53 protein-coding genes and 1 pseudogene (2 of these 54 cut by a window edge) are annotated in these 57,671 nt (G+C 53.8%); 30 read left to right on the top strand and 24 right to left on the bottom strand.

Annotation, left to right across the window (positions count from 1 at the left end; genetic code table 11):
* The 8 genes from CIK78_RS15260 to CIK78_RS15295 all read right to left on the bottom strand — a co-directional run.
* Positions 1-417: the 5' portion of a porin family protein gene (locus CIK78_RS15260; protein ID WP_096281673.1), read on the bottom strand. The gene continues 93 nt to the left of window position 1, outside the view; 417 of the gene's 510 nt are visible here — the first part of the coding sequence; its start codon is at positions 415-417; its stop codon lies beyond the left edge, outside the window.
* A 77-nt stretch (positions 418-494) separates the two neighbouring features.
* Entirely contained in the window at positions 495-1,415 is a 921-nt protein-coding gene (locus CIK78_RS15265) for a DMT family transporter (RefSeq protein ID WP_096282411.1), read from the bottom strand.
* A 297-nt stretch (positions 1,416-1,712) separates the two neighbouring features.
* A complete protein-coding gene (gene cyoE / locus CIK78_RS15270) occupies positions 1,713-2,636 on the bottom strand; it encodes a heme o synthase (protein ID WP_096281675.1) in 924 nt (307 codons plus the stop codon).
* Positions 2,594-2,917, bottom strand: a complete 324-nt coding sequence (gene cyoD, locus CIK78_RS15275; RefSeq protein ID WP_096281677.1) for a cytochrome o ubiquinol oxidase subunit IV — start codon at positions 2,915-2,917, stop codon at positions 2,594-2,596. Before cyoD ends, cyoE begins: the two co-directional genes overlap by 43 nt.
* Before the next feature lies 1 nt (position 2,918).
* Positions 2,919-3,530 (bottom strand): cytochrome o ubiquinol oxidase subunit III, encoded by a 612-nt coding sequence (gene cyoC / locus CIK78_RS15280; protein ID WP_096281679.1) that lies wholly within the window; start codon positions 3,528-3,530, stop codon positions 2,919-2,921.
* Positions 3,530-5,506, bottom strand: a complete 1,977-nt coding sequence (gene cyoB, locus CIK78_RS15285; protein WP_096281681.1) for a cytochrome o ubiquinol oxidase subunit I — start codon at positions 5,504-5,506, stop codon at positions 3,530-3,532. The genes cyoC and cyoB overlap by 1 nt, the downstream gene beginning before the upstream one ends.
* A 3-nt stretch (positions 5,507-5,509) precedes the next feature.
* Positions 5,510-6,451, bottom strand: coding sequence for a ubiquinol oxidase subunit II (cyoA, locus tag CIK78_RS15290; protein WP_096281683.1), 942 nt, complete (start codon positions 6,449-6,451; stop codon positions 5,510-5,512).
* 388 nt (positions 6,452-6,839) lie between these two features.
* Entirely contained in the window at positions 6,840-7,607 is a 768-nt protein-coding gene (locus CIK78_RS15295) for a DeoR/GlpR family DNA-binding transcription regulator (protein WP_096282412.1), read from the bottom strand.
* Between the two features lie 321 nt (positions 7,608-7,928).
* On the opposite strand from CIK78_RS15295, the gene CIK78_RS15300 reads away from it, so the two are divergent.
* From CIK78_RS15300 to CIK78_RS15335, 8 genes are all read left to right on the top strand, one after another.
* Positions 7,929-8,789, top strand: coding sequence for an outer membrane protein OmpK (locus tag CIK78_RS15300; RefSeq protein ID WP_096281685.1), 861 nt, complete (start codon positions 7,929-7,931; stop codon positions 8,787-8,789).
* 66 nt (positions 8,790-8,855) lie between these two features.
* Positions 8,856-10,139, top strand: a complete 1,284-nt coding sequence (locus tag CIK78_RS15305; protein ID WP_096281687.1) for a NupC/NupG family nucleoside CNT transporter — start codon at positions 8,856-8,858, stop codon at positions 10,137-10,139.
* Between the two features lie 86 nt (positions 10,140-10,225).
* Positions 10,226-11,020, top strand: coding sequence for a deoxyribose-phosphate aldolase (gene deoC / locus CIK78_RS15310; protein WP_096281689.1), 795 nt, complete (start codon positions 10,226-10,228; stop codon positions 11,018-11,020).
* Positions 11,020-12,375: a thymidine phosphorylase gene (deoA, locus tag CIK78_RS15315; RefSeq protein ID WP_096281692.1), complete on the top strand. Its 1,356-nt coding sequence runs from the start codon at positions 11,020-11,022 to the stop codon at positions 12,373-12,375. Before deoC ends, deoA begins: the two co-directional genes overlap by 1 nt.
* Entirely contained in the window at positions 12,372-13,616 is a 1,245-nt protein-coding gene (locus CIK78_RS15320; RefSeq protein ID WP_096281694.1) for a phosphopentomutase, read from the top strand. The genes deoA and CIK78_RS15320 overlap by 4 nt, the downstream gene beginning before the upstream one ends.
* A 28-nt stretch (positions 13,617-13,644) precedes the next feature.
* Positions 13,645-14,370 carry a purine-nucleoside phosphorylase gene (deoD, locus tag CIK78_RS15325; protein WP_096281696.1) on the top strand — a complete coding sequence of 242 codons (726 nt, stop codon included), beginning with the start codon at positions 13,645-13,647 and terminating at the stop codon, positions 14,368-14,370.
* A gap of 12 nt (positions 14,371-14,382) precedes the next feature.
* Positions 14,383-14,820 (top strand): cytidine deaminase, encoded by a 438-nt coding sequence (gene cdd, locus CIK78_RS15330; protein WP_096281698.1) that lies wholly within the window; start codon positions 14,383-14,385, stop codon positions 14,818-14,820.
* A gap of 133 nt (positions 14,821-14,953) precedes the next feature.
* Positions 14,954-16,078, top strand: a complete 1,125-nt coding sequence (locus tag CIK78_RS15335) for an aminotransferase class V-fold PLP-dependent enzyme (RefSeq protein WP_096281700.1) — start codon at positions 14,954-14,956, stop codon at positions 16,076-16,078.
* 67 nt (positions 16,079-16,145) lie between these two features.
* Here CIK78_RS15335 and CIK78_RS15340 read toward each other — a convergent pair whose 3' ends face one another.
* The 3 genes from CIK78_RS15340 to CIK78_RS15350 all read right to left on the bottom strand — a co-directional run bounded on the left by CIK78_RS15340 (position 16,146) and on the right by CIK78_RS15350 (position 21,024).
* On the bottom strand, positions 16,146-16,835 hold the full coding sequence (locus tag CIK78_RS15340; RefSeq protein WP_096281702.1) for a CBS domain-containing protein: 690 nt from the start codon (positions 16,833-16,835) through the stop codon (positions 16,146-16,148).
* 130 nt (positions 16,836-16,965) lie between these two features.
* Positions 16,966-18,441: a hypothetical protein gene (locus CIK78_RS15345; RefSeq protein ID WP_096281704.1), complete on the bottom strand. Its 1,476-nt coding sequence runs from the start codon at positions 18,439-18,441 to the stop codon at positions 16,966-16,968.
* 132 nt (positions 18,442-18,573) lie between these two features.
* A complete protein-coding gene (locus CIK78_RS15350) occupies positions 18,574-21,024 on the bottom strand; it encodes a mechanosensitive ion channel domain-containing protein (protein WP_096281706.1) in 2,451 nt (816 codons plus the stop codon).
* Between the two features lie 127 nt (positions 21,025-21,151).
* Here CIK78_RS15350 and CIK78_RS15355 point away from each other — a divergent pair, with 127 nt between their 5' ends.
* Positions 21,152-22,183 carry an amidoligase family protein gene (locus tag CIK78_RS15355; protein WP_096281708.1) on the top strand — a complete coding sequence of 344 codons (1,032 nt, stop codon included), beginning with the start codon at positions 21,152-21,154 and terminating at the stop codon, positions 22,181-22,183.
* 43 nt (positions 22,184-22,226) lie between these two features.
* Entirely contained in the window at positions 22,227-22,919 is a 693-nt protein-coding gene (locus tag CIK78_RS15360) for a gamma-glutamyl-gamma-aminobutyrate hydrolase family protein (protein ID WP_096281710.1), read from the top strand.
* A 5-nt stretch (positions 22,920-22,924) separates the two neighbouring features.
* Here CIK78_RS15360 and tpx read toward each other — a convergent pair whose 3' ends face one another.
* Entirely contained in the window at positions 22,925-23,425 is a 501-nt protein-coding gene (gene tpx, locus CIK78_RS15365) for a thiol peroxidase (RefSeq protein WP_096281713.1), read from the bottom strand.
* 164 nt (positions 23,426-23,589) lie between these two features.
* Between tpx and CIK78_RS15370 the strand changes: the two genes are divergently transcribed.
* Positions 23,590-24,306, top strand: a complete 717-nt coding sequence (locus CIK78_RS15370) for a glutamine amidotransferase (protein ID WP_096281715.1) — start codon at positions 23,590-23,592, stop codon at positions 24,304-24,306.
* 14 nt (positions 24,307-24,320) lie between these two features.
* Here the strand turns inward: CIK78_RS15370 and nfi are convergent, their stop codons facing one another.
* From nfi to CIK78_RS15385, 3 genes are all read right to left on the bottom strand, one after another.
* The gene (gene nfi, locus CIK78_RS15375) at positions 24,321-25,010 is read right to left on the bottom strand and encodes a deoxyribonuclease V (protein ID WP_096281717.1); all 690 of its coding nucleotides are present in this window, start codon (positions 25,008-25,010) and stop codon (positions 24,321-24,323) included.
* Positions 25,011-25,237: 227 nt separating this feature from the next.
* Complete coding sequence (locus CIK78_RS15380) at positions 25,238-26,959, bottom strand: DEAD/DEAH box helicase (RefSeq protein WP_096281719.1); 1,722 nt, start codon at positions 26,957-26,959, stop codon at positions 25,238-25,240.
* A gap of 78 nt (positions 26,960-27,037) precedes the next feature.
* Positions 27,038-27,346, bottom strand: coding sequence for a hypothetical protein (locus CIK78_RS15385; RefSeq protein ID WP_225734324.1), 309 nt, complete (start codon positions 27,344-27,346; stop codon positions 27,038-27,040).
* Positions 27,347-27,470: 124 nt separating this feature from the next.
* Here CIK78_RS15385 and CIK78_RS15390 point away from each other — a divergent pair, with 124 nt between their 5' ends.
* Both CIK78_RS15390 and CIK78_RS15395 read left to right on the top strand, forming a co-directional pair.
* Positions 27,471-27,668, top strand: coding sequence for a CsbD family protein (locus CIK78_RS15390; RefSeq protein WP_096281721.1), 198 nt, complete (start codon positions 27,471-27,473; stop codon positions 27,666-27,668).
* Between the two features lie 125 nt (positions 27,669-27,793).
* Positions 27,794-28,276, top strand: coding sequence for a PRC-barrel domain-containing protein (locus tag CIK78_RS15395; protein WP_096281723.1), 483 nt, complete (start codon positions 27,794-27,796; stop codon positions 28,274-28,276).
* A 167-nt stretch (positions 28,277-28,443) separates the two neighbouring features.
* Here the strand turns inward: CIK78_RS15395 and CIK78_RS15400 are convergent, their stop codons facing one another.
* Entirely contained in the window at positions 28,444-29,436 is a 993-nt protein-coding gene (locus CIK78_RS15400) for a glutathione S-transferase family protein (protein ID WP_096281725.1), read from the bottom strand.
* Between the two features lie 92 nt (positions 29,437-29,528).
* Positions 29,529-30,452, bottom strand: a complete 924-nt coding sequence (locus CIK78_RS15405) for a LysR family transcriptional regulator (protein WP_096281727.1) — start codon at positions 30,450-30,452, stop codon at positions 29,529-29,531.
* A 513-nt stretch (positions 30,453-30,965) separates the two neighbouring features.
* Here CIK78_RS15405 and CIK78_RS15410 point away from each other — a divergent pair.
* Positions 30,966-32,669, top strand: a complete 1,704-nt coding sequence (locus CIK78_RS15410; protein WP_096281729.1) for a peptidoglycan DD-metalloendopeptidase family protein — start codon at positions 30,966-30,968, stop codon at positions 32,667-32,669.
* A gap of 143 nt (positions 32,670-32,812) precedes the next feature.
* On the opposite strand, the gene CIK78_RS15415 is transcribed toward CIK78_RS15410, so the two are convergent.
* On the bottom strand, positions 32,813-34,459 hold the full coding sequence (locus tag CIK78_RS15415; RefSeq protein ID WP_096281731.1) for a L,D-transpeptidase family protein: 1,647 nt from the start codon (positions 34,457-34,459) through the stop codon (positions 32,813-32,815).
* Between the two features lie 105 nt (positions 34,460-34,564).
* Here CIK78_RS15415 and CIK78_RS15420 point away from each other — a divergent pair, with 105 nt between their 5' ends.
* The 8 genes and pseudogenes from CIK78_RS15420 to CIK78_RS15455 all read left to right on the top strand — a co-directional run bounded on the left by CIK78_RS15420 (position 34,565) and on the right by CIK78_RS15455 (position 43,914).
* Positions 34,565-35,287, top strand: a complete 723-nt coding sequence (locus CIK78_RS15420) for a murein L,D-transpeptidase catalytic domain family protein (protein ID WP_096281733.1) — start codon at positions 34,565-34,567, stop codon at positions 35,285-35,287.
* A 123-nt stretch (positions 35,288-35,410) separates the two neighbouring features.
* Positions 35,411-36,430 (top strand): annotated as a pseudogene (locus tag CIK78_RS15425) (patatin-like phospholipase family protein).
* Positions 36,431-36,785: 355 nt separating this feature from the next.
* Positions 36,786-38,138, top strand: a complete 1,353-nt coding sequence (locus CIK78_RS15430) for an MFS transporter (RefSeq protein ID WP_096281735.1) — start codon at positions 36,786-36,788, stop codon at positions 38,136-38,138.
* 79 nt (positions 38,139-38,217) lie between these two features.
* Positions 38,218-39,501: a nitrate regulatory protein gene (locus CIK78_RS15435; RefSeq protein ID WP_096281737.1), complete on the top strand. Its 1,284-nt coding sequence runs from the start codon at positions 38,218-38,220 to the stop codon at positions 39,499-39,501.
* 110 nt (positions 39,502-39,611) lie between these two features.
* A complete protein-coding gene (locus tag CIK78_RS15440; RefSeq protein WP_096281739.1) occupies positions 39,612-40,298 on the top strand; it encodes an SDR family oxidoreductase in 687 nt (228 codons plus the stop codon).
* A gap of 160 nt (positions 40,299-40,458) precedes the next feature.
* Complete coding sequence (locus CIK78_RS15445) at positions 40,459-41,451, top strand: LLM class flavin-dependent oxidoreductase (protein ID WP_096281741.1); 993 nt, start codon at positions 40,459-40,461, stop codon at positions 41,449-41,451.
* A gap of 80 nt (positions 41,452-41,531) precedes the next feature.
* Positions 41,532-42,035 carry an N-acetyltransferase gene (locus CIK78_RS15450; protein ID WP_096281743.1) on the top strand — a complete coding sequence of 168 codons (504 nt, stop codon included), beginning with the start codon at positions 41,532-41,534 and terminating at the stop codon, positions 42,033-42,035.
* 226 nt (positions 42,036-42,261) lie between these two features.
* Positions 42,262-43,914, top strand: coding sequence for a GGDEF domain-containing protein (locus CIK78_RS15455; RefSeq protein ID WP_096281745.1), 1,653 nt, complete (start codon positions 42,262-42,264; stop codon positions 43,912-43,914).
* On the opposite strand, the gene CIK78_RS15460 is transcribed toward CIK78_RS15455, so the two are convergent.
* Together CIK78_RS15460 and CIK78_RS15465 are read right to left on the bottom strand one after the other, a co-directional pair.
* A complete protein-coding gene (locus CIK78_RS15460) occupies positions 43,911-44,465 on the bottom strand; it encodes a DUF1415 domain-containing protein (RefSeq protein WP_096281747.1) in 555 nt (184 codons plus the stop codon). The two genes, CIK78_RS15455 and CIK78_RS15460, sit on opposite strands and share 4 nt — an antisense overlap.
* Before the next feature lie 89 nt (positions 44,466-44,554).
* Positions 44,555-45,223, bottom strand: a complete 669-nt coding sequence (locus CIK78_RS15465) for an FCD domain-containing protein (protein ID WP_096281749.1) — start codon at positions 45,221-45,223, stop codon at positions 44,555-44,557.
* A 192-nt stretch (positions 45,224-45,415) separates the two neighbouring features.
* Between CIK78_RS15465 and CIK78_RS15470 the strand changes: the two genes are divergently transcribed.
* The 7 genes from CIK78_RS15470 to CIK78_RS15500 all read left to right on the top strand — a co-directional run bounded on the left by CIK78_RS15470 (position 45,416) and on the right by CIK78_RS15500 (position 53,230).
* On the top strand, positions 45,416-45,985 hold the full coding sequence (locus tag CIK78_RS15470; protein WP_096281751.1) for a chromate transporter: 570 nt from the start codon (positions 45,416-45,418) through the stop codon (positions 45,983-45,985).
* Complete coding sequence (locus CIK78_RS15475; protein ID WP_096281753.1) at positions 45,982-46,512, top strand: chromate transporter; 531 nt, start codon at positions 45,982-45,984, stop codon at positions 46,510-46,512. Before CIK78_RS15470 ends, CIK78_RS15475 begins: the two co-directional genes overlap by 4 nt.
* An 84-nt stretch (positions 46,513-46,596) precedes the next feature.
* Positions 46,597-47,547: a tripartite tricarboxylate transporter substrate binding protein gene (locus CIK78_RS15480; protein WP_096281755.1), complete on the top strand. Its 951-nt coding sequence runs from the start codon at positions 46,597-46,599 to the stop codon at positions 47,545-47,547.
* A 27-nt stretch (positions 47,548-47,574) separates the two neighbouring features.
* On the top strand, positions 47,575-48,072 hold the full coding sequence (locus CIK78_RS15485) for a tripartite tricarboxylate transporter TctB family protein (RefSeq protein ID WP_096281757.1): 498 nt from the start codon (positions 47,575-47,577) through the stop codon (positions 48,070-48,072).
* 8 nt (positions 48,073-48,080) lie between these two features.
* Positions 48,081-49,607, top strand: a complete 1,527-nt coding sequence (locus tag CIK78_RS15490; RefSeq protein WP_096281759.1) for a tripartite tricarboxylate transporter permease — start codon at positions 48,081-48,083, stop codon at positions 49,605-49,607.
* 8 nt (positions 49,608-49,615) lie between these two features.
* The gene (locus tag CIK78_RS15495; protein ID WP_096281761.1) at positions 49,616-51,223 is read left to right on the top strand and encodes a gamma-glutamyltransferase family protein; all 1,608 of its coding nucleotides are present in this window, start codon (positions 49,616-49,618) and stop codon (positions 51,221-51,223) included.
* Positions 51,224-51,352: 129 nt separating this feature from the next.
* On the top strand, positions 51,353-53,230 hold the full coding sequence (locus CIK78_RS15500; RefSeq protein ID WP_096281763.1) for an ABC transporter ATP-binding protein: 1,878 nt from the start codon (positions 51,353-51,355) through the stop codon (positions 53,228-53,230).
* A gap of 141 nt (positions 53,231-53,371) precedes the next feature.
* Here CIK78_RS15500 and arfA read toward each other — a convergent pair whose 3' ends face one another.
* The gene (arfA, locus tag CIK78_RS15505) at positions 53,372-53,521 is read right to left on the bottom strand and encodes an alternative ribosome rescue factor ArfA (RefSeq protein ID WP_096281765.1); all 150 of its coding nucleotides are present in this window, start codon (positions 53,519-53,521) and stop codon (positions 53,372-53,374) included.
* 84 nt (positions 53,522-53,605) lie between these two features.
* Positions 53,606-54,424 carry a 2,5-didehydrogluconate reductase DkgB gene (gene dkgB, locus CIK78_RS15510; RefSeq protein WP_096281767.1) on the bottom strand — a complete coding sequence of 273 codons (819 nt, stop codon included), beginning with the start codon at positions 54,422-54,424 and terminating at the stop codon, positions 53,606-53,608.
* 92 nt (positions 54,425-54,516) lie between these two features.
* Here dkgB and CIK78_RS15515 point away from each other — a divergent pair, with 92 nt between their 5' ends.
* Positions 54,517-55,776: an MFS transporter gene (locus CIK78_RS15515; RefSeq protein WP_096282414.1), complete on the top strand. Its 1,260-nt coding sequence runs from the start codon at positions 54,517-54,519 to the stop codon at positions 55,774-55,776.
* Positions 55,777-55,882: 106 nt separating this feature from the next.
* Here the strand turns inward: CIK78_RS15515 and cobA are convergent, their stop codons facing one another.
* Both cobA and CIK78_RS15525 read right to left on the bottom strand, forming a co-directional pair.
* Positions 55,883-56,785 carry a uroporphyrinogen-III C-methyltransferase gene (gene cobA, locus CIK78_RS15520; RefSeq protein WP_096281769.1) on the bottom strand — a complete coding sequence of 301 codons (903 nt, stop codon included), beginning with the start codon at positions 56,783-56,785 and terminating at the stop codon, positions 55,883-55,885.
* On the bottom strand, positions 56,745-57,671 hold the end of the coding sequence (locus CIK78_RS15525) for a nitrate reductase (RefSeq protein ID WP_096281771.1). Its footprint extends 1,791 nt past the window's final position; 927 of the gene's 2,718 nt are visible here — the last part of the coding sequence; the start codon falls outside the window, past its right edge — the gene reads right to left on this strand; its stop codon occupies positions 56,745-56,747. The genes cobA and CIK78_RS15525 overlap by 41 nt, the downstream gene beginning before the upstream one ends.

Raw genomic sequence — 57,671 nt, forward strand, 5'->3', positions numbered from 1 at the left:
CGGTGCGACGTCAAATTCTGCGCCGCCGCCATACGAGAAGCCACTTTCACGATCACTATTAAAGTCTACGTCTGTCACGCCCGCTAAGCCGTAAATGCGAACGTCAGGCGAGACGGGGAAAATACCTTTGGCATAGGCACCCGCTAAATAATCCAGCTCAGCGCCACCGTCGGAGCCGCCCGTACCTAAGTGCCCTTCTAGTGCGAAGTAATCGTTAAACTGCGCGCCGCCGCGAAGGCGTAGGCCCACGGAATCACGCGAAGAGCCATTGTCTGGATCAAGACTCCAGAACATCGCATCACCACCTACGTATCCTTGTGGATAGTTGAAGGATTGCTGTGCTTGAGCAGATGCTGCGAACGTACCTGCGCCAACCAGGAGTGCCGCGGATGCTAGTGATAATACGGACATCTTCATAGGTTGTACCTCAGTTAAAAAACAGCGTTTCCTTACTCCACTGCATTGTGGTCCATTCCTATCAATAACGCAAATATTTACCGTCCCTTGGATAAGCTAAGCACCACAATCCCCCCGACAACGACCGCACCACCGACTAGCTGACCAGGGCTAAGCATTTGATCTAAAACAAAATAACCGAGCACCAGCGACGCTACTGGTTCGATGTTCATTACCGGCGCATTACGCGCCATATCAAGCCGAGGTACAAAAATAAATAGAACTGAAAATGCCGACCCGTACAGCAGAGCAAGTAGCGCAAGCCCTAACCAACCCGCGCTATTTTCAGGCAGGCTCATGCCTCCCGGAACGACACCCGCGATACCGCCAATGACCATCGCGGTAAAAACCGTCTGCATGGTCAGCAGGCTGCGCAGCGTACTACCTACGCCGGCTAAACGGTGCTCGGTAACCCACAGCGCACAGGCAAACACAAATGCGGCCACGAGGCCAAAACAAATCCCTGCGACCCAGCCTGGCCCCATGTCATCGGTATTAGCTAACCAAGCAGGAATATCCAGCACCACCAGCAGCCCAATTAAGATAGTGCCCATAATGAGGCAGCTACGCAGCGTTGGTCGCGGGCCGCCAAATGCCCAGCTCAGCAGCGCCAGTTGAATGGGAAATGTATTGACCAGCAACAGTGCAATTACCACGGGCAGCCTTGCTACCGCCGAGTATAGGCTAACGCTCTGAATCGCAATTAGCAGCCCTACGGTTAACTGCCACGGCCAACTACCCGCGGGCAGCCACAGGCGCTTTTTCTGCACAATCACCAGCGCCAGCAGGATGAGGCACGCCACACCCGAACGCGTTAATACCGCGAGCAATAGCCCAGCACCATTATCAAATGCCAGCCGTGCAGAGACATGATTAGCGGCAAACATTGTCGCCACTGTCACCATCAGCAGAATGGCTAAACGACGCGGCAACAGATTGGGTAAAGGGGACGCAGGCATAAGAACAAAACGGCTCATAGTGGCGATGATAGTGGCGATGTAAGAAGAAAAATAGCGAGAAACGAGCATCTAGGTTCAGCATGCCTAGCTTTTATAGCCAAGGCTAACGAAATCTAGCGGCTATTTTCCGCACCGCAGCACATTAAACTAAAGTCTATATTAGTGCGCGACTTAATCCCCAAATTAACCATTTGGAGGGCACAGAAGCGAGATTGAGCAGCAGATATCAATAAAACGCCCCGAGCAGATATCTACTCGGGGCGCTAGTGACGGCAAGTGGCTTAGCGCTGAACTTAGCTACACCAGCATGGGCACCATCGCTTCTAGTACCATTACAATGCTCATTGCCGTAATGGTCAGAATAGAAACACCAAAGACACGTTTGGCCCAGCGCACGTCGTCGTCTAAACGATAGCCACGCAACGCCAAGTAAAGCCAGTACCCGCCCATGGTGAGTGCCACACACAAATATCCAGCGCCTGCCTGGCTGGCTAAACCTAATGCCAGCGAAGCAGGAATAAAGGCCACGATGTAGCCGAGGATATGGTGTTTCGCCATTTTGATACCGCGTACTACCGGCAATACCGGAATAGATGCACGACGGTAGTCAGCATAGCGAAAAATCGCAATCGCATAGGAGTGCGGCATCTGCCAAAGGCAGAAGATCACCAGCAGCATCATCGCACCGCTGTCGAACTGCCCCGTGACCGCACAGTAACCTACGACCGGCGGCATGGCTCCGGAAAGGCTACCAACTAAGGTGCCGTATTCCGAGCGACGCTTCATATAGAGACTATAAAGCCCTACATACACACCCCAGCCAATCACCGCTAAAGCAACGGTTAATCCGTTGGTACCCAGCGCCAGACATACCACACCCAACACGCCTAGCAACGCCGAAACGCCCAATGCCTGGGTAATTGAAATGCTTCCTCTCACCAGGGGGCGATGGCGCGTGCGCGCCATCAATGCATCAATATCGCGGTCAATGACGTTGTTACACGCACAGCCTGAAGCAATGATTAATGCAATCCCCACCATGACTGAGATAAGGCTAAGCCACTCAAACTGCCCCTCTACGGCTAGAAAATAGCCGCCTAGGGTGGCAATCAAGTTGCCGCCAATAATGCCCGGCTTGGTCAGCTCGAGCAGATCGCTCCAGCGGCTAGGCGTTGTGATCAGCCGATCATCATGTTGAGATGCAGATGCTGCATGATCCACAACGAGCCTCCTATCACTAGGACAAGTATCGATATTGTGAAGACGAAGGACAGCATGTTCCAGCCGTCCTCAGACTTGAAGTTCAAATGCATGAACATAACAAGCTGTACCAATACTTGCAGAACGGCAGTCACCACGATAATACCGACGTTCATTGGCATGCTGAAAGATCCCAGCATAATGGCGCCAAAAGGGATAACAGTCAGCACTAACGACAGTACAAGACCCGTAACATAGGACTTTACGGAGCCGTGATCAGACGAATGGCTAGAAGAGCTCATATCACAGCACTCCCATCAAGTAGACGAAGGAAAATACACAGATCCAAACGATATCCAGGAAGTGCCAGAACAGGCTCAAACACAGGATACGCGGACGCGTTTTGTCAGTCAGCCCTTTGGTCGACAGCTGAACCAGCATGACCAAAATCCAGATCATACCGAACGTAACGTGTAACCCGTGCGTACCGACTAGCGTGAAGAAGGCAGAAAGAAAGCCACTACGATCCGGCCCATAGCCTTCGTTGATTAGGTGATGGAATTCGTAAAGCTCCATACCCAAAAAGCCAAGGCCTAGGATAAAGGTGATGACCAGCCACATTTTCACCTGGCCAACGCGGTTGGCATTCATTGCCAACACGCCCATGCCGAAGGTGAAACTACTGATCAACAGCGCAAACGTACCGCCAAGAATCAAAGGCAGCTCAAAAATGTCTGCGCCGGTTGGTCCACCCGCCGTGCCCTTCATTAGTACGGCGTACGCTGCGAACAGTGACCCGAAGATCACTAGATCGCTCATTAGGTAAACCCAGAAACCAAACACTTTGGTACCAGCGGCATCGTGGTGCTCATGCTCTTCAGCATGGGCATCGAGATGTTGTGTTTCAGTAGCCATTACGCTTGGGCCTCCACACGTTGTTGATGGGCACGCTCGATCCGCTCGACCTCTGCTGCCGGTACGTAGTAATCGATATCGTCGTTGAATACCCGCATCAAGAAGCTAACCAACATGCCGATGGCACCAAACCCTGCCAGCCACCAGATATGCCATACCATCGCAAAACCGAAGATCATCGCAAACAAACTGATAATCGGGCCAGCGGCCGTGTTTTTCGGCATATGAATATCGGTGTAAGGCGCTTCCTCTAGCTGCTCGTTGCTACGCTGCTTTTGCGACCAGAAGCTATCGATATCGCCGACTTCAGGTAACCGTGCAAAGTTATAAAACGGCGCAGGTGATGAAGTAGACCACTCAAGCGTACGGCCATGCCACGGATCACCAGTAACATCAGCGTTCTTCTTACGGTCACGAATACTGACAACGAACTGGATAATGGTGCATAGAATGCCTAGTGCAATGATAACCGCACCCACCCATGCAAGAATCATCCACGGCTGCCATTCGGCATTCGGGTATGAGTTCATCCGGCGTACAGCACCGAAGAAGCTCAGTACGTAAAGCGGCATAAAGGCAACATAGAAGCCGACAAACCAGCACCAAAAAGAGCGTTTGCCCCACTTCTCGTCCAGCGTGAAGCCGAACGCTTTCGGGAACCAATAGGTCAGACCCGCCATCATACCGAACACCACACCACCAACGATAACGTTGTGGAAGTGAGCAATAACGAACAGGCTGTTATGCAGTACGAAGTTGGCCGCAGGTACCGCCAGCATCACACCGGTCATACCACCGATGGTGAAGGTAATAATAAAGCCCAGCGTCCAAAGTACCGGTGAAGTAAGCTCCAGGCTGCCACGGAACATAGTAAACAGCCAGTTGAACACTTTCACACCGGTGGGGATGGCGATAATCATCGTCATTATGCCGAAGAAAGCATTGACGTTCGCACCCGCCCCCATGGTGAAGAAGTGGTGCAGCCAGACAATGAACGATAGCAAGGTAATGGCGATCGTTGCCCATACCATCGTCATGTAGCCAAACAACCGTTTACGGGCGAAGGTGGCTATAACTTCAGAGAACACGCCAAAGGCAGGCAGAATCAAGATGTAAACTTCTGGGTGGCCCCATGCCCAAATGAGGTTGACGTACATCATCATGTTGCCGCCAAAATCATTGGTAAAGAAGTGCATGCCCAGATAGCGATCCAACGTCAGCATCGCAATCGTTGCCGTTAGGATCGGGAAAGAGGCAATGATCAATACGTTGGCGCACAGCGATGTCCAAGTAAAGATCGGCAGGCGGAACATGGTCATGCCTTTAGTGCGCATTTTAATAATAGTGACGAAGAAGTTGATACCGGTGAGCGTCGTACCCACCCCGGATATCTGCAACGCCCATATCCAATAATCTACCCCGACCCCGGGGCTAAACTCTATCCCCGATAACGGCGCGTAAGCTAACCACCCCGTTGTGGCAAACTCACCGACGAACAGTGAGATGTTAACCAGCAGCGCCGACACGGCAAAAAGCCAGAAACTCAGGTTGTTCAGGAATGGGAACGCTACGTCGCGCGCACCAATTTGCAGCGGCACCACCAGGTTCATCAGACCAATCACCATCGGCATCGCGACGAAGAAGATCATGATGACGCCATGCGCGGTAAAGATCTGGTCGTAGTGATCAGGCGGCAGAATGCCCGACGACCCGCCGGCCGCAATGGCGAGCTGTGTACGCATCATGATCGCGTCGGCAAAGCCACGCAGCAGCATGATCAGCGCCACGATGAAGTACATGATACCTAGCTTTTTATGGTCGATGGAGGTGAACCATTCGTGCCATAGCCAGCCCCATTTACGGAAATAGGTCAGCGCGCCCAATAGCGCTGCGCCACCTAAAATCGCGATAATTCCCGATATCAACAAAATGGGTTCGTGATACGGAATTGCTTCTAAGGTTAGTTTACCGAACACGGTTTACTCTCCCGCCTCGTTGCTCAAAGATTGACGAGCTTCGTGGCTATCGATGGCTGGCGCACGATTTTCATCATGTGATGGGTTTGGGTCGGTACCTGAATGAAAGCTCGACACCAGACGCTCGTAAAACTCTGGCGTAACGCTTGAGAAGTACTCGACGGGATTAAACTCAGACTGCTCCGCTAACGCTTCGTAGCCTTCTGGATAACTCAGCGTATTGGGTGATTGCGCGACTTCAGCAACCCAGGCATCGAAATCTTCGTTTGACGTCACGTGCGCGTCGAAGGTCATGCCCGAAAATCCAGCACCGCTGTAGTTGGTCGAACGACCTGGATAAACACCGACTTCATTGGCGATCAAGTGGACATCGTTATCCATACCGGCCATGGCGTAGATCTGGCTGCCTAGGCGGGGAATGAAAAACGCGTTCATCACTGTCCCAGAGCTCACCCGAAAACGCACGGGCGTATCGACCGGGAAAGCCAATTCATTAACGCTGGCGATGCCCTGTTCTGGATAGACGAACAGCCATTTCCAATCCAGCGCTATGGCCTGAATTTCCATGGGCTCAACGTCGCTTTCCAGCGGCTTATGAGGATCAAGACTGTGAGACGTTTTCCAGGTTAATAGGGCAAGCACAACGATAATCGCGCAGGGCACGATCCAAATTACCGCCTCAATCAAATTGGAGTGCGCCCAGTCAGGCGTATATTTCGCGACGCTATTACTGCGCCGATAACGCCAACCGAACAGCATCGTCATTGCAATAACTGGAATGACCACAATCAACATCAGACCAAACGATGTGAGGATCAGCGTGCGCTGCTCAGCGCCAACTTGGCCTTTTGGGTCTAACAGCGCCGAGCTACAGCCTGCTAGAAAAAGGCACAGCGCAAGTAGCACCAAAGTGCCTCGCCTACGCCACAGTGAGTGTCGTTGCATGGTGTGATCTCATCAGAGGTTCAATAAACACTAGCCAACTACAAAGTAGGCTAACTATCACCCCATACTTTTCCCAAAGCATTATCCTCAAAAAACGCCCTACCGCTGCGATTTAAAAAGGCCGTACGATGTCAATCAGCGCTATGTCAATCCGCGCTAATTAGTACGTTAACTGCTGCTTTAACCGCTACGTTTGCAACTAAGGCGCGTAGCAGGCGGCATCGGTAGCATTGCTCCGGGAAAAATATGCGCCGTCGAATGGGAATGGCGGCGGGTCTCTTTCGTCAAACGATCAAGATTGTAGCATTCTCTACTGGTCTGGGTCATGCAAGAAGTGGCGCTTTGACGCACCCCAAGTAGTTGCTGTTTGATGCTATTGCCAAAGCGCTTATGCGATGCTAACAGTGGGCACATCACCGCCGGGATTGGTTAGTAACTGCGGCGCGCCCTTCTCATCGGTAACGATTACATCAAAATCTTCCAGCGAGGCGAAGTAGGCCGGCCGAATCACGCCAAACTTGCTGGCATCCACCACTAATAAGCGCTGCATCGCCGTCGAAATGGCCGCCTGTTTGGGCGCCACCTCATGAAAGTGGAAGCAGCTCACTCCGCGCGCAAGGTCCACTCCCGCTGCCGAAATGAGCGCTTTGTTAATACCCAAACGCTCAATAGCCGCGGCCATCGTATCGCTGCCAAACGACTGGGAAACTGCATAGAATAGCCCACCCAATAGCACTAAGCGCACGTTGGGCAATGCAGCGACCGCATTGGCCACATTGAGCGCATAGGTCACCACCGTCAGTTCTTGAAAATGGCTTAACTGACTTAATAGCGGGATAAGCGTCGAGCCGCAGTCAATGAACAGCGTGTCGCCCTCCTCGATAAACGTAAGCGCGTGCTGGCAAAGCCGATATTTGGCTTGGTAATGGCTATCCTGCTGCTCGGTTAAATCATATTTAGGGATTGCGCTAGCGTAGTTCGCCATAAAGAGGCGCCCACCCAGCAAACTAATAGCAGAGGGCTGGGTAGTGAGATCGCGGCGAATAGTCATTTCCGAGACACTGCACAGCTCTGCGGCATCGCGCAAATGCAGGGTGCCGCCACAGGCAAGCGCTTCCTGAAGCCTGCTAATGCGCAACGCGCTACGGCCATTAATAGTGGGCATCCTCTTACGACCCCTCTTCTTATGATGACTGCGACATCCTTATCGCACTCATTCTTCACTGACGGCTTTTGATTCTATGTTGAGCGAACGTCGGCGTCATTGCCACTGACTTATTTTCACGGACACGACGACTTTTTATGCTCCGACGCCCTAAGCAAAAGAAATACCAAAAGCAGGTAGTAGAACGCTTGCAAATCCGCGTTATAAAAATAACACTAAATGTTATAATTTTAACATTAACGCCAGCCCGCACGATTCTAACCTCGGATAGCCACCCTCTTTGGCTCCGCACTAACTTTTGTTGAGGCTTTCATGACTACTCGTACACGCTCTTGTACACCCTCTCGCACCTTGCCTCTGATTCCGCTGGGCGCTGGCGTAGCTGGAATATTAGGAGCCACCTTTGCCACGCCGCTACTGGCAGCCCCCGCTCAGCCTAACTCTCTTAATCCGCTCTGGTCCTTTGCTAACGTCTCCGTTAACTACTTGGACTGGTCGAACGGCACCGAAGCCCGCACGGCCTCTAACGCGGCAAAAAGCGACTTTATGTTTCTCGAAATCGAAGGCGGCGCTGGCTTTAGCTGGGGCGAATTTTACGGTTTTTTTGATTTCGAGAACCCTACCAACGACCAGTTTGATGAGTCCAGCGGTGGTAAAGACAACTTTCGCACTGCGGGCAAGCTCACGTCGCACATTTATTTAGGCGACAGCCCGCTGTCAATTTACGCCCACCTTTACGACTTTCGCGACTATGGTTTTGAAAGCCGTGAGCAGGACCAGGTGCTGGGCTTAGGCTACCTCACTACGTTTGATAACGGCCTATGGTTTAAACCGTTTATTGGCGCTGCTCGCGTGCAAAGCGATGGTTACACCGGCATGAACGGCTACATGGCAGGCTGGGTGGCGGGTTATGATTTCACTGCACTCAATCAGAACTTCAGCGTGACCAACTGGCACGAGCAAACGTTTGGCCGTGATGACGAGTATCTGGAGCAGAACTATGTGGGCGCTTCCGCAGGCAGCGTAGGCACCAACGGCGCCTTAAGCCTCTGGTGGCACCCGAGTGACTTGATCACCACCGGCATTCAGTATCGCTACTCAGAAAATAAGTTGGGCACTCCCAACGATTATCAAAATGCGATGATTTACTCCGTCAAGCTCAACTTACTATAAGCATTTGCAACCAGTAAGCTTTTGTAACCCGCGCGCCTAACCCTCGCGTACTTGAAGGATCCCCCTATGACACTCCTTATGAGCTTGGTAGGCATGGTCACGCTGGTGGCCATTGCTCTGATCTTTTCTTACGACCGTAAATCTATCCGCCTGCGCACCGTATTGGGCGCGTTCGCTATTCAAGCCGGCATTGGTGCCTTTGTACTGTATGTACCCTTCGGCCAGGCGGTGCTACAAGCTATATCGAGCGGCGTTAGCCAAATATTGGTCTATGCCAACGACGGTATTGGCTTTCTGTTTGGTGGCTTAGCCGACGTTGATAACGTCGGCTTTGTGTTTGCCATTAAAGTGCTGCCGGTGATTATCTTCTTCTCATCACTGATTGCCGTGCTGTACTACATCGGCATTATGCAGTGGGTCATCCGCATCTTGGGTGGCGCGCTACAAAAAGCGCTTGGCACCTCACGCACCGAATCCCTTTCCGCCACCGCGAATATTTTTGTTGGCCAAACGGAAGCGCCGCTTGTGGTACGCCCGTTTATCGCCCGCATGACGCCTTCACAGCTGTTTGCAGTGATGTGTGGCGGCCTAGCCTCGGTGGCTGGCTCAGTACTGGCGGGTTACGCCGCGCTGGGCATTCCTATGGAGTACTTGGTAGCAGCATCGTTCATGGCCGCCCCGGGCGGGCTGCTGTTTGCCAAGCTGATCATGCCGGAAACGCAAGACGTAACGGATAGCGACAGCGTCTCCAAAGTGGAAGAAGAAATTGAGGCTCAGGAAGACAAGCCTGCCAACGTGTTAGACGCCGCCGCCTCCGGCGCCACCTCTGGCCTTATGCTGGCCGCTAACGTGGGTGCTATGCTGTTAGCCTTTATCGCGCTAATTGCCTTAATTAACGGCATCCTTGGTGGCATTGGCGGCTGGGTTGGCTTTGAATCACTTAGCCTAGAAATGATCTTAGGCTGGCTGTTCGCGCCGCTGGCTTTTTTGCTCGGCGTGCCTTGGGAAGAAGCGACGTTGGCAGGTTCATTCATCGGCCAAAAGCTGGTGGTCAATGAGTTTGTCGCCTACATCAACTTAGCGCCGTACATTGATGGGGAACAGGTCGTTGCGGCCACGGGCCAACTAATGACGCCGCACACCATGGCGATTCTCTCCTTTGCGCTATGTGGCTTTGCCAACCTATCCTCCATTGCGATTCTGCTGGGCGGCTTGGGCAGCATTGCACCCACCCGTCGCAAAGAAATTGCTCGCTTTGGTGTCAAAGCCGTTTTGGCCGGTACGCTTTCCAACTTAATGTCGGCCACTATTGCCGGCTTCTTTATTGCGCTGAGTAGTGCCGCAAGCTAACAGCAGCAAGCACGACACCCTTTAACGGACGCTGTTGTTTTAGATCGCAGTGTCCGTTTTTTCTTTTACCAATTTGCGAGAATTCTATGACCGCGACTGCCTCCCCACAAATCGCTCAAGCCGCCCGCCAAGCGCTGACGATGATGGATTTGACAAGCCTGAATGACAATGACACCGACAGCACGATCGAATCGCTGTGCCAGCAGGTGAAAACGCCTTTCGGACACCCGGCCGCGGTATGCGTTTATCCGCAGTTTATTGTCACTGCGCAGCGCGCGCTCACTGCCCACACGCTCAATGATCAGGTCAAGATTGCCACTGTTACCAACTTTCCCCATGGCGGTGACGACATCATGGGTGCTGCTCGTGAAACCCGCGATGCCGTTGCCTCAGGTGCGCATGAAGTGGATGTAGTATTTCCCTACCGCGCGCTAATGGCAGGCGACGAAGAAACAGGACTTGAACTGGTTGAGATGTGCAAAGCCGCCTGTGCTGGCCAGGCGCTACTCAAAGTGATTATTGAGTCTGGCGAACTCAAAGAGCCTGCGTTGATCAAACGCGCCAGTGAAATTGCCATTGAAGGTGGCGCCGACTTTATTAAAACGTCGACCGGCAAAGTGGCCGTCAACGCCACGTTAGAAGCCGCTGAAATTATGCTCAACGCGATTAAAGCCAGCGGTAAAGACGTTGGATTCAAAGCGGCGGGTGGCGTTAAAACCGCTGAAGATGCGGCCGAATATTTGGCTCTCGCCAGCGATATCATGGGGGCCGCCTGGGTGACGCCGGCGCACTTTCGCTTCGGCGCCTCTAGCCTGTTAGGCAACTTATTAGACACATTGACCGGCAACACCAACGCCGCCCCCATTGACGGAGGTTATTAATGTCAGCCAACGCAACCAAACATGCCCTACTTCCTCAAGAGCTGATTCGCCTTAAGCGTGACGGCCAACCGCTGCCTGCTGAAGAGATTAAAGGTTTCGTGCAGGGCATTGCCGATGACCGCATTAGCGATGCCCAAATTGGCGCCTTCACCATGGCCGTGTTTCTCAACGGTATGAGCCGTGAAGAAGTGGTCGCACTGACTACCGCCACCCGCGACTCCGGCCATGTGATGCAGTGGAGCGACCTAAACCTGCCCGGCCCGATTGTTGATAAGCACTCCACCGGCGGCGTAGGCGATTTAGTCTCGCTAGTACTCGGCCCGTGGGTCGCTGCTTGCGGTGCCTTTGTGCCGATGATTTCTGGGCGTGGCCTGGGTCATACCGGCGGCACGCTGGATAAGCTTGAATCAATCCCCGGCTACGACCCTTACCCTGCGCCAGAACGCTTTCGCGAGGTGGTGAAATCCACCGGCGTGGCTATTATCGGCCAAACGGGCGACTTGGCCCCCGCGGACAAACGTATTTACGGCGTGCGTGATGTGACCGCTACAGTGGAATCTATTCCGCTGATTACCGCCTCTATCCTGGGTAAAAAGCTGGCGTCAGGGCTGGATGCGCTAGTCATGGATGTCAAAGTCGGCAGTGGCGCTTTTATGCCCACGCCGGAAAAATCCCGCGAGCTTGCCAAAAGTATCGCGAACGTAGCAACGCAGGCGGGCACCCCCACCACGGCCCTGCTTACCGACATGAGCCAGCCGCTGGCGCCCTGTGCCGGTAACGCTGTCGAGATTGTTGAAACACTGGCGCTGCTGCGCGGCGACCGCGCGGGTAGCCGCGTGATGCAGGTAACGCGTGAGTTGGCGGTGGAAATGCTGATTGCTGGCAAACTCGCAGGTTCCCGTGAAGATGCGCTTAAACAGCTTGAAAAAGCGCTAACCTCCGGCGCTGCCGCCGAAGTATTTGCCCGTATGGTGCGCGAGCTTGGCGGCCCCAGCGACTTTATGGAACGCTCTGATCACTACCTGGCCAAGGCCGAGGTGATTAAACCGGTATACGCCGAGCAAGCAGGCATCGTACAGCGTATTGATACCCGCGCCGTGGGCATGAGCGTGGTGGAACTGGGTGGTGGTCGCCTGCGTAACGACGCAAGCGTTGACCACAGCGTAGGCTTCACAGAGATCGTAGAAACTGGCGATAGCGTGGATAGTCAGCGCCCCATCGCCATGGTTCACGCCCGCGATAACGCCGCCGCAGAGCGTGCCGCAGAGCAACTGCGTGCAGCGTTTACGATTGGCGAGAGTACGGCCAGCGCCGATACCCTGCTGCAAGACACGTTTCGTGGAGAAGCCTCATGAGCCGCGCGATTGTAATCGTCCTTGATTCTTTTGGAATTGGCGCTGCCCCGGATGCCGCCACCTTTGGCGATGTAGGGGCTGACACTCTCGGCCACATAGCCGCCGCCTGCGCCCGTGGCGAAGCCGATAACGCCCACCGGGCAGGGCCACTCAAGCTGCCCAACATGGCCAAGCTTGGCCTGTTTCATGCCCACCGCGATGCCACCGGCAGCGTGGCCGAAGGCGTAACGCTACCGGAAAGCCTGGAAGGCGCTTACGCCCACGCTAAGGAAATTTCCAGCGGTAAAGACACCCCTTCCGGCCACTGGGAAATCGCCGGCGTGCCGGTGCGCTTTGACTGGGGCTACTTTCTCGATAAAACCGACAGCTTCCCCCTTGAGCTGCTCGACGCTATTGTCCAGGAAGCCGATTTGACCGGCGTGATTGGCAATTGCCACGCCTCGGGCACCGAGATCATCGCTCGCTTGGGTGAAGAACATATCGCGACGGACAAACCGATCGTTTATACCTCCGCTGATTCGGTGTTTCAGATCGCCGCTCACGAAGAACATTTTGGCCTGGAACGGCTGTATAAGCTCTGCGAGACCGTGCGCAAACTGCTTGAGCCCTACAACATTGGCCGCGTCATCGCCCGCCCGTTTGTGGGCGAAGACAGCAACACCTTCGCCCGCACTGGCAATCGCCGCGACTACAGCGTTGAGCCGCCGGCCCCCACGGTGCTGCAAAAGCTCGCCGATGCCGGCGGCGAAGTGGTGTCTATTGGTAAAATCGCCGACATTTACGCTCACTGCGGCATTACCCACAAAGTAAAAGCCAGCGGCCACGATGCGCTGATGGATGCCACGCTCAGCGAGATCAAGCGCACGAGTCAGAGTGACGTCGGTGAGCGCGCCATGATCATGGCCAACTTTGTCGATTTTGACTCGGTGTACGGCCATCGCCGCGACGTGCCCGGCTACGCCGCGGCGCTTGAAGACTTTGATGCCAAGCTGCCCACCCTGCTGGCGGCACTCAGTGACGACGACCTGCTGATTCTAACTGCCGATCACGGCTGCGACCCCAGCTGGCATGGCACCGAGCACACTCGCGAGTACATCCCCATTTTGGTACACGGCCCCGGTTTCACCCCCGGCCCGCTGGGCGAGCGCGACACCTTTGCAGACATTGGCCAAACCCTGGCCGACTTTTTCCTGCTACCGGCCATGGCCGATGGCGAAAGCTTTCTTCCTAACGCTAGCTAGCGCCTAGCGCCGCTTAAAGGAGACTTTTATGGCAACCCCACACATTAACGCCGCCCCCGGTGACTTCGCCGATACTGTATTAATGCCCGGCGATCCGCTGCGCGCCAAATACATCGCCGACACCTATCTAGAAGACGTTCGCCAGGTTAATGATGTTCGCAACATGTTTGGCTACACCGGTACTTATAAAGGCCGCAAAATTTCTGTGATGGGCCACGGCATGGGCATTCCGTCGGTCTCCATTTATGCCAAAGAGCTGATCACCGACTACGGTGTGAAATCGCTGATTCGCGTGGGCTCTTGCGGCGCGGTTCGTGACGATGTTAACGTGCGCGATGTGGTCATTGGCATGGGCGCCAGCACCGACTCTAAGGTCAACCGCATGCGCTTTAACGACCACGATTTTGCAGCGATTGCGGACTTTGACCTGACGCTGCACGCGGTGGCCGCAGCAAAGGCTCAGAACGTTCCGGTAAAAGTCGGCAATATATTCTCAGCTGACCTGTTCTACAACCCTCAGACCGAGATGGCCGAAATGCTGAAGCGCTACGGTATTGTCGGTGTTGAGATGGAAGCTGCTGGCCTGTACGGCGTCGCCGCCGAGTTCGGCGCTCGCGCCATGACGATATGCACCGTGTCGGATCATATTTTGAAGGGTGAATCGCTCTCCAGCGCCGACCGTCAATCGACCTTCGACGATATGATGCTGATTGCGCTAGACACCGTGCTGCGCGACGACGCAGCGCGCGCTTAGGAGACAGTGCTCATGAGTCAACGTTCTGATGAGTTAATTACAGCAGAGATCGTTTCAGAAGAAATCGTTCAACAGCTGCTAAGTGCGCAAGCCAATGCCTATGCACCCTACTCGAACCACCCGGTAGCTTCAGTGATGGTGACGTCGGATGGCCAGCAGTTTGCGGGCACCAACGTGGAAGTAGCGCACTATAAAGGCCTGTGTGCCGAAGCATCGGCTATCTCTGCGATGGTCACTGCAGGGCAGCGCCAGCTCGCGACCGTGTACGTGATGGGACCAGGCGATCATCTTTGCACGCCTTGCGGCGATTGCCGCCAGCGTATTCGCGAGTTCGCAACGCCAGCAACGCAAATCAAGGTACTTTCCGCTCGCGGCGAGCTGATGAAAACCTACACCATGGAAACCCTACTGCCCGACGCCTTCGGCCCCGAGCAGTTGCCACCGCGTTAATCCCACCTGCACGGCATTAAGAACCAGCCCCTTCGCGGGCTGGTTTTGTGCGTTTATTGCTCGTACCCTTAGTGATGACGACTTATCGATGATGAAGTGTGCCGCTTAGAGCACATTCCCCTTGGAGAACGCCATGGCTGGTTTACTGCCCAACGTCGATCCCGACGGCTTGCTTGAGTACTCAGTGGTCTACACAGACCGCTCGCTAAATCATATGTCGCAGCAGTTTCAAGGCGTGATGCGCGACATTTCTGCCACGCTGAAAGAAGTCTACAGCGCTCACTCAGTGGCCATTGTGCCCGGTAGCGGAACCTTTGGCATGGAGGCGGTAGCGCGTCAGTTTGCGCTCGATCAGAAAACCCTGGTCATCCGCAACGGCTGGTTTAGCTATCGCTGGACGCAAATTATTGAGATGGGTTGCTTAACTGATCAGCACACGGTGCTTAAAGCGCGGCGACTTAATGCAGATGATGCGACTGCGCCTTTTCAGCCGGTGCCCATTGATGAAGCCGTAGCGCAGATTCTTAGTGAAAAACCTGCTGTCGTATTCGCCCCGCAGGTGGAAACCTCGGCTGGCTTGTTGCTGCCGGACGACTATATCCAGGCGCTTGCAGAGGCCACTCACGAAGTGGGCGGTTTGTTTGTGTTAGACGCCATCGCCGCTGGCACGCTATGGGTAAATATGCAGACGCTCGGCATTGACGTGGTGGTAAGCGCCCCGCAGAAAGGCTGGAGCGGCTCACCCTGCTGCGCGATGGTGATGCTCTCAGAGCGCGCCACACAGCGATTAAGTGAGACGCAGAGCAACAGCTTTGCCTGCGACTTAGCGAAGTGGCACAGCATCATGCAGGCCTATGAAAACGGCGGCCACGCTTATCACGCCACCATGCCGACCGATGCCTTGCGACAGCTGCGTGGCATCATGCAGGAGACCCGCGATTATGGCTTTGCCAAGGTAAAAGAGGAGCAGCAAGCGATTGGGCATGACGTCCGCGCCATGCTGAAACGCCACGGCTTTGTTAGCGTTGCCGCTGAAGGCTTTGAGGCACCGGGCGTCGTGGTCTGCTATAACAACGATAGCGGCTTAGTGGGCAAACTGGCCCAGGCGGGCATCCAAGTAGCCGGCGGCGTGCCGCTGATGTGTGATGAAGGCGACAATTTTCAGACCTTCCGCATTGGCCTGTTTGGGCTTGATAAACTCCATCACACCCAGCGTAGCGTCGATAGCTTAGAGCAAGCAATTAAATCAGTGGCCTAATACGACAATGCCCGCCATTAAAGACGGCGGGCATGTTCTACGGCCAGTGATATCTTGGCGAAATGTGCTACGAATAGCCAAAGCCGCGCGGCATCATGCCCAGGTGATTGTCGACCCGAGTCACCCCTGCAATGTTTTCTGCTGCAACAGCTGCTGCTTGCTTCTGCTCTAGCGACTCAACTAGCCCCCAAAGCTCTACCGCACCGCCGTTGACAATCACGCTAATGTTTCCCGTCTGCACACCGGCGTTATGCTCAACTTCTTTTAAAATAGCGTCTCGAATGTGTCGATCATCGGTCGGTGATTGGGTCGGTGCCACTGCCGCATTAGCAACCCCTTGTAGCAAGTTGGCACGACTGACAATGCCTATCAGCTTATCGTCGCGCACGACGGGTACGCGTTTAATGTGATTTTTTTCTAGCAATCGAGCAATATCGTGAAGGGGTGTGTTCTCTTCCACCGTGATCGGATTCGGGGTCATCACCTCATGCGCTTTACGGCCATGCTGCTTAACGTAGTCGCCGGGATCTTTGCCCCCGCTGACCAGCGATAACCACCAGGATTGAGGACCGTCATCGTCATTTTTCAGTTGGCGCATCAAATCGCCTTCGCTGACAATTCCGATCACCCGTTGCTCGGCGTCAATAACAGGAACGGCGCTAATGCGGTTATTGATCAGTAGCTGGGCAATGTCACGCACCTCGGCATCGGGGCTCACACTGATGACTTTTGGCGTCATAATATCAATAGCTTGCATGGCTTTTCTCCTTGCGACAGCTCTAAGATGAACCTTAAAGGCTGCGCCGCAAACGCAGGTTAACCTACCCATTATTTGAGCCTAGTTCGCTCCTCGCGATTTAGCCATGCATTCGCTGTGGTTCACGCTGTTAGTTGCTGCCCTTCATGACCTCGTTCTTGATGACCTCGTTCTTGATGACCTCGTTCTTAATGACAGTATTCTCTTCGACTTTTTCAACATCAACAATCCCTGAGCGACTGACCACAACCTTCCAGCGGGCAAGATAGGGCGAGTCTTCGCTGCCGGTTTCTCGAACGACGAGGTTAAATAAATGGCGACGCTCAACGCTTTCACGAACCGCTTGGCCATCTTTCAGGCGGTATATGTGGTGCTTTCCCTTATTCATTAATCGAGTAAGCATTGATATATCGAGATTCAGCGTTTCACGGGTATGTTCGTAGCCGCTTAAAAAACGAGTGGGCGACATACGCGAACTTGAACGATAGTGCAGCACCATTTCTTCACGCTGGGCGACCGTGCGGCGGCGCATCTGCTGAATGTCGTCGCTTAACGAGGCGAAGCGTTTGTAATCAAACCACTCTAGCTGGCGGCCTACCAAGGCATTACGAGTAGGGTCGAGATACTGACGGCGCCACTTAGGCCGTCCTTTGCGCAGCAGCCGCCAGAGGGTGTTGCGCAAATCGTCTTTGAACACTTCCCGCATGGCGTAAAGAAGCGCCATGGCCAGCACAAACAGCGCCGTAATATCGCCTACCACCTCACGCACGCGTAATACACCCAACGTTACGCATGCCATCACCACGGCCGTCGCCAGCGCCTTAACCGCTTTTTGCTCACCGCCACCCAGCTCTAACGCCTGCTGTTTAAGCGTGATGGGATGCTCGATTAGGCGGCGCAGCAGGCGCATTTTATTCGACATTCGAGTGGGATCAGCCATCACTCGCTCAGCGTTATACTCCTGCTCGCGACGATACTCATCCTCACGATGGCATACGCTAATAAAGCGCCGACGGCTTTCGGTAAACTCACCGCCACGAGGCATGTGCGCTACCAACGCCAACAGCTGCTGCTCAGTAAACCAAGAGAGATAATTATCAATATTAGCAAAGTACTTATATAAGCTTTCATCGCTGGGCTGATTGCGCCGCAGCCGCTTAAGTATGCCATCGCTTAAATCGATCATTTCATTCAGCTGGTCGCGTAAAGCGTTGGCGCTTTCGTGCACCTCACTGTTCTCTTCTCGCTCCTCTTGGCGGGCATGGCGCAGCTTATTGGCACTGACCAACATCATCTGAGTGGTGCGCTCCATCGCCACCACGTACTGATAAGCATATAAACTCAAACTCAGCCGGTAAGAGTCACTGCCCAAACGGTTTCGGCTGGCGAGACGGCTATGCACCAGCGGCAGCAGATATTCGTCACTATAGTAGGTGCGCGACACATTAATTGCCGAGTGGTAAAACGCTTCCTCGGAGATGAGCTGGGTACTTAATCCCAGCTCGCCAGGTATGAAAAGATAAACATCGAGGTTATGCGATGTCTCTTCCTTAAGCCGCCGAGTAAGGCGCAGCTGAAAGCTATTTTTACGCTCAACGTTGATCACTTGCGCTCCCCCCCGACGTCAATGCTCACTACGATAATATTGAGAAGCTAAAGCCACATCTCCAGGATCCTCTGCATTTGGCGAACGGGCGCCACTGCACCTTTGCATAACAGATACCCGCTATCGCCGTGGTTACTCATCGCCGTGTTCGCCACTGGCGCTGGTATAGGTATTGCTCTGGGGCTCGCCTTGAGCCTGGGGTTTGTGACGATGTGACGCCGCTCGCTCAGACGTCTTATCGTTTGCCCGCTCCCGTTCATCTATTTGCGTTTCTGCCGTAGTAGGCAGCGGTGCGGGCTGGGGCGGCGCGGGCTTTTTACGCGAGCTATCTGTGTCCTCTTCGCCGCTGGGCTCGATGGCAAAGTCAGTACCGGTTTCATCCTGACGACGGTCTTCAGAGCGCGCTTCCATACTGACGCTAAGACGCGGGATGCCCAGGTCAATCGCCTGAGATTCCATGCGCTGTTTTAGCAGCAGGTTAAATGCCCGGGAAACATCCCACTGCATTTCTGGCGCCGTACGAAAACGCATACGCAGAATAGGACAGCCATCTTCGAAGCCCTGAACCCCCTGCATCTCAAGCGGCGACCAGATGTAATGGCGCATCATCGGATCTTTACGCAGCTCTTGGGCGGTCTCCTGCATCAGCGTAATCGCATCGTCGATCTTCATATCGTAGGGAATTCGGATACGCATTAATGCGATACCGAACTGGCGCGACATATTGTGAATCGATTCGATACGGCTAAAGGTGATGATATGCACGACACCGTCTAGATCGCGTAAACGCACGGTGCGCAGCGTTAGCCCTTCGACCGTTCCCATATGATTATTGATCTTAACGAAGTCATCTACCGCTAGCGAATCTTCGATCAAGATAAAAATACCGGTAATCAAATCCTGAACGAGGGTTTGGGCACCAAAACCAATGGCCAAACCGATCACACCCGCACCGGCCAGTAGCGGCGTCACATTGACGCCTAAGTTGGCCAATCCAGAAATTACCGCAATAATTAAAATGATGACAAAAATGACGTTGCGAATCATCGGCGTGATGGTTTGCGCCCGCGCCTGATTAACGCGCCGCCCGCGCGAACGCGCAGAGGAGGTAAGCGCGCGCTGAATTGCCGTGTCAGCCAGAATCCATACCAGCCACGCAAGCAGTACGGTGGCACCCAGGCTGACCAGCGCTTGACCAATTCGGGCGCTGGCAACGGCTTGCTGGCCAAGACCAAACAATGACCCACCCCACACCTGCATGGAAAGTTCGGCAAACACCATCCACGAACAGATATGCGCCAACACAAAACCAAACCGCTCTAGGCGCTTACGGTACTGGCTGTAGCGATGGCGATGACGGCGTTTCCCCATCCGTTCCGACTGGCGTCGCAGTAGCCCCGTAATGACTAATGTGAGCACCAGCAGGCTGGCTGAAATAATCGAACGAGCCAGCGCGGTACCCACATCGCCAACGGTAATAAAAATAGCCAGCAGAGAACCGCTCACCAGCAGCAGCGCGGGAATATGCCACAGGCCGCCCAGCGAGCGAATCATTTCAACGGCCGTACTGGCATCGCGGCGCTGTTTAAACGGACGATTGCAAATCAGATGGCGCACGGGACGTTTAAATTTAAAAATAAACCGCACGGATAGTAGCGCCGCCAGCATATTGGCAAGCACCGATACCAGGCTCGACAGCTCACTCCCAAGCAGCTCTACCAAGCGTGTAGAGTTAACCGCGTCACCGAGAGCAATCAATGCCCCAATCACAAACAGGCCACGCAGGGCCTGCTGCTGGAGAAGCTGAACAGCGGTAAAACGATGACCGCGGCTGAAAAATGCCACCACCGTTTCAAACACCACCGACAGCGCTCGACCGCACAGGCAAATATACGCCACGACTAATACCATCGTTCGCCCTGGACTATCAGGCAGCACCTGACCAATCCCTAGCGTGATGGCAAAGGCTAGCGCCCAGGGCAGCATGCGCCGGAAAAAATGTATCGCCAGTAGCCTGCCTTTCGGGTCACGAGGTAGATCCAACGGCCAATGGCGGCGAGTTGCCAGCATCCGCCCAAAAGCTATCATCACCACCAGAAGCCCTGTCCAGACAAGCGCCAGCACCGCGCCCTCAGCCACGGCTCGAATGATCTCACCCTGATCAGCATCATCGTTAAGCGCGCGTAAATCGTCAGCGCCCTGCGACAATTGGCGCGACCACTCATCAAGGGGAGAATTGCCGGCTTGAGCTTGATCACCAAGATCGCTGAGCGTATCTGCAAGCGCGCCAAGCAGGCCTTGCCGCAAAATACTGTCTTCCTCATTGGCAGCATCCGTGGTGATCTGCAGCTCGCGCAGCGACGCCAACAGTTGGGTCCGCTGCTCCTCGTTTTCGAGCATGCCGATAACATCGTTTAACGAGCTCTGAAACTCGCTCCCGCTAACGTCGGCTTTTTCCTCATCAGCGCCGCCGCCCAAACTTGGCAGGGACACCATCTGCGCCTGAGCCTGCATGGCAGTCACGCTGATCAGCACAAAGAAGACGATGCTTATTATCGTGTGGGTTAACCGGTGCTGTCGCACGCTTTACTCCTGAAAATTAGTCTGAATAGCGTCCTGCTGACCTTCTTCATGCGCATTGAGTACGCGCAGCCTCGACGCGTGTCTATGATAGGCTGAGCACCTAAACGTTCACCTCAAGGATGCTGAGATGACGCTACAAGCTCCGCCCAACCGCTTAAACAGCCATGGAAAAAACCGGCATGTTGGCGTCGAAATTGAATTTGCTGGCCTACCGCCCAGCGACACAGCGCTGATCGTACGCGATCTATTTGGCGGGGAGCTTAACGTGGTAAGCCCTCACCGGCTACTAGTAGAGGCTACTCGCTGGGGCCAATTTGGTATCGAGCTAGACACTCAGTACGCTCACCCTGACCAATCCTTGTTTGAAGACCCTAGCGCTCTCGACAACGAGTGGACGCGCCACCGGCAGCAACGCCGCATTGAGTTTCACCAGAAAACCCGTGAGCTGATTGGCGACATGGTCACGGGCCTAGTACCGACAGAGATCGTTGTGCCACCCGTGCCCTGGAATGAACTCGAAGCGCTAGACACGCTATTTGAAACTCTGCGCAAGCACGGTGCGAAAGGCACCGATGCAAGCCTAATGTATGGGTTCGGGCTGCATCTTAATCCGGAAGTGGCGCATTTTGACGTCGGCTACCTGCTCGCCATGCTGCGGGCCTATATGCTACTTGCCAGCTGGTTGCGCGACGACATCAAAATCGACATTACCCGGGAAATACTGCCTCACGCCAACCCTTTCCCTAAAGAATACGTGCTGAAAGTGCTCGATAGCCACTATTCACCCGATCTTGACACGCTGATCAATGACTATCTGCACTACAACCCTACGCGTAATCGCGAATTGGATATGCTGCCACTATTCGCCTATTTACGCCCAGCGCATCCGCATGCATTGCTGCATGCCAAGCTCACTAAATCGCGCCCTACCTTTCATTACCGGCTGCCTAATGCACAGCTTTCACAGCCCGGCTGGGGCTCGGTCGTTGAATGGAACCGCTGGGTCGAGGTAGAAAAACTCGCCGCCAATGCCGAGGTACTGCTGGCACGGTGCGCCGAATATATCGCCGATCAAAACCGGCCGCTGCTAACGCGTGTAAAAGCAAAGCTGGCCCGAGGATCAAAAAAACTGGGCCACTGGCTTCGCCGTAAACGTTAGAGCGCACCTTCTTTAATTTAAAAAATAGCGAGTAACTATCGGCATGTCTCGACCGCTTATCGGAATCACAACGTCTGATCAAAAAAGCCAGCTAGCCTGGTGGTTTGATTGGTTTGCCGTCTGGCGCCATGGTGGTAAGCCGCTGCGCCTATCGCCCGCGCGCGCTTTACCGAAGAGCCTGGATGGCTTGATCATTGGCGGCGGCGACGACATACAGGCCTACCTCTACGGCGCAGAGGTACAGCTGGATGTGCGCCTTGACCCCGCGCGCGATGAGCTAGAGCTTATGCTACTGGAACGTTTTATTCCGTTACAAACGCCGGTACTAGGCATCTGCAGGGGGGCGCAATTAATCAACGTGCATCTTGGCGGCACGCTTGATCCTGACATCTACACCACCCATGAAGGCTTAAAGCGGCGCCGTACCGTGCTACCCCGCAAAACCGTCGACATTGTCGGCGCAAGCAAGCTACACCGCTTGCTGGGAGTAACGTGGTGCCGCGTCAATAGCCTGCATCATCAAGCCGTTTACCAAGCTGGACGGGGCATTGATATCGTCGCTCGCGACCGCGATGGCCTAGTGCAAGGCATCGAGTCTCGTGAGCATGACTTTTTGATTGGCGTGCAATGGCACCCCGAATGGCTGATTTTCAACCGCCCCCAGCAGCGCTTAATTCGCGCACTGGTGGCGGCATCAAAGCGCCATTCTAGCCGGTGCGGAAAACAGTGCGAGTAGCGTTACTACTTGAGAACCGCTAGCGCAGCGCTGTAGTCAGGCTCGTTTTTCAACTCACTCACCAGCTCGCTGTGTAGCACCCGGTTATCGGCATCCAGCACAACTACCGCTCGGGCGCACAGCCCTTCCATCGGACTATTGCGCAGTGCAACGCCCCAGGCCTCAAGAAATTCGCCGTGGCGGAAAGTAGACAGTGTTTCGACGTTATCTAATCCTTCAGCACCGCAAAAGCGCTTCGCCGCAAAAGGTAAGTCGGCAGACACAACCAACACCACGGTGTCAGCAAGATTAGAGGCCAGCTCATTAAAGCGGCGTGTGGACATTGCGCAGGTGGGGGTGTCTACGCTGGGAATAATGTTGAGCACTTTACGCTTGCCGGCGTAAGTCTCGAGCGTGACATCCTGCATGTCAGTATTGGTAAGCGTCATCACAGGTGCCACTTGGCCTTCAGCGGGCAGCGTGCCAGCGACATCCATAGGTTCGCCTGCGCGGGTAATCTGTTGCATTGCCTACTCCTTGGGTTATTCAGCTAAATAGGGTGAGAATGTCTCGGGCCTCACTGACAAACCCACTAGAAAGCATTGATGATAAGCGCTATCGTCACGCCTTTGCAGACTTGCCGTTAGCGTATTTGTTCAACGCTGCCGGTTTATCTTACTGAGGTTTTGGCATGGCCTGTGTACTAATTGTTAAAACTGGCGACGCTTTTCCAGAAGTGATCGACCAACACGGTGACTTTGAAACGCTGTTTGAAAAACAGCTCAGCACCGCCCTGCCAGAGCATTTGACGCTGCGGGTTTGGGACGCACGGGCCAACACACCCGCGCCCTCGGTGGGTACGCTGGCCGCCATCGTTATTACCGGCTCGCACAGCATGGTGAGTGACGCCGAGCCCTGGAGTGAAGCACTCAAGCCATGGCTTGAAGAAGCGCTCGCCAACGATACGCCCATGCTCGGCGTTTGCTATGGCCATCAGCTGATGGCTGCCGCGTTTGGTGGCGTGAGTGACTATCATCCGGCTGGCCGAGAGTCCGGCACGCGCACCGTGCGGCTCACCCAGGCAGGTCAAATCGACCCCTTGTTTCGCCAGCTTCCGGAACGCTTTGCGGCGCACCTTACTCACGCGCAGTCGGTTATACAGGCGCCACCTGGATCTACCGTGCTAGCCCATAACCACCACGATGCTCACCAGGCGCTACGCTACGGCCCACGCCAGTGGAGCGTGCAGTTTCACCCTGAATTCACCGCCCCCGTGATGCGCGCCTATCTTGAACGCCAGCGCGAGGCGCTGCGCGACCAGGGCGAAGAACCCGAAGTACTACTAGCGAACGTGGTTGACTGCCAGGCATCTTCAAGCCTTCTCCAGCGGTTTTTAACCTTCGTATAACTCCGCAGCACGACTCACGACTGACGCTCATCGCGCCGGGAAGCTAAACGATCCGCCAGGCGCGTTGGCTCCGGTAGCTTAGTGCGGCCTAAGCAGCGCATTACCCAGGCAAGCGAGGTTTCCAGCGTCACCCGGTGCCCTGGCGACACATAGACGGGCTTGACCTTGGCGCGGGAGCGCACGACGGCACCGATCGTCTCGGCTCCCGCGTAAAGCGGCACCCAGTCGCCGCGCTGCTCGCCCACCTCCGCATGCTTTCCACACAGGCGTGACTTGGCAATACCAATCGTGGGCAAATCAAGCCACAGCCCTAAATGCGCCGCCACGCCTAAGCGGCGGGGATGAGCAATTCCCTGGCCATCCACCATCACTAACTCAGGCTGCACGCTGAGCATTGCAAAGGCCCCTAGCGCCGCTGGAACCTCACGAAACGACAGCAAGCCAGGAATATACGGCATGCGCGTGGGCTCGCGATAAACCACTTGCTCAACCACGCTTAAATCTGGCGCAGTGGCCGGGTTCCATTTCAGCACGACCACCGCCGCGCGCGTCGTTTCGCCGCCGTCTTCAAAACCGATGTCAACTCCGGCAATGTGCGAAACCGGCGCTAGCCGATCTGACGTTTCTAGCCGCTCAGCCAGCTGTGACTGCAGCGCCCTCGCCTCACTTGGCACAAGGTTCCAATCATGAAGCGGTGCCAGCATGGCGTCCTCCTAACGTGGTAAAGAATAGCGTGATGCAGGACAGCGTAGTGAGAGAGATCGTGGTGTGAGATATCGTAGTGAGAAATAGCTAAAGCAGCAAAAAAAACGCCCCCGCACCAGGAAAGGTGCGGGGGCGTTATGAGCGTCTCAATTGCCGCTTAGCAGCCGCTGATTAAGCCTTACGTTAATTAAGACTCACGCTAATAAAGACTCACGCTAATAAAGACTTAGGCGCGTTCGCGACGACGAACCGGCGCATCACCTTCATCACGACGGCGGCGCGGTGCGCGCTCAGCCGGTGCGCTGTCTTCGCTGATTTCTAGCGGACGACCGGCTACACGAGCACGTGCCATCTTAGTAAGAATCGTTGCAGGCAGGCCGCTTGGCAGCTCAACCACAGAGAACGCGTTGCGAATATCGATACGGCCGATACGCGCGCCTTCAATGCCACCTTCGTTAGCCAAAGCGCCAACTAGCTGGCCCGGCTTAACGCCATCTTTATGACCAACGGAGACGCGGTAGCGCGTCATGCCTTCGGTCGGGGCGCTGTTGCTAGTACGCTCACGGCGAGCACCCGGCTTACCGGCAGGTGCGCCGTCACGCGTCGGACGCTCTTTGCGCGGCGCCTGAAGACGACCAATTGGCGCTTCATCAGCACGCGCCATAGCGGCAAACGCACAGGTCAGCTCGATCGGATCATGGCCTTCTTCAATAAGACGCTCAATCAAAGCACGCTGTTCTGCGGCGCCTTTGGTTAAAGAGGCGATAACGCGATGATGGAAGACGTCATCACGATGAGCGCGGATAGCCGACTCATCAGGCAGCGGCATTTCAGCCATTTTCTGACCGGTTGCCTGCTCCATCCAACCGACTTTGCGGCCTTCACGGAAGCCAGCAAAGGTAATCGCGATACCGCTACGACCAGCGCGACCGGTACGGCCGATACGGTGCGTATAGGCTTCCGCATCTTGGGGCAGGTCGTAGTTGATGACGTGAGTGATACGCGATACGTCTAGGCCACGAGCCGCAACGTCGGTAGCAATCAACACATCAACTTTGCCACGCTTCAAGCGAGTAATAGTACGCTCACGCAGGCTTTGATCAAGGTCGCCCGAAAGCCCAGCAGCGTTAACACCGCGTGCAGTCAGTTGCTCAACCAGGGTAGTACAGGCTGCACGAGTACGAACAAAGACGATGGCCCCATCGACCGGCTCGACTTCAAGAATACGTGACAGGGCTTCTAGCTTGGCGCCGCCATCAACGCGCACAATGCGCTGCTCGATGTTTTCGCCAGTCGTGGTGCCAGATTCAATCGCCACTTTCACGGGGTTAACCAGGTAGCGGTTAACGATGCGCTCTATTTCTGCCGGCAGCGTAGCCGAGAAGAACACGCGCTGTGCATCTTTAGGGGTATCGGCAACCACGCGTTTTACGTCGTCGATAAAGCCCATGCGCAGCATTTCGTCGGCTTCGTCCAGCACTAGCGCGGATAGGCCATCCAGTTTCAGGCTGCCGCGATCCAGGTGATCGATAATACGACCCGGTGTACCCACAACGACTTGTGCGCCACGCTTAAGAGCGCCTAGCTGCTCACGATACTCTTGGCCGCCACACAGGGTAGCCACTTCGAGGCCTTTCAGGTTTTGGCCGTACTTACTAAACGAGGCAGCTACTTGCTGAGCCAACTCGCGGGTCGGTGCCATGACCAGCACCTGTGGCTCGCGACGCTGGAGTTCCAGGCGCGATAATAGGGGTAAAGCAAACGCAGCCGTTTTACCCGTACCTGTCTGAGCTTGGCCCAGCATGTCGCGGCCTTCAAGCAGCGCAGGAATGGTTTGTGCCTGAATCGGCGAGGGTACTAAATAGCCCTGTGATTCAACAGCAGACAGAACGGCAGGCAATAGAGCCAGATCACCGAAGCTCGGCGAGGCGACAGAAGTCGAGGTCATTAATCACACCTTGGTAGGCCGGTAAGTACCGGCAAAAAACATCATAAGCGTCTCTGACTCTGTCATCGCGCAACGACCTTAACAAAATAGTCGTTGTCGAAAACAGGCACCGCCGTAGCGGTCGTAGCCATCAATGGAGTCGGAGACGCCGGTCGCACCTAGCATCCGGTTAGCAAACACCGCGTTTGCGGGCCAACCGTTGTGGCGACCTTCTGCGCCGATTTCACCCGTGTGGTGAAATACTGGAGGCGCGCCATCTACACAGCAATGAACATCAAGCAATTGGCTAAATGTTCCCGCAAGCGATACTGCTAAGTAGCTAAGCAGGTAAACGCTTATCGTCGTGATGGAGGGGTCAACACATGCGAGGAGCGCGCATCCTAACACCGCATTTTGCTCCTGACCAGCACTTTTAACTTGCACCACATTGAATCAACCACTTGCACTTGTGTACATTTCGTCTAACATATTAAGTGTTCAGTCAAGTTCAAGACTATCAAGGAGTGAGGCGATGAACTGGGATCAGATTGAAGGCAAATGGACAGAAATGAAGGGCAAGGCTCGTTCAAGCTGGGGCGACCTTACCGACGATGAGCTTGATCAGATTGGTGGCAAGAAAGATCAGCTGGTCGGCAAGCTTCAGCAAAAATATGGCCTAGCGAGAGAAGACGCAGAACGTAGAGCCGATGAGTGGGCTGAGAAGCAATAGTCACCCGAACAAACCTGCCAGCACCTAAGAGCAGTACGTTAAGACAGTCAAATTTTTGCAACACCATTTAGAATACTAATAAGCACAGCAGCTTATTATTTATCGTAGCCACATGGAGAGATGCTATGCGTAAAACTATCCTGACAACCGTTATCGGTACCGCCCTACTGGGAAGCGTTGCTATGAGCGCCCACGCGTCAAGTGAGCCACAGGGCATGTATTCTGCCGACAATATTCTTGATGCAGAGGTTTATTTTGCCGGCGGTTCCGGTGAAGAAATCGGCGACGTTGAAGACATTCTGTTTGACGAAGAAATGCGCATCACCGCACTGGTCATTGAAAGCGGTTCCGTACTCGGGCTAGGTGGTCGTGAAATCGTCGTCGATACCGACTACTTCACTCTTGAAACCGATATGGAAAACGATGGTGATACGGAACACCGCGTCATGATCAGCGCCAGCCAGGAAGAAGTAGAAGCATTTCCTGCCTACAACCATGACTGGTGGGAGCAGACCAAAGCTAGCGCCCGCGATGCTTGGGAAACTACCCAGGAAGGTGCACAAAGCGCTTGGCAGAGCACTCGTGAAGCAGTCAATCCTGACGAGTAATCACACCAGCACGGTTTTTCATTGAATTTGAGCAAGCAAAATACGCCTTGAGCCTCCAGTAAAAACCGTAGTGATAGCAGCTCGTTAACACTAGCTCGTTAAAAGGGCCGTCCCACTTCATTGGGGCGGCCCTTTTCTATTACTGCGCCCGTCGTCACATTACCAAGCTATTTGTGCCTGACGCCCTGCCCTGGCAAACGCTCTCGATCATGGGGCTGCTGAAAATCGAGCAGCGGGCCAGCGGGGACAATACGGGTTGGATTAATCTTATCGTGGCTGTAATAGTAGTGGCGCTTGATATGATCCATATTGACCGTCTCGGCCACGCCCGGCCATTGATAGATTTCCCGCACATAGTTGGCAAGGTTGGGATAATCTGCGATGCGCTTAACATTGCACTTGAAGTGGCCGTAATAGACTGCATCAAAACGCACCAGGGTGGTAAAAAGGCGAATGTCAGCCTCTGTTAACCACTCCCCCGCCAAATAACGCTGCGTGCTTAAGCGTGCCTCCATCCGTTCCAGCGCTTCAAATAACGCTTTCACGTGCTTTTCATAAACGTTCTGCTCGGTGGCAAAGCCTGATTTATAAACCCCATTATTGATGTGGTCGTACACATCGGCGTTAACTTCATCTATAACGCTACGCAGGTCCAGTGGATAAAAATCTAAATCGTTGCCCGTTAGCTCATCAAAGGCATGATTAAACATGCGCAGCAAATCCGCAGACTCATTATTGATGATAGCGCTGCGCTGCTTATCCCACAGCACAGGAACGGTGACTCGGCCAGTGTAGTGCGGGTCGGTCATCGTATAGAGCTGGCGGTGAAAGTCGACGCCATTGATTGGGTCGCCGCTGGCCCCTTCATCCTGACGATAAGTCCAGCCATCCTTAAGCATCAGCGGGCTAACATGCGACGTGCCAATAAGTGGCTTCAACCCTTTTAGCGTGCGCATAATTAAAGCGCGGTGCGCCCAGGGACACGCCAGGGACACATATAAATGATAGCGATCTTTAGCTGCTGGATAGCAGCGACCATCCGTTTCCGGCTGGTCGCCCACCCAGTCGCGCAGCTGGGCTGATTCGCGCACGAATTCCCCGTTATTCTTTTTGGTGTCGTACCACTGGTCGTGCCACTCGCCATTGACTAATAGTCCCATGGGGCGCCTCCTGAAAGTGTCTTCAGGTAATGGACACATTACCTTGCATCTATTCAGCATACGCCCGCATCAGGGATGCTCAAGCGGATGTTTTAGGGCTTTTCATTCGACTGAGTCGAATCCTGCACGGCGCACTCACTGATCACCGCTTGCTTTAACGCAGTGGCCATCGCATGGGCAGCAGGCCCGGCACGATCTCGGTCACGGAAAATGAGCTGAACCGGCACCTCGCGCACTCCACCTGCGGGCAGCGGCAGCGGCTTCAACTGACCGCTGCGCAACTCGTCAGCGATACGCGTTTCAGGCATCCACGCAAAACCCAAACCACGCCGGAGCATATCCAGCGACGTATTTAGGTGGGTGACCGTCCAGCGCTGCTCGGCTTTCAACCAGCCAGCGTTCGTCGATTGGCGCAGCGCTGAGTCGCGCACTACAAGTTGGCGATACTGAGCTAGATCGCGCAAGTCAAGCAAACGGCCTAGCTGATGAAGCGCATGCTGGGGATGTGCCACTGCGATAAAGCGCACGGTTACCAGTGGTTCACCCAAAAAACCCTGGGCATCAATGCCCGAGACCACAAGATCAGCCCGGCCATCGTAGAGCATTTCTACGCCGCCATTGAGCACGCTTTCGTGCAACTGAACACGCACTTGAGGGTAGGTTTCAGAAAAGCGCTCTAGCGCTTTGGCTTGGGCATCGGCGGGAAACACCTGGTCGATAGCGACGACGATCTCCGCCTCTAAACCAGCAGCGAGGCGAATGGCAACATCCTCAAGCGAGGCCGCGCTTTCAATCAATTGACGTGCGCGCCGAAGAAGCAGCTCACCGGCTTCGGTTAAGCGCACTTGGCGACCAATGGGCTCTAACACTTGAACCCCTAACTGCTCTTCTAACTTATGGACGGCATGATTCAACGTGGAAGGGCTCTTGTGCACGGCTTCTGCCGCACGCGCGAACCCACCATGATCAACCACGGCAGCCAACATTTGCCATTGTGAAAGCGTTACCCGGGACATTTCGATTTCCTCGACGCAAAATAGCGAAACACTGCGTTTAATATTCGAAAAATATGACTAGAATGCCAGTAAACGCTCCGCAGTTCTGCAACCTATATAAAAGGCTGGCTAATCATGGCCACCGTTTGGCACCCGGCCATCTTTTAAACACTCATACTTGCCCGCATAAACCCGCCTTGTAGTGCTGGCTGGCGCTAACGCGGTCATCCTTTTACTGACCTATCGGCACTAGACTAAAGGATGAATACTATACATTTGTTGTATTAATACTTTTAAAAAAAATATTTTCGTATATGATCGGATAACGCTATTTAATTAGCTTTTCTCAGTTACATTTATTTGCAAACAGCGTTCACTAATAGACTTTTCGTGCACATTGTTTGCATTTTTATATTTAAGTACGTTTTATGTATAGGCATACAGTCTATGCACCTCCCTCTGCATGGGGTATGGTTCCGGGTATATATATTTTTTTGTCATCTTTTAATCACGAACTCGGCGGTCCATTTACCCATGTTGCGAATCCTCCATTCGCTGCCTCGCACGCACAAATTATTACTGTTACCCGTGGCTACTATGGTCACAGTGCTAGGCACACAGAAGTTAGTCACTACTTATCATGATCTAAACCAGTCATATACACCGTTAGAAAGCGTGCTAGTGCCGCTGCCTAGCGATTCGGCACCGGGCGTTCCTTCATTAAGTCAAGAACGCACCCCGGTGGCTGAAGCGATCGATCGTGCCTCACGCGCCCTCGACGCCACCCGCGGAAACATCCCTCTCAGCGATCTAGCGGTTACTGAGGTCGTTGATCTTGACGTCATTTCCAAGGCCGAAGCTGATATAGCTAGTCAGCCGACGCTGGGCAGTAATCTAGCCGCCGTTAGCACCATTACACCCAACACAGTAGCGCTGGGTGTATCTTCGCTTGATAGCGGTGCCCTGCACATGGCAGTGGTCGTTGGCACGTTAACGAGCGGCATGTTGGACGTAGATAGCGCATCTTCAATGGAAATTGCCGATGCCACCTCGTATGAAGACTATGGCATTGAGCTATTCGATGACGTTTCGTTTCTGAATTTAGAACTAGCGGCAGAAGAGCCGTTTGTGCCCGTATGGAAAACGCATATTGTTGAATCCGGCGAAACATTCGCCGTGCTGGCGCAAGATCAGCTAGGCCTTGGCTATAGTGAAGTGCTCACCCTGCTTGAAGACTTACCCGATCAGCGCTTGTTAACCAACTGGCGCGCCGGGCATAGCTTTGATTACCAGTTGGATGAAGACGGCCGTTTACTGTCGCTACGCATGATGAAAAACACCCGCGAAGGTGTCATGTTAGAGCGTGATGCCGACCAGTACGCGATTACCGCTATTGAGCGTCAGGGTGAACCTGTTCAACGCCTTTATGCGGGTAGCGTCAGCGGCAGTTTTGCACGTTCGGCCCAGGCCACCGGCTTAAATAGCGGCTCAGTGACTGAATTAACCAAGATACTTGAGAAAAAACTCGATTTCCGACGTGATAGCCGTCGTGGTGACCGTTTCCAAGTACTGGTTGAGTCAGACATGATTGATGGCGAAACCCTGGAATCTCGCGTATTAGCCGTTAAGTATGACGGCGAACGCATGGATTTGACCGTGGTACGCAATCTGAACGACAACAACTTCTATACGCCCGAAGGTGGAAGTCTGGATCCTGCGTTCGCGCGCCATCCCTTTGATGGCAGCTACCGCTTAAGCTCTAACTTCAACCCCAACAGAAAGCATCCCATCACGGGGCGAGTCAGCCCACATAACGGCACCGATTTTGCTATGCCCATTGGCACCGCGGTTCTCGCCCCCGCGAACGGTCGCGTTGAGCGCGTTAGCAACCACCCTGCTGCCGGGCGATATATTGTAGTTCGACACGACAACGGATACCGCACGCGCTACCTACACCTTTCTAGCCAGCTGGTTAACCAGGGCGACCGCGTGACCATGGGTGAGCGTATCGCGCTTTCCGGCAATACAGGCCGCAGCACCGGCCCGCACCTGCATTATGAAGTCATCGTTAATAATGCACCGGTAGACGCCCTGACCGTTAGTCTTCCCGAGAACAGCAGCTTAAGCGGCGATACACTGGTCGCCTTCCAGAGCCAGGCAGAGCCAATGCTGGCCACGTTGGAAAGCGGCGAAACCGGCCCGGTTAGCGTTGCGAACTACCAGCAAAACGATGATTAATGTTTATATTGACTAACAAGGCCTAGATGAACAGCAAGGGCCTTGCTAGCCACTAACTTACTAACGCTGACAATACAAAACACCGCCCAATTGAGGCGGTGTTTTGTATTGTACTGGATACCCAGATATTGCTGAGGCCATAGTTAGCTTGAGGGTAGCGCACGCTGTAACGCCGTCAGCAGTGTCGCATCGCGTCGATAGATATCAGGCCTAAACTCTACCTCTCCCTGCTCATTCGGCCAGGCGGTTAAATAATGCAGCGCCACGGGTATCCGCTGAGTCAGGCTCACATTGCGATCACTGCCCCCACTTAGCAGGCTGCTCATTTGATAACGGCTGCCGGTATCTTGCAGCAGCATCTGCGCAAGCTCGGCCACCCCCTCGACGCGAATGCAGCCGGAGCTTAACGCACGCTGGTCGCGCTGAAACAGGCCGCGGGCAGGCGTGTCGTGTAAATAGATCATGTCGTTATTAGGAAAGCGCACGACCACGCGCCCTAGCGGGTTACCCACACCGGCCACCTGGCGCAACATAACGCCGCCTGGGCGCTGCCAGTCAATCTCCTCAGCAATCAGCGGCACGCCCGCTGGGCTAATCACCTGAATATTTTGACGCGCCAAATAACCGATATCCGCCCGCACGCGAGGCAATACGTCCTCACGCATAATAGTGGGCGGTATTGTCCAAGAAGGATTAATGGTTAGATGACTGATCGCCGAGTGGATAATGGGCGTTTCACGGCTTGGCGACCCTACCACCACGCGCGCATCCCACTGCTGACCATTAGGACGCACGTAGTGCATTCGGTAGCCCGCAATGTCGACCCACACACGCGGCTCGGCAAACTGCATTGGACGTATCCAGCGCGCGCGCTCTAAGTTGACACGCAGCTGATCAATACGCGTGGCAACCGATGTATTTAACGCCAAGCGCGTTTGCTCACCGACCACCCCATCAGCTTGCAATAAGTGACGCCGCTGAAAGCGTCTCACGGCCGTTTCCAGTGACGCATCAAAAAGGCGCCGATTGGTTGCCGTGCCCTTCACTCCAATCAGTGGATAAGCACCGCTGTCGGCTACCAATAAATCGGTATCGCCCCAGAGAGCTAAGCGCTGGCGAAGTACAACGACATCATCTGTTTCGTCGCCTGGGCGGAGTGACTCCTCCCGCGCGGCCAAGTAAGGCGTGCTGCTCAGATCAGCCAACTGGTAATGTTGCTTTAAGGCATCGCGCAACTGCTGATATTCAGCCGATGAGGGACGGGCCAGCGCGATAGCGTCTTCCAGCTTATTATCCTCAATGGCATGCACAACGCGCAGCAGTGAGTATCCGCGCGCGGCGCGCGGCGCGTCCCAATGGGGCTCAACATCCCGCGGGTCGACCTTGCCACGCTCTACATGATCCAGCGCCAGCAGCAGCGACTGGGTTGCCTTGATATCAAATGCCGCCTGCGCCGACACTCCTAAGGTCTGGCTACGATGAAATTCATTGAGCAACGTGTCGGCGTGATAATCCATTGGCGCCAAGCCGTCACTTTCCAAGCCATTCAACGCAGCCACCAACGACTCAACCGTTAAGACAGCCTGCCAAACCGGCTGACCGTCACGCAGTTGATAAAACTCGGCAATGGGTAGATGCTGCTCTTCGGCAGTGATTAGCTGCTGCGCTAACGCTTGCTGCAATGGCGCTGAGTCTGCATATGCACTGTTAATACCTAAAGCACTGTGGGTAAGCGTTAGGCACAGGGCGGTTCCCAGCGCCCATCGTTTTAGTGGCTGCATCTCGTTCATCGCTCTCTCCTTGCGTTACTATCGCGTTCCACACTAGCCGCCCCGTCTTTTTATCTTAGTCGGCTGTGGTCATCATGACTGATATTGTTTGCAGGATCGATTTATATGGCGCTTCGTTTAAAACTTATCATGCTGCTATGTTTTCCTTTTTTAGCATTATTTACATTACCGCTATACGCCGCCGGCTTCTTTGCTCAGGTTGCCTCAACGCCGCCTCCCGGCGTGCCACCGTTACAGCATCAGTTGCTGCAGCTGGCTCCTCAGGCAACGCATCAGGCGCTGCGCTTGGCTGCCCAAGCACTTAACTGCGCGGCACCGAATGCCGAGCGTCTGGCGGTGATCGACTACTCGCTGCCGTCTACCGAGCCACGTCTGTGGGTATTTGATTTGCGCCAGCATCAACTGCTCTTTGAAGAGCTGGTTTCACATGGTCAGGGCTCCGGCGACATGCAGGCGGAAACTTTCTCCAATACGCCTGACAGCCACCAGTCGAGCCTGGGGCTATTTCGTACGATGAACAGTTACTACGGCAGCAACGGCTATTCACTGCGTTTAGAAGGCCTTGAGCCCAACGTCAATGATCTAGCGTATGAACGCGCCATTGTCATTCACGGCGCGGACTACGTGAGCGATGCCTTTATCACTCAAACGGGCCGGTTAGGACGCAGTCATGGCTGCCCGGCCGTTCGTGAAGATGTGACGTATCCGCTCATCGACAGCCTTAAAGAGGATCAGTATGTTTTCGCCTATTATCCCGATGCCGAGTGGCTGGCCACCTCTGCCTTTCTAGGCTGCACAGCGGCCAACGATCAGATTGCTCGCCGCTAAGCTCGCGGCATGTGCGCACCAATAGCATTTCGTTTTCACGCACGGCCTATGCCATGCTGCCCCCACAGCAACTCTATTTTTTATCAGTTCTATTTCTTCATCCGTCGCAATGGGAAACAGCATATGACCAACGTCAAAAAGCTAGACCTCGCCTTACAAGGTGGTGGCGCCCACGGCGCTTATACCTGGGGAGTGATTGATCGCCTGCTGGCGGATGATCGCATTGAAATAGAGGGCATCAGCGGCACCAGCGCCGGGGCAATGAACGGCGTAGTCATGGCCGATGCGCTGACCCGAGGCGATAAACAAACCGCCCGACAAGCGCTGCACGACTTCTGGCAAGCGGTCAGCCGCGCAGGTATGGCCAGCCCCATTCGCCGCTCCCCCATGGATATGCTGACCGGCAACTGGAGCCTTGACCAATCGCCCGGCTTTGTCGCCATGGACTTATTAAGTCGCGTATTGTCGCCCTACCAGCTTAATCCGCTGAACGTTAATCCGCTGCGCGACATAGTGGCCAGCCATATTGATTTTGAGCGGGTTCGACAATGCCAGCAGCTCAAGCTATTTATCACGGCGACCAACGTGCGCACGGGAAAACAGCGCGTGTTTCGCCGCGAAGAAATGAGCGTTGATGCGGTAATGGCCTCGGCCTGCCTGCCCTTTATGTTCCAAGCCGTAGAAATCGATGGTGAGGCCTACTGGGACGGCGGCTATATGGGCAATCCCGCCCTGTTTCCGTTAATGGAAGAGTGCGGTGCGCGGGATATCCTTCTCATACAAATTAATCCCATTAGCCGCGATGAGATACCCACCTCCGCCTCGGCGATTATGAATCGCCTTAACGAAATCACGTTTAACTCAGCGCTGATAAAAGAGATCCGAATGATCGCGCTGCTTAAGCATGCCCTTGAAGAGCAAGGTATTACAAACTGCTATCAGCAGGCACTGTTTCATCGCATCAGCGGTGAACAAGCGCTTGAAGAGCTCTCCGTTTCCAGTTAATCCAATTCTGAGTGGGCTTTTTTATGCCACCTCTTTGAACACGGCCAGGCCGCCGCCGAACGCTGGTTGAGCGAGAATTTCGACGCTATTGGCGACCACTCCACGCTGGATATAGATACGGTTTATCTGAATGAATAAGCAACGCCACGAATAGGCTCGCTCATATATTTTCAACTTGCCCCTACTGCTAAGCACCAAGATGCCGCAGAGCTGATATCGCGTGCCCAATCATGCAGCATAGTGATGGGATTGATCCGCTTCAAACACCTTTCTAAAAAAATAAGATTATGATTTTTAAAAATAAATAGGCAACTGGCAAACTACCTGCATAACTCCTACCAGTGGTGGTAGGCGTGGACCAGGCCCAACAGGGTACGAGTGCGTCGAAACTGACCTTCAATGATGAAGGCATGTTCTCGTCAATTGTTTGCGCGGCGCGGTTTTGATCAGCGTTGTGTAACAAAAAACTCGTTTTATGCCCTGTGAGGCCATCATGGACATTCGCAATAAAGCCAACCGCATTCGACTGTTTAATTTTTCCACACCGCAAATGCGCGCTTTTCACTTCTCATGGTTCGCGTTCCATATCTGCTTTTTCGGCTGGTTCGGCATCGCCCCCCTAATGGCGATTGTGCGTGAAGATCTGTCACTCACCCAAACACAAATTGGTAATACGATTATTGCCTCGGTCGCCATTACGGTGATTGTTCGGCTAGCAATTGGCATCCTTTGTGATCGAATCGGTCCACGTAAAACCTATACCGGCCTGCTGCTGTTAGGCGCCATCCCCGTGATGGGCATTGGCTTCGCCAATAGTTTTGAGACATTTCTGCTGGCACGCTTAGCCATTGGTGCCATCGGCGCTTCGTTTGTGATCACGCAATACCACACCACGATGATGTTCGCGCCTAACGTAGTGGGAACCGCTAATGCCACCAGCGCGGGCTGGGGCAACTTGGGAGGTGGCACCACACAGATTTTGATGCCTCTCATCTTCTCAGGCCTGCTGATGCTAGGTGCTAACGAAGCCTTCGGCTGGCGATTGGCGATGATGGTGCCCGGCGTGGTCATGCTGTTTACCGGCATCGGTTACTGGCTGTTCACCCAGGATGCTCCCAACGGCAACTTCAGTGAGCTGCGCGCACGAGGCGAGCTACCGGAAGCCACCGGTGAAAACGGCGCCAAGCAAAGCTTTCTAGCCGCGGCTAAGGATATACGTGTATGGGCGCTATTCGTTGTCTATGGTCTCTGCTTCGGCGTCGAACTGACGATTAACAATATTGCGGCGATCTACTTCTTTGATAAATTTGATCTCACTTTAGCCACTGCGGGCCTGATCGCTGGCTTATTCGGGCTGATGAATATTTTTGCCCGCACGCTAGGCGGCGTCTTCTCGGATCTTTTCGCCAAGCAAAACGGTTTAAAAGGACGCGTACGCTGGCTGTTTATCGCCCTCATTTTCGAAGGCATTGCGCTGGTGGCGTTCTCACAAATGCATGTATTGAGCCTCGCCATTGGCATCATGTTGGTGTTTAGCCTGTTTGTACAAATGGCCGAAGGTGCCACCTACGGCGTGGTGCCCTTTATCAATAAAAAAGCGCTGGGTGCGGTAGCGGGCATTGTCGGCGCGGGCGGTAACGTAGGCGCAGTGGGTGCAGCGTTCCTGTTTCGAAGCGAGAGCTTGAGCTATCAGCAGGGCCTGTTCTATTTAGGGCTTACGGTGTTGGCGCTGGCATCCTGTGTATTGCTGGTACGCTTTAGCGATGCCACCGAAGCCGAAGAGGCTAAAGCCTACCGCGATGCGGTGGGCGATGAAGTAGGCGCAGGCGCGCTATCATTGCGTTAAGCGCTTTTAAATACACCCCTGCGCTTCACAGCGATGAGGGAGTCATGACTTTAAGCGGTACGCTACCAGGGAAAACTCTATGTCTTCAGCGCAGCAGCTGCTACTAACCGCCATCCGTTGCGATATCGATAGCCTCTCCCACCTTGCCACTACCGCTGATATTGTCGGTGACATTAGCCGCTTTATTCATATGCTACAGCGTGAGCGTGGCGCCTCCACGGTCTATCTTGCCTCTCAAGGACAGCGCTTCAAAGCACGTCGCGATAGCTACCGCCAGCACAGCGAGCAGGCTGAAACGCTAATGCGTCAGCGGTTGGAAGCGCTTAGTCAAGAGGCTCGTCCACAGGCTGCTGCTCGCCTATTGCGCCGTATCGCCGCCGTTTGGCATGCCCTTGATGAACTTGGCACGCTGCGCCAAGCCATTGATACGTTTTTGATCTCTCCCGATGCCGCGACCCAAGCGTTTAATCAGTTGACCAGTGGGCTGCTAGCGATTGTCTTTGAAGGCGCGGACACCTCCATTGATCCCGACATTACCCGCAGCCTGGTGGCTATTTTCCACTTAATGCAAGGCAAAGAGCTGGCTGGCCAAGAGCGCGCCTGCGGTGCGTTTGGTTTTACCCATGGCCACTTTGATGAAGCACACCGCGACTTATTAAATCAGCTAGTGGCTGATCAAACGCGTTGTTTTGATACCTTTTTGGAATTTGCCACGCCCGAAGCTCAGCAGGCTTGGCATACCGAATGCTCGCCACGTACGCTATCGGGCATCTGCCATCTACGCGACATCGCCTGCCGCCCCTCACCCAGCGCGCAGCATCCACCTAGCGACAATGCTAATACGCTGAGCGAAACCTGGTACGAACTCATGACGCTACGCATTGATTCAATGAAAACGGTCGAAGAAGCGCTTATCGATCAGTTAAGCACCCTTTGTCATCGCAAAATAGCTCAGGCCAACGCTGCGTTAGCGAAGGCTAACGTCATGCCCTTTCGCTACATGCCCGCCCCCTACGAACAGCTGCTAGCGCTAAATGACGCCCAGCCGCTCGGTCATTTGACGGCCGACGCGCTAACGTCACCGCTAGGACGCTCGCTGATTGAACTGACCCAAGCCCAGGCGAGCCGCCTGCAAGGGCTTAGCGACGAGTTGGAAAATACCCGTAAAGCCCTGCGTGAGCGTAAACTGATTGAACGCGCTAAAGGCCTGATCATGGCACATCAAGACATGAGCGAAGAGGAGGCCTATCGGTTTTTGCGTAAAACCTCGATGGACCAAAGCAAAAGTATGGCGGACATGGCCCAAGCCATTTTGGATCTCTCGGCCATGCTTAAACGCAAAGAAGAGCACCGCTCCCGTTAGGCCGACATAAGCTGGCATCGCATCACGTGGAATAAGCTTATGTTTGCAGGATGACCGCTCCTTGGCCATGCTAAAGGCCACCTGTTTAATCCAGCAAGGAGTGCAATCCTATGCATCACGGCGTGCTATTGATTACCGGCGCATCAAGCGGCATCGGAGCAGCGACTGCTCGTGCCGCCGCCAGGGAAGGTTACAAACTGGTATTAGCGGCTCGCTCTAGTGACAAGCTCAGCGCACTCGCCCAAGAGCTAGGGCCAGAAAATGTGCTGCCCTATTCACTTGATGTCACCAACATGGAGCAACAGCAGGCGATGGTCGAACAGGCTATCGAAACCTTCGGTCGGTTAGATGCCGTTTTTGTCAACGCTGGCCGCGGCGGCTCGCCTGGTGGCTTTAGTGACGCTGACCATACCGCTTGGCGAGAGATGATCCTGACCAATGTCTATGGCGCAGGCCTCACCATTCAGGCCTGCTTACCGGCCCTAAAACGTAGTAAAGGACAGGTAGTTTTAACAGGCTCCTCAGCCGGTCGCACCACCATTCCCGGTTCGATGTACAGTGCGACCAAGTGGGCGATAACAGGCATTGGCTATAATCTGCGCGAAGAACTTCGTGGCACCGGCATGCGCGTCACGCTGATTGAGCCAGGGATGGTCGACACGCCGTTTTTTGACGAGCCGCCGGAGCATGCCCTTGAAGATCGCGATGTCGCCAACGCCGTCATCTATGCGCTGTCACAGCCTGCTCATGTGGATGTTAATGAAATACTCATTCGGCCGACGCCACCCGTCGCGTAAGCACTATTCGTCTAGCAACGTAGTCAATAGCGTGCTTATCGTGGTTCAGCAAGGGGTCATACCTTGCAATTAGCCGGCACTGACCGCATAACGTGATATTACCAAGCGCGCTAAGTAATTTTGCACTCCACGCGCCCACGACGTCATATGCAGGTGAACCATGAGCCAACTCGCCAATACCGCCCTCTCCGTGCTGGACTTAGCCCCGATACGCCAAGGCGGTAGCGCCGCTGAGACTTTTCGCGACAGCGCGGCGCTAGCACAATTAGCCGAGCGGCTGGGCTATACCCGTTACTGGCTAGCCGAGCATCACAACATTGCTGGCATCGCCAGTGCCGCCACCGCTGTGTTAATCGGCCACGTCGCCGGGCAAACCTCGACGATCCGCGTAGGCAGCGGCGGCATCATGCTGCCGAATCATCCACCGCTGGTGATTGCCGAGCAGTTTGGCACGCTGGAAACGCTGTATCCTGGCCGTATTGACCTAGGTTTAGGGCGTGCCCCTGGCTCTGATGGCGCCACCATGCAGGCCATGCGCCGCAATGCCCATGCCGGCGTCGATGACTTTCCTCAGTTACTCAATGAGTTAAGTAGCTACTTAGCTGACGCCGAACCTCATCAGCGCGTTAAAGCCGTTCCCGGCCAGGGAACACATGTGCCGATATGGCTGCTAGGATCTAGCGGTTACAGTGCGCAGCTGGCAGCCAAGCTTGGCTTACCTTTTGCGTTTGCCGCCCAGTTTGCACCGGGCTATTTATTTGAGGCTTTGCGGCTATATCGCGACAACTTCCGCCCTTCCGAACATCTTGCCAAGCCCCATGCGATGGTTGGCTTACCCGTGATGGCGGCTGAAAGTGATGCGATGGCCCACTACCTAGCCACCACCGCACAGCAGAAGTTTCTTAATCTAATTCGAGGCAAGCCTACTCAGTCGCTGCCACCGGTTGAACAACTAGATTGGTCACCGGCTGAGCAGGCTCAAGTTAGCCAGTTTTTAGGCGCGGCGATTATTGGTGGGCCTGAGACAGTGAAAGCCGAGCTGGAAGAGTTTCAAGCACGCACCGGCGCTGATGAGTTAATGATTAATAGTGACTTTTTTAATCATTCAGATCGCTTGCGCAGCTATGAAATTGTCGCCGAGGTCGCTCGCTGATCGCTTAGCCGTTGCTTAGGTATTCGCTAGACATTCGATAACCAATAGGCTTTAAACCAGAGGGCACCGCTAGAAAGCTTATGACAACACTCACCTTCACGCCGATGACAGAAGATGATTTCGCCGTCTTTTGGCCAACGTTTCAAGCGATTGTCGCGGCACAAGAAACTTACGCGATTGAGCCCAGCATCAGTATCGAGGCGGCGCGCCAGCTATGGCTTAAAGCACCTAAAGCCAGCGTGGTCGCCAAGGATGCCAGCGGCCAACTATTAGGCGCGTACTACCTAAAAGCCAATGCTGCAGGCCCCGGTGATCACGTATGTAACTGTGGTTACATGGTGGCCCCCGCCGCGCGGGGCAAAGGCGTTGCACGGGCCATGTGCGAGCATTCCCAGCAGCAGGCACATCAGCTAGGTTTTCTAGCGATGCAATACAACGCGGTGGTGGCGACTAATGAGGTTGCCGTCGCGTTATGGCAAAAACTCGGATTTAGCATTGTCGGCACGGTTCCCAATGCCTTTCGCCATGCGCAGCTTGGTTTTGTCGATACCCACGTGATGTATAAAGTGCTGCCAGGCCACTAAGGTCTGCCGCTTCTTGGCGATTCTTGGCGATTCTTGGCGATTCTTGGCGATTCTTGGCGATTCTTTACCCAGTCAAAAGTAATGATGAGATCTAAGCAAAGGCCGCGCACATTAAGCGGTTTTCCGGTAAGGTTCAGTGCATAAGTTAAGTCGGCCTAGCCGTCAATCAACGATTGATTGCACCGACCACCTGAACCTTACACTTTTCACGGGAAAGCATTTCAGAATGTTTAAACCGGCTTTTATTTCACGCCTCTCTCTGCGCTCACGTTTTATTGCCCTGATTGCTACCTTAATCTTCGCGACCACGCTGCTGCTTGGGTGGGTGGCCGCTCGGGAAACAGCCCACCAGTTGGAATCAAACATTGGCTACGCGGCGTCAGAATCCGCCTACCAAATGGTAGACAAGCTTGACCGCAGCATGGATGCGCGTGTTAAAGAGGTCAAGCTACTACTAGGGATTCAGGCGCTCACTAATGACAATGATTTGAGCGTACTGCGCGAGCAGTTAGAGCTATTGCAGAGCAATCATAATGTCGTTTCCTGGATTGGTTTTACCAATCCAGAAGGCATCATCCAGGTTGCAACGGATGGCACTCTAGAAGGAGAATCTATCGCGGCGCGCCCGGTATTTATCGAGGGTCGGCAAGCACTTTGGGTGGGGGATGTTCATGAAGCATTGCTGCTTGCCAAGTTACTGCCTAACCCGAGTGGCGAAGCCCTTAAGTTTGTTGACATCGCCACACCGGTGACCGACCAAAACGGCGAGCTACGCGGTGTGCTTGCCGTGCATTTAAGCTGGGAGTGGGCGCGGTACGTTGAAAACTCCATGCTATCACCGTCGGTACACCAGCAAGACACTGAAATGCTGCTGCTGTCGGCTGATAACACAGTGCTACTAGGGCCTGCAGAGATGATTGGCCAGCCACTCAATACGCTGAAACATTTACCCAGTCGCGACAACCCAACGCCTCAGTGGGCAATCGAAACATGGCCTAGCGGTGAGCGGTTTGTGACAGGCTATACACGCAGCAGCGGCTTTGAAGACTTCCCAGGTCTAGGCTGGGTAGCGGTTAGCCGCCAACCCATTGCTACTGCCTTTGCTCCCGTAAAGCAGCTTCAAGCGGCCATTATGGGCACAGGGGTATTGCTAGCCTTGGTGTTCGCGTTGATTGGTTGGATCATTGCATCACGCATGGTTGCTCCCCTCACCCGCTTAGCAAGGGCTGCTGATCGTATAAAAGAGGGCGAGAATGGCGACACTATCCCGCTTGAAAGCGGCTCTCCAGAGCTTAAACGCCTATCTACTTCAATGCGTAATATGGTCGATCGTCTATTGGTCCAGAACTACACCATCAACCGTCTGGAAGATTTAGCGAATACTGACCCGCTCACCGGCCTGCCTAACCGCGCGTTCCTCAATCAGTATCTGCAGCTAGCGATTCCCGAAGCAGAAAGAAATCTGCAAAGTATGGCGGTTATTTTCATCGATCTAGATGGCTTCAAGCAGGTTAATGACGAGCTGGGCCATCATGCCGGCGATTTACTGCTGATTGAGATCACACAGCGGCTGAAAAACGCACTGCGCAGTGGTGATGTCGTGGCCCGCTTGGGTGGCGATGAGTTTGTCATGGTGCTTAAAACGAAACCTGAGAATCTTGAAATGCTCACCCATGAGGTAAGTAAGCGTTTACTAAACGCCATTGCCGACCCCATCTTATTACCTGAAAACGAGCAGGCCACCGTCGGCTGCAGTTTAGGCGCGGCTTGGTGGCCTCAGCACGGTCACCATATAAACACGGTTATGAAACTTGCCGATGTCGCGCTTTACACAGCCAAAAGCCAAGGCAAACATCAGTTGGTAATTCACACCCCTTAAACATCCACTCCAAAGCAGCGCTGCAGCTGCTGCTCAGCGGCATCGCTGCCCATAGCCGTCAATTTGGCAATATTGCGCTCGGGGATAGCATCGGTATCGCCGTAAAACTCAATCGCCTTCTCGACGCTCTCTTCACGCAACAAGTGGACCATCGCGTAGGGGGAGCGGTTGGTATAATTAGAAGCATCCTCAGGCTCAGCGCCATCAAAGCAGTAATCAGGATGAAAGGTTGCGAGTTGATAGATGCCTTCATAGCCCTGATCGACCAAAATATGCTCAGCCAGCTCAACAAAGTCGAGATAATGGTCAAAGCTTTTAAACAACGTTGGAAATACCAGCAAGGTTGTTTCCGTCTCCGGGTGCTCGTCTAACCACTGCACTTCAACCATCAGCTCTTCAAGCGCCACTTCCATTTTCTTGGAACGTACGACCTCGACGCGAATGGATTCACGCTCTAACTCCCGCTGCGCAAATGGGCAAATATCCTGCGCCACAATGAAGGTGCGCACCCAGCTTAGCGTTTGCGCCACTATTTGATTATCCGCGTGCATAGCACCCTCTTTAGCATTAGCCCGACAATGGCCGATGGACAGATCGCGGCAGTTTATCAGTTGCCGTCAGTTGCCACTACGTGGCCCTATCAGGCGTGCTCTTGGTAGCGCTTTAAAGCGACTTCATAGGATTTATGAATATGGTCGTTCATTAGTTCTCGCGCCGCCCTGACATCGCGCTGTAACGCTAGCTCAACGAGCTGGTGATGCTGCTCGTCAAGCTCTTGACGAATCGTTGGCATTTTCGGACCCAAGCGACGATAGCGATCAAACTGGTCGTGCAACTGCTCAATAAAGCGCAATAGCCAAACGGAACCACAGGGCGCCACCAGCGTACGATGAAATTGCGTATGCAAGTGCTCCCACGGCTCGCCTTTATCCAAACTGATATCCGCGCGTTTCAGGCGGTGCGCGGCGGCCAGCAAATCGGCCTCCCACAGCGAATCGCCATGGCTGATTGCCCGCTCCAACGCCATGCCCTCCATTTCCAGACGCATCTGGACAATATCTTCCAATTCCTCACGCGACAGCTTTGGAACCCGAAAACCACGCTGATTTTCCTGTATCAACAGACCATAGGCCGCCAACTTATTGAGTGCTTCTCGTAACGGGCTCAAGCCTACGTCATAGCGCTCTTTGAGCGCATTAATGGCAAGCTTTTCGCCCGCAATAAAACGCCCCCCCACTAAGTCTTTACGCAAGTGATCAAATACGCGGCTTGATGCTGTTGCAGCTAATTTAGGTAAAGAATCACTCATAATGCTGTCCCTTTATTATTTCGCGCTCGTGATCATTCTTCGCTTCAGTATTGACGCCACACCGAGCACTATCTATAGTCTATTTTATATAAAATAATCGATTTTTTTAACCTACGAACGATAAATAAGGTCGGATATGCTTTCTATCTCATTGTCAGCCCTGCAGGGCCACTGTCCATGAAAACACGGGGCATGAAAGTGCAATCCGTCCCCTGGCAATTGTTTTGGGCATTTTTCCGCGTAGGCATCTTCGGCTTTGGCGGTGGCCCTTCCATGATACCGCTTGTACGTGCCGAGGTTGTCACCCGTTACCAATGGCTCACCGATGAAGAATTCGCCGACGTATTAGCGATCGGCAATACCTTGCCAGGCCCCATCGCCACCAAAATGCCCGGCTACATTGGCTACCGAGTAGGCGGCACAATGGGCTGTATTGCCTCAGTTATTGCCGTCATTTTTCCTATGATAGTGGCAATGATAGTCATGTTAGGCATTTTTAGCCGATATCACGATGTTGCTTGGATTCGAGGCATGGGCCAAGCAGTGGTTCCAGTGGTGATGGTAATGATGGCGCAGCTAACCTGGGACTTTTTTGATAAATCCAAGGCGTCGCTTGGCTGGCTAGTCAGCATAGCCATGGTGATTATTTCTGCTGGACTCATCTATTGGCTCGGCATTCATCCTGGCTGGGTCATTGGTGCCATCTTACTGGCTGCCCTGCTTCGACCCTCCAGCAAGAAAAAAACGGAGGAGACCGCGTGATTTACTGGGATCTCTTCTTAGCTTTTTTTATTCCCAATATTATCGGCTACGGCGGCGGCCCGGCGATTATTCCTTTAATTGAAGCCGAGGTCGTCGGCCGCTACGGCTGGATGACGTCTCAAGCCTTTGCTGAAACGCTTGCCTTAGGCAACGCTTTACCCAGCCCTATCGCGACCAAAATGGCGGGCTACGTTGGTTATGAAGTCGCTGGCGTTGGAGGCGCTTTCGTTTCGATCGCGGCCACCGTCATTCCTTCCTTACTGTTAATGCTTGGCGCATTGGGGTTGCTGTATCGGCACCGCGAATCGCCACGCGTGAAGCGTATGAGCCAATGGGTTCGCCCAGTCATCGCTATGATGATGGCATGGTTGACCTTGGGTTTTCTGCTTGAAGGTATTAACACCAGCGGCGTCATTCACACACTGATTATCGGAATCGTCGCTGCCATAGCCCTGATTCGCTTTAAAACGCACCCAGCCTTTGTCGTCATGGGCGCCTTGATTTATGGGGCGCTTATTATTCCGTAAAGGATAACCTCCTTTTTACAAAAACAGCCAGTCGACGTTAACGCCACAACTCACAAAATTTAATCATAATTAAAGGGACAACCCATGACATTTAAATCGCTATTCACTACTTCCGTTTTAGCGGCTGCATTCTCGATTCCAGCATTTGCTAACGCAGCTGACCAGTACCCTGAAAAACCCGTTGAGTTTATAGTGCCCTGGGGGCCAGGTGGAGGCAGTGACTTGCTAATGCGGATAGTTAGCAAACATCTTGAAGAAGAGTTAGATCAAGCAGTACCCGTTATTAATATGCCTGGCGCAAGCGGCACTGTTGGTTTACGCGAAGCCTCACGCCGCAATAACGATGGATATACTATTTCCCAAATACATGAAGGCTTACTCATCGCGCATTATTCAGGCGTGACTGATCTCAACTGGGATGATTTCGACATCGTTTCAATGATGACGAGTGATAATTCCGTCATCGTGGTAAATGCAGACACTGGCTGGGAAACGCTCGACGATATGCTTGAAGATGTTACCGCCAGCCCGGGCGAGTACCGCATGGGCGTTACGCTGGGTGGTATTCCACATTTGTGGGCCGTGCAATTTGAAGAATCCACCGGCACCGAGTTTGGCTATGTAGGCTATGAAGGAACAGGGGAAAGGCTTCGCGCACTTGCGGGCGGGCATATCACTGTGGCGATCGAAGATTACTTTTCAGCACGCGCATTCGTTGAGAATGGTGATTTGAATGTATTAGCGGCAGCTACCTCCGAGCGCATTGCGGAGTTGCCCGATACGCCCACGCTGAAAGAGCTAGGCCATGACCTTGAGTTTTTGGTCACGCGTGGAATAGTTGTACCCAAAGGCACGCCTGAGGAAGTGATTGTTACGTTAGAAAGCGCACTTGAAAATGTTGCTAATAGCGAAGGCTTTAAAACCGATATTGAAAACGTTGGCGGTACTGTGCGCTATATGAATCGAGAAGATTACACCGCTTATTTAGAGCGCAATGACGAATTCATTAAAAATAACGCACATCTTCTTAACTAATTTAATGTTGCGTTTTAGGAGGCTTTCATGGAGCGCAGAAATTCAGAGACAGCACTAATACCTGCTTTGCAGGTGCTGTCTTATTTCATTATCGCCCTTGGCGCTGTATTTATGGCCTTCAAGGCCGGCTCATTGCCGGCCTCTCGTTGGGAGCCCATGAGTGCAGGTACCTTTCCACAAATCATTTTTTTTGGCGTTGCCTTGTTATGTGGAGTAGCCGCCGTTGTTGAAATATCTAAACAGGGCTTCCCTCGCACATCGTTTAATGTTGCCTGGAGAAGATTAATTGCATTAAAGGCAGTTATCATAAACTTGGCATTATTTATTATTTACATGATGTTTATGCCTGTCGCTGGATTTATTGTCAGTACGTTTTTATACCTAGCCATCGCTCAACTTTACTTGGCACCTAAAAAGCCTATTACGTTATTAATTGCTATTTTTGTTGCCGCTCTTTTTTCTGCTGGGCCTTACTATTTATTTTCTGAGGTCTTCAATATCTATCTTCCCCGTGCCCAATGGTAAGGTGATTCATGACTGATGCTTTTCTCATAGCGTTAGGGGGCGTAACAGAACCCTATACGCTATTGCTAATGGCAGTAGCGACGTTTGCAGGTATTGTTGCCGCTGCAATTCCTGGTTTCACAATCACAATGGCCATTGTCCTCACGTTGCCACTCACGTTCGCCATGCCCCCCATGCAGGGCATATCGATCATGCTCTCTGTTTACGTAGGTGGCTTGAGTGGAGGGTTATTTAGCGCTGCTCTCTTGGGCATTCCGGGAACGCCTTCATCAGTGGCGACAACATTTGATGCCTTTCCCATGGCCAGGCAAGGCAACCCTGGGAAAGCACTGTCTTTGGGGTTGTTCGCCTCCTTCGTAGGATCAATCATTTCTATTGCAGTGCTGATTGTCGCAGCACCTCCTCTGGCTCTTCTGGCCGTCAAACTAGGCCCTTGGGAATACTTCGCGCTTATTATCTTTGCGTTGACCGTTATTGCTAGCCTTGTGGGAGATTCTCTCATTAGAGGACTAATTGCAGGTCTTATCGGTATTGCCATTGCAACTATCGGGCCCGACCCATTAATGGGCCGCGAGCGGTTTACGTTTGGCTTTGAGATTCTAACGGCGGGGATACCCTTCCTCGTTGTATTAATAGGCATGTACGCTATGAGCCAACTATTGTCGGAATTAGAACCCACAAAAAGCAGCGGTCAGCACTCTTCAGGCTCATTAATTAGCGGTGATATGCGGCCTCATCTCTGGCAGACAGTAAAAGATATCGTATTAAAACCTGCCAATGTCATTCGCTCGTCTTTACTCGGCGTGTTTATTGGCGCAGTTCCCGGTGCGGGCAGCTCAATTTCAAACCTACTGGCTTATGATCAAGCGAAGCGTGCTTCCAAACATCCTGAAACGTTCGGTAAGGGGGAGCCTCAAGGCGTAGTTGCCTCTGAGTCAGGCAACTCTTCTACGGTAGGCGGCAGCCTTATACCGCTGATTGCGTTAGGTATCCCAGGATCACCCGCTGATGCCGTGTTGATGGCCGCGATCATGGTACATGGCATCAGCATTGGCCCACGCCTAATTCTTGATCATCCTGATTTGGTTTACAGTATGTTTATTGCCATGGCGATAGCATCTGTATTTATGCTGTTGATTGGTATTATTTTGATGCGCGTTTTTTTACGCTTATTGAATGTTCCCAAGTACATCATAGTGCCGGTAGTACTCACTTGCTGTGCAATCGGCACTTACACTCTCAACAACCGCTTGTCTGATCTTTATTTACTGGCCTGCATTGGCGCTGTGGGTTATATCCTAAAGAAACTGGATTATCCTCTTGCCCCCCTCGTTCTGGGCGTTGTATTGGGCCCTATCGCAGAAACTAACTTAAGACGAGCTTTTCAGACTAGCACTGACTGGACGCTATTTTTTACACGCCCCATATCTGCGCTACTCCTCACTCTAGCGGTTGTTTCCGTGGTTTACAGTATTTATAGCTATGTAAAACAGCGTCGTCTAATCGCTCAGCGTCTAGCTGCCACATCTAATTAGGAAGACTAATGCAAACTAATCCACATCATTATCCTTCTGCCTCACGCCGTATGGTTACCTTCGGTAAGCGTGGCATGGTTGCGACATCTCAGTCTCTTGCCGCACAAGTAGGCATCGATATTCTACGCAACGGTGGTAATGCCATTGATGCAGCGATTGCAACGGCAGCAGCCTTAACCGTAGTAGAGCCAACATCTAACGGGATTGGTAGTGATGCGTTTGCTTTAGTATGGGTAAAGGGTGAATTGCATGGGCTAAACGCTAGCGGCCCGGCTCCCAAAAGTATTTCATGCGACGCTATCAAAGCACTTGGCTACGATGAAATGCCTGCCCATGGCTTAGTCCCGGTTACCGTGCCTGGCGCTCCTGGCGCCTGGGCCGCACTATCAGAGCGATTCGGCAAACTGCCTTTCGAGCAGCTATTGGCCCCAGCAATAGAGTTAGCGGAGCAGGGCTTCGCCGTATCACCTCTGGTAAGCCAGCTCTGGGAAAAAGCTGAAAAGCGCTATGGCCAGTATGGGACAAAAGAATTTTCACCTTGGTTTGCGCATTTCACTCCCAATGGACATGCGCCAAAGGCAGGTGAGATTTGGCGCTCGCCAGACATGGCTAGGACGCTACGTGCCATTGCCTCTAGCAATGGCACTGCGTTTTATCAGGGAAGCTTAGCGGATGAAATAGATGCTTTCTCACGCCAGCACGGGGGCTTCCTGCGTAAAGAAGATTTACAAGCATTCAAACCAGAGTGGGTCAAACCTATAAGCGTCCGATATCGCGGCCACGACATTTGGGAAATTCCTCCCAATGGCAGCGGGTTAATTGTTCTTGAAGCATTAGGCATACTTGAGTCATTAGGTAGCGAACCAGCGGATCAGGTAGAAGTTCTTCACCGTCGTATCGAAGCAACCAAGCTTGGTTATGTGGATGGCTTGAACTACATTACTGAGCGCTCGGCGATGAAACCAAGCGTTGAGCAAATGCTATCGAGTGACTATCTTTCACAGCGTGCTGATCTTATTGGTAAAAATGCGATTGACCCTGTCCATGGCAACCCAATAAAGGGCGGCACCGTCTATCTGGCAACGGCGGACGATGAAGGCAATATGGTGTCTTTCATTCAAAGCAATTTTGAAGGCTTTGGCTCTGGAATAGTCGTACCGGGTACCGGCATTAGCCTGCAGAACCGCGGCTGGTCGTTCTCACTCGATCCTACGCACCCTAATGCCTTAGCGCCTGGCAAACGCACCTATCACACCATCATTCCGGGCTTTATCACCAAAGATAATCAAGCCGTTGGACCATTTGGCGTTATGGGCGGCTATATGCAGCCGCAGGGTCATGTACAGGTGGTGACGGCCATGCTTGAAGATCAACTCAATCCTCAGGCAGCGCTCGATATGCCGCGCTGGAAATGGACCAAAGGCAAAACCATCGAAGTCGAGGCTGATTTCCCCAACCATTTAGCCTTAGCGCTGGCCCGCCGTGGGCACGACATCGTTAAGGTGGCCGATTCAATCAGCTTTGGCCGTGGTCAAATTATCCTGCGCGATCCTGAAACCGGTGTACTGCAAGGTGGCACCGAGCCGCGCACCGATGGGGCCGTATTACCCTGGTAGATCGCTTTCCTGCTCACATGCTCTCCGTCGCGTTGCCGTTTCAGGCAACCGGCGGTTGAACTAGCTATCCACGCTTAACCCCCGCATCATGGCACTACTTTTTTTACTCAGTGTTTTGCCTCTTCAGCTATGCCGTCATCACGTCAGCCTTCATCTTCTTCATCTGTGCCCTCTTCTTCAGCGGCCACTTCACCGCTAAGCGGCTTTTTGGGCGTCTTTCGCTATAGCCGTCGCGCGCTTGGTTTGGTATGGCAAACCTCGCGCTGGATGATGCTGGGATTAGCACTATGCACGCTGGTCGCGGGCGTCTTACCAGCCGTGGCGGCATGGATTGGCCAATTGATCGTGGATGGCGTCGTTAGTGCTATGGACGCCCATCAGGCAGCGTCAAATCCCAACCTGCTGGCATCCATTGCGCCGGTACTCACGCTAGTGGGGATAGAGGCGCTCATCATTGGTTTAATCGCGCTGGCCCAGCGCGGCCTTTCGGCTCAGCAGTCACTTTTGCGTGCCATGCTGGGGCAAAAAGTGAACGTCATGATTCTGGAGAAAGCGGGCACGCTGTCACTCAGCCAGTTTGAAGACTCCGAGCTATACGACCAGCTGACGCGTGCGCGGCGTGAAGCATCTACGCGCCCGCTGGCGCTGGTCAACAAAACCTTTGGACTGCTGCAAAATGCAATCTCGCTTGGTAGCTTCAGTGTCCTGTTAGTGCAGTTTTCCCCCTGGGCGCTACTGATTTTAGTGGTGGGCGCACTGCCGGTGTTTATCTCGGAAGCTAAGTTTTCGGGCGATGCTTTCCGGCTGTTTCGCTGGCGTTCGCCGCAAAACCGTATGCAGATCTATTTAGAGACGCTGCTTACCCGGGAAGACAGCATTAAAGAGGTCAAATTGTTTGGCCTTGAAGGATTATTTCTTAAACGCTACCGCGCTATTTTCACCCAGCTATTCGCCGAAGATCGCCGCTTAACGCTACGCCGGGAAAGCTGGGGATTTTTGTTAGGTTTGCTGGGCACTCTGACGTTTTACCTTGCCTACGGCTGGGTCGTGGTTGAAACAATTATCGGCGCGCTGACGCTGGGCCAAATGACCATGTATTTAATGGTCTTCAAACAGGGGCAAACAGCCCTCTCGGCGAGCCTCACCGCCATCAGCGGCATGTACGAAGACAACCTCTACCTCTCCAATCTTTATGAATATTTGGAGCAGCCGGTTGAGCCCGAAAACGGCACGCTAACCCAGGGTGTTGCCCCCGGAGATGGCCTGCGCTTTGAACAAGTCAGTTTCTCTTATCCTGGCAGCGCCGATGTTTTACACGATATTTCATTGCATCTTGCCCCTGGCCAAAGCCTAGCCTTAGTAGGTGAAAACGGGTCGGGGAAAACCACGCTTATCAAACTGCTAACGCGGCTTTATCGCCCCACGCAAGGGCGTATTCTGCTCGATGGTAGCCACCTGCAGGAGTGGAGTACCCAGGCGCTACGTGAACGTACCGGCGTCATTTTTCAGGACTTCGTACGCTATCAGCTCAGGGTGGGTGAAAATCTTGGCGTCGGCGATACTCGCGCGTTTGACGACGAACAGCGCTGGCAGCAGGCCGCGCGCCATGGCATGGCCGATGACTTTATTGGCCGCATGGCCAGCGGCTACCACACTCAGCTTGGTCGTTGGTTTAAGAATGGGCGGGAGCTCTCTGGCGGGCAGTGGCAAAAAATTGCGTTATCGCGTGCTTACATGCGCCAAAACGCCGATATTTTAGTGCTAGATGAGCCCACGGCGGCCATGGACGCCGCCGCAGAGGCCGACATATTCGCCCGCTTTCGCGAGCATAGTCAGCAGAAAATGACGATTCTGATCTCCCACCGCTTCTCAACCGTTCGCAGCGCTGATCTCATTTTAGTCATCGATCAAGGCCATATTATTGAGCGCGGCACACATGAAGAGTTATTAAAAGCACAGGGTCGCTATGCAATGCTGTTTCAACTACAGGCAGAAGGCTATCGCTAGATAGATCACGGTAACAACACATCAAACCGCTGCTTAATACAACGCGCCAGACTGGCGATGAGGTAAGGTTTGGAGGTGCCAGAAGAGCTTTTGGAGATGCCAGAGGAGATATTGCCAAAACGCTGAGCTTAAACACTTCGCTTAAGCGGCTTGGCGATATCCCCTCAGACCCTTTTGATCTTTACGCGAGTAGCTTCCTTTGCCTTTTTTCGGTGCCTGCTGCTGCATTTTAAACATGGGCGTTCGCAGCTGCGCTTTTAATGCGTTGTCTTGGACCTTGCGCTGTTTCATCGTTTTATCCTTACGTTAAAAGATGCCTGCTCAAAACAGGCATCCCATCAGACATCGGCTATCTTTTAGTGTCCAAGCACCCGCTTACTCATCCCATGCCGGTGCAAAGCCGGGATTAGCAATACGCTCTTGGCGATCCAACATGGCAATATCGTCCATCTCACTGTCGCTTAACACTAAATCAAAAGCAGCAATATTGCTTTGAATATTACGCGCCTTAGTGGAAGAAGGAATTGTAATCATCTTACGCTGATTGACCCAGGCCAGGGCAACTTGCGCAGGAGTTACTTTATGCGCGTCGGCAATTTGCTTGAGGATCGGATCGTCCATCACCTTACCTACCGCCAGCGGCATAAATGCAGTCACCTGAATGCCCAGGTGCTCGCAGTGCTCTGCTAGCTTACGGTTCTGCAGGAAGGGGTGAACCTCGATCTGATTGGTCAGAATTTCATCTTTACCCAGGATGCTAACCGCCTCGTCCACCTGATTGCAGGTAAAGTTAGAAATACCAATATGGCGGGCTTTACCCTCCGCTTTGATTTCCTTCAGAGCCGTCAAATAATCGGCCATAGGCACGTCACCCTCTGGTGATGGCCAGTGGATCAACAGCAGGTCAACGTACCCTGTGCCCAGTTTCTGGAGACTTTCGTCTACGCTGACCTTCAGCCTTGAGGGCTCCAAATTGTCAAACCACACCTTGGTGGTGAGGAAAATATCGCTGCGGTGCACGTCACTGTCATGAATAGCCTCGCCAACTTCCGCTTCATTGCCATAAAACTGCGCCGTGTCGATGTGCCGATACCCGGCCTCAAGCGCTGCATGAATGCTCTGCTTGAGCGTTTCGCCCTCCAGGCGAAAAGTACCGAATCCGGGATTAGGAATTACATTTTGCATCATTAACATCCTTTTCTATTGATAGCGTGTTAACTAACATGGGGCAGTCACCCGCGCACTTCAACCCATGCACCCAAATCTTCGCCTACCATGATGATGCTATGACCTCTGCTACCCATTCACTGCCCAGCTCTTCGGAACCATTAGTACCGCTGCATCGCCAGTCCGGCTTTTTAAGCTTTTTGCTATCGCGATTAGCGGCGGTATTTGCCATGCAGATTCAGGCCATTGTGGTGGCCTGGCAGGTGTATGACATAACCCGAGACCCGATGGCCCTGGCCTATGTGGGCCTGGCTCAGTTTCTACCCATGGTGCTATTGCTACTGCCTGCCGGCGATTTTGTCGACCGCTTTTCGCGCAAACGTATCTTGCAACTTAGCTGGGTCGTTCAGGGCCTGTGTAGCGCGCTGCTGCTGACGCTTTCGCTAAATGGAAGTCAAAGCGTTAGCGGCTTTTACGCGGTATTAGCATTGTTCGGTGCCGCGCGGGCTTTTACCGGCCCGGCCTTACAAAGCCTGCTGCCCAATATCGTTCCCCGCGCGCAGCTTGCCTCTGCGATCGCGTTAAACAGCTCTATCATGAAAGTGGCGGTAATTCTTGGCCCGCTATTAGGCGGCATTCTGTACGGGCTAGGGGGTGGCAGCCTGGCGTATAGCGTCTGCTTAGGATGCTTTATAGCCGCATTATTTCTACTGCTGCCGGTGCCCATTCGCTATATTGAAGCGGCTAAAACGCTGGAGAGTACCGCCATCAAGCGTTTTACCGCAGGCATTCGCTACATACGCTATCAGCCGATTATTTTAGGAGCGATTTCGCTGGATTTGTTTGCCGTGCTACTAGGCGGAGTGGTGGCACTGCTGCCTATCTATGCACAAGAGGTGCTGCACGTGGGGCCCGAAGGATTAGGCGCACTGCGAAGCGCGATTGCTGTCGGCGCACTGCTTATGGGGCTGTACTTAGGCATACGCGGCATCAAGCGTCGCGCAGGGCTGGTTATGTTTGTGGCGGTCACTGTTTTCGGCATTGCCAATCTGGTGTTCGCTTTCTCGACGTTTTTTTGGCTTTCGATGGCGGCCATGTTAGTGGCTGGCGCTGCCGATATGATTAGCGTTTATGTACGTACCACCCTGATTCAGCTCGCGACTCCCGATGAAATGCGCGGGCGCGTCAACGCAGTTAATATGCTGTTTATTGGCTCCAGTAATGAGCTAGGTGAGTTTCGCGCAGGCAGTATGGCGGCATGGTTTGGCGCCGTACCGGCAGCCATCATTGGCAGCGTAGGCACATTAGCGGTCGTTGGCGCATGGGTGAAGATTTTCCCCACCCTGCGCCAGGTCGACCGCTTTGACGACGCTCGTTGATACAAAGCACATATTAACGCGCCAGCAGCGTGATAGCGGTAGCGGGGCGCGCTCTAAAAGCGATAATTGTGCACAGTGAGCATGATGGGAAGAGTGGTCTTAAGGGTCAGAGAAGTGATGCAGCACAAACGTCGATAGACTTGCCAGCCGGCGAGGTGGCAACCCGCTGTACCACGCTACCCACCACAATCAAGCACGGTGACGGCAGAGGATTCTTAGCCAGCATGTCTGGCATGCTGGCTAAGCTGCCCACGAGCGACTGCTGGCTCGGCTGGCTGGCGTTGGCCACTAGCATGATCGGCCATTCATCGGGCAGACCTGCCTGGCGTAAGCCTTGGCAAATAGCGGCTACTTTGGAGAGGCCCATATAAAACACCAGGGTTTCATCTTTACGTGCCAGCGACGCCCAATCCGGCGTGCCCTCTTCGCGACATAGCTGGGCGGTCACAAAGCGCAGCTGCTGCGCGTGGCCGCGATCGGTCAACGGAATACCCATGCAGGCAGCAGCGGCTGAGGCGGCGGTAATTCCCGGCACAATAGTGGCAGGCACCTGGGCGGCTGCCAGAGCATCCAGCTCTTCACCCATGCGCCCAAACACCGCTGGGTCACCGCCTTTCAGGCGCACTACCGACTTTCCTTGTTGAGCAAGTGCGACCATCAGCGCGCCGATTTCATCCTGAGGAACGCTGTGATGGCCACGTGCTTTGCCCACGTAGTAGCGCTCGGTGTGGTGAGGAATCAGTGCCAGCACGTCATCGCCGACCAAGCGGTCATAGACAACGGCATCCGCCTGCATGAGCAGCCGAACAGCCTTGAGCGTTAATAGCTCCGCATCGCCGCTTCCCGCGCCGACTAAGTAAACCTGCCCGCCACGGCACTGACCCAAACCTCCCCGCAGCGGCACATGTAACTCCTCAGCAGGGCGAGCTGATGACGAGCACCCACGGGCCAACATGCGCATAAAGGCGTTAAGCCAGTTCAGTATTAGGGGTCTGCTTAGCGCGCGCATGGGGCCGCTCCTCTTCAATAAGTGACTTCAATTCGGGAATACAGCTGCCGCACTGAGTGCCGCAGGCGAGCCTGGCACCCAGTGCTTCGATACTGATATCGCCCGCGCGAATGGCGTTAGTAATCGTGGTTTGGCCTACTTGATGACAGCTGCACACCACCGGGCCGGTATCGACGGCACCATCGTCACAGCCCGCTAATAAGCGCCGCCGGTGGGTATCGCTCAGCGTCGTCTCGTTAAAGCGGGATTCAAGCCACGCCAGCCCCGGCAGCTCGCTGGGCAGGCCGACCATTAGCCACCAGCGAAGCTGGCCATTTTCAACACTCGCCGCCCGCAGTCGCCCGCTGGCGGCATCTTGGCTGAGTACCGACACAGGCCCTGGCAACCACGCGCTAAGCTGTGCTAACCAGTCGCCGACCGGCTGGATATCGGCAAGTTGCCAGCGCTGTAAGCCGTGCATAGGGATGCGTGTCCAGTAGGCGCTAGTGCACCACGGCGTTGATTCAACAGCTGTATCAGCAATAAGCAGCGTGGCCTGCCACTCCACCCTTAGCGGGGCCAGCGCTACGGCACCGTGTTTGGACTCCGGCTGACCGGAGAGCGGGTCCGTAATGCTATCGATCAGCGCACTGCTTCTAGCCTGCTGAGTGAAACAGTCGGTCCAGTGAATGGGCACAAACACCTCGCCACGCCGCTGGGCATTGGCAATCCGCACACGGGCACGAAACTCCCCCTTCGCAGCGGTTAATACTGCCAAGCCTTGATCGGTAACACCGGCGGCGTGGGCATCATCGGGGTGCACGTCCATAAAGGGCTCCGCGCGGTGATTCATTAAGCGCGGCGCGCGAGCAGTACGCGTCATGGTGTGCCACTGGTCGCGAATCCG

The organism is Halomonas sp. JB37, assembly GCF_002332255.1.
Classification (GTDB): Bacteria; Pseudomonadota; Gammaproteobacteria; order Pseudomonadales; family Halomonadaceae; genus Vreelandella; species Vreelandella casei.

Excerpts from the sequence above, each read along its gene's own strand:
- CIK78_RS15390 (WP_096281721.1), top strand. The coding sequence starts at position 27,471 with ATGAACTGGGATCAGATTGAAGGCAAATGGACAGAAATGAAGGGCAAG.
- CIK78_RS15265 (WP_096282411.1), bottom strand. The coding sequence starts at position 1,415 with ATGCCTGCGTCCCCTTTACCCAATCTGTTGCCGCGTCGTTTAGCCATT.
- CIK78_RS15450 (WP_096281743.1), top strand. The coding sequence starts at position 41,532 with ATGACAACACTCACCTTCACGCCGATGACAGAAGATGATTTCGCCGTC.
- CIK78_RS15470 (WP_096281751.1), top strand. The coding sequence starts at position 45,416 with ATGAAAGTGCAATCCGTCCCCTGGCAATTGTTTTGGGCATTTTTCCGC.
- cyoA (WP_096281683.1), bottom strand. The coding sequence starts at position 6,451 with ATGCAACGACACTCACTGTGGCGTAGGCGAGGCACTTTGGTGCTACTT.
- CIK78_RS15495 (WP_096281761.1), top strand. The coding sequence starts at position 49,616 with ATGCAAACTAATCCACATCATTATCCTTCTGCCTCACGCCGTATGGTT.
- deoA (WP_096281692.1), top strand. The coding sequence starts at position 11,020 with ATGTCAGCCAACGCAACCAAACATGCCCTACTTCCTCAAGAGCTGATT.
- CIK78_RS15480 (WP_096281755.1), top strand. The coding sequence starts at position 46,597 with ATGACATTTAAATCGCTATTCACTACTTCCGTTTTAGCGGCTGCATTC.
- CIK78_RS15500 (WP_096281763.1), top strand. The coding sequence starts at position 51,353 with ATGCCGTCATCACGTCAGCCTTCATCTTCTTCATCTGTGCCCTCTTCT.
- deoD (WP_096281696.1), top strand. The coding sequence starts at position 13,645 with ATGGCAACCCCACACATTAACGCCGCCCCCGGTGACTTCGCCGATACT.
- nfi (WP_096281717.1), bottom strand. The coding sequence starts at position 25,010 with ATGCTGGCACCGCTTCATGATTGGAACCTTGTGCCAAGTGAGGCGAGG.
- CIK78_RS15395 (WP_096281723.1), top strand. The coding sequence starts at position 27,794 with ATGCGTAAAACTATCCTGACAACCGTTATCGGTACCGCCCTACTGGGA.
- dkgB (WP_096281767.1), bottom strand. The coding sequence starts at position 54,424 with ATGTTAATGATGCAAAATGTAATTCCTAATCCCGGATTCGGTACTTTT.
- CIK78_RS15460 (WP_096281747.1), bottom strand. The coding sequence starts at position 44,465 with ATGCACGCGGATAATCAAATAGTGGCGCAAACGCTAAGCTGGGTGCGC.
- tpx (WP_096281713.1), bottom strand. The coding sequence starts at position 23,425 with ATGCAACAGATTACCCGCGCAGGCGAACCTATGGATGTCGCTGGCACG.
- CIK78_RS15430 (WP_096281735.1), top strand. The coding sequence starts at position 36,786 with ATGGACATTCGCAATAAAGCCAACCGCATTCGACTGTTTAATTTTTCC.
- CIK78_RS15305 (WP_096281687.1), top strand. The coding sequence starts at position 8,856 with ATGACACTCCTTATGAGCTTGGTAGGCATGGTCACGCTGGTGGCCATT.
- CIK78_RS15355 (WP_096281708.1), top strand. The coding sequence starts at position 21,152 with ATGACGCTACAAGCTCCGCCCAACCGCTTAAACAGCCATGGAAAAAAC.
- CIK78_RS15515 (WP_096282414.1), top strand. The coding sequence starts at position 54,517 with ATGACCTCTGCTACCCATTCACTGCCCAGCTCTTCGGAACCATTAGTA.
- deoC (WP_096281689.1), top strand. The coding sequence starts at position 10,226 with ATGACCGCGACTGCCTCCCCACAAATCGCTCAAGCCGCCCGCCAAGCG.
- CIK78_RS15380 (WP_096281719.1), bottom strand. The coding sequence starts at position 26,959 with ATGACCTCGACTTCTGTCGCCTCGCCGAGCTTCGGTGATCTGGCTCTA.
- CIK78_RS15415 (WP_096281731.1), bottom strand. The coding sequence starts at position 34,459 with ATGAACGAGATGCAGCCACTAAAACGATGGGCGCTGGGAACCGCCCTG.
- CIK78_RS15435 (WP_096281737.1), top strand. The coding sequence starts at position 38,218 with ATGTCTTCAGCGCAGCAGCTGCTACTAACCGCCATCCGTTGCGATATC.
- cyoD (WP_096281677.1), bottom strand. The coding sequence starts at position 2,917 with ATGAGCTCTTCTAGCCATTCGTCTGATCACGGCTCCGTAAAGTCCTAT.
- CIK78_RS15490 (WP_096281759.1), top strand. The coding sequence starts at position 48,081 with ATGACTGATGCTTTTCTCATAGCGTTAGGGGGCGTAACAGAACCCTAT.
- CIK78_RS15400 (WP_096281725.1), bottom strand. The coding sequence starts at position 29,436 with ATGGGACTATTAGTCAATGGCGAGTGGCACGACCAGTGGTACGACACC.
- CIK78_RS15320 (WP_096281694.1), top strand. The coding sequence starts at position 12,372 with ATGAGCCGCGCGATTGTAATCGTCCTTGATTCTTTTGGAATTGGCGCT.
- CIK78_RS15340 (WP_096281702.1), bottom strand. The coding sequence starts at position 16,835 with ATGCAAGCTATTGATATTATGACGCCAAAAGTCATCAGTGTGAGCCCC.
- arfA (WP_096281765.1), bottom strand. The coding sequence starts at position 53,521 with ATGAAACAGCGCAAGGTCCAAGACAACGCATTAAAAGCGCAGCTGCGA.
- CIK78_RS15420 (WP_096281733.1), top strand. The coding sequence starts at position 34,565 with ATGGCGCTTCGTTTAAAACTTATCATGCTGCTATGTTTTCCTTTTTTA.
- CIK78_RS15360 (WP_096281710.1), top strand. The coding sequence starts at position 22,227 with ATGTCTCGACCGCTTATCGGAATCACAACGTCTGATCAAAAAAGCCAG.
- CIK78_RS15465 (WP_096281749.1), bottom strand. The coding sequence starts at position 45,223 with ATGAGTGATTCTTTACCTAAATTAGCTGCAACAGCATCAAGCCGCGTA.
- cdd (WP_096281698.1), top strand. The coding sequence starts at position 14,383 with ATGAGTCAACGTTCTGATGAGTTAATTACAGCAGAGATCGTTTCAGAA.
- CIK78_RS15440 (WP_096281739.1), top strand. The coding sequence starts at position 39,612 with ATGCATCACGGCGTGCTATTGATTACCGGCGCATCAAGCGGCATCGGA.
- CIK78_RS15370 (WP_096281715.1), top strand. The coding sequence starts at position 23,590 with ATGGCCTGTGTACTAATTGTTAAAACTGGCGACGCTTTTCCAGAAGTG.
- CIK78_RS15300 (WP_096281685.1), top strand. The coding sequence starts at position 7,929 with ATGACTACTCGTACACGCTCTTGTACACCCTCTCGCACCTTGCCTCTG.
- cobA (WP_096281769.1), bottom strand. The coding sequence starts at position 56,785 with ATGCGCGCGCTAAGCAGACCCCTAATACTGAACTGGCTTAACGCCTTT.
- CIK78_RS15485 (WP_096281757.1), top strand. The coding sequence starts at position 47,575 with ATGGAGCGCAGAAATTCAGAGACAGCACTAATACCTGCTTTGCAGGTG.
- CIK78_RS15405 (WP_096281727.1), bottom strand. The coding sequence starts at position 30,452 with ATGTCCCGGGTAACGCTTTCACAATGGCAAATGTTGGCTGCCGTGGTT.
- CIK78_RS15455 (WP_096281745.1), top strand. The coding sequence starts at position 42,262 with ATGTTTAAACCGGCTTTTATTTCACGCCTCTCTCTGCGCTCACGTTTT.
- CIK78_RS15410 (WP_096281729.1), top strand. The coding sequence starts at position 30,966 with ATGTTGCGAATCCTCCATTCGCTGCCTCGCACGCACAAATTATTACTG.
- CIK78_RS15445 (WP_096281741.1), top strand. The coding sequence starts at position 40,459 with ATGAGCCAACTCGCCAATACCGCCCTCTCCGTGCTGGACTTAGCCCCG.
- cyoC (WP_096281679.1), bottom strand. The coding sequence starts at position 3,530 with ATGGCTACTGAAACACAACATCTCGATGCCCATGCTGAAGAGCATGAG.
- CIK78_RS15335 (WP_096281700.1), top strand. The coding sequence starts at position 14,954 with ATGGCTGGTTTACTGCCCAACGTCGATCCCGACGGCTTGCTTGAGTAC.